This window comes from Janthinobacterium violaceinigrum (assembly GCF_009208555.1).
In the GTDB taxonomy this organism is placed as follows: Bacteria; Pseudomonadota; Gammaproteobacteria; order Burkholderiales; family Burkholderiaceae_D; genus Janthinobacterium; species Janthinobacterium violaceinigrum.
The window spans coordinates 1-56,828 of sequence record NZ_WFLI01000021.1 but is presented as its reverse complement, the minus strand read 5'-3'; the positions used below and the strand labels follow the sequence as shown (position 1 = coordinate 56,828).

52 protein-coding genes (1 of these 52 running past the window's edge) are annotated in these 56,828 nt (G+C 64.3%); 16 read left to right on the top strand and 36 right to left on the bottom strand.

The genetic code is table 11. The features are described from left to right. Positions 1–549, top strand: partial view of an ABC transporter permease gene (locus GCN75_RS17825; RefSeq protein ID WP_152283648.1) — the 3' portion only. It extends 216 nt beyond the left edge of the window; 549 of the gene's 765 nt are visible here — the last part of the coding sequence; its start codon lies off the left edge, out of view; the stop codon is at positions 547–549. On the opposite strand, the gene GCN75_RS17820 is transcribed toward GCN75_RS17825, so the two are convergent. From GCN75_RS17820 to GCN75_RS17795, 6 genes are all read right to left on the bottom strand, one after another. Next, on the bottom strand, positions 546–1,292 hold the full coding sequence (locus GCN75_RS17820) for a lysophospholipid acyltransferase family protein (protein WP_152283647.1): 747 nt from the start codon (positions 1,290–1,292) through the stop codon (positions 546–548). The two genes, GCN75_RS17825 and GCN75_RS17820, sit on opposite strands and share 4 nt — an antisense overlap. Before the next feature lie 87 nt (positions 1,293–1,379). Continuing rightward, complete coding sequence (locus tag GCN75_RS17815; RefSeq protein ID WP_152283646.1) at positions 1,380–2,681, bottom strand: dihydroorotase; 1,302 nt, start codon at positions 2,679–2,681, stop codon at positions 1,380–1,382. Positions 2,682–2,705: 24 nt separating this feature from the next. After that, complete coding sequence (locus tag GCN75_RS17810; RefSeq protein WP_034746695.1) at positions 2,706–3,671, bottom strand: aspartate carbamoyltransferase catalytic subunit; 966 nt, start codon at positions 3,669–3,671, stop codon at positions 2,706–2,708. Continuing rightward, positions 3,664–4,188 carry a bifunctional pyr operon transcriptional regulator/uracil phosphoribosyltransferase PyrR gene (pyrR, locus tag GCN75_RS17805; RefSeq protein WP_152257954.1) on the bottom strand — a complete coding sequence of 175 codons (525 nt, stop codon included), beginning with the start codon at positions 4,186–4,188 and terminating at the stop codon, positions 3,664–3,666. The genes GCN75_RS17810 and pyrR overlap by 8 nt, the downstream gene beginning before the upstream one ends. A 39-nt stretch (positions 4,189–4,227) precedes the next feature. Further along, positions 4,228–4,626: a Holliday junction resolvase RuvX gene (gene ruvX, locus GCN75_RS17800; RefSeq protein WP_223278885.1), complete on the bottom strand. Its 399-nt coding sequence runs from the start codon at positions 4,624–4,626 to the stop codon at positions 4,228–4,230. Further along, the gene (locus GCN75_RS17795) at positions 4,623–5,225 is read right to left on the bottom strand and encodes a YqgE/AlgH family protein (protein ID WP_035822086.1); all 603 of its coding nucleotides are present in this window, start codon (positions 5,223–5,225) and stop codon (positions 4,623–4,625) included. The genes ruvX and GCN75_RS17795 overlap by 4 nt, the downstream gene beginning before the upstream one ends. Before the next feature lie 442 nt (positions 5,226–5,667). On the opposite strand from GCN75_RS17795, the gene GCN75_RS17790 reads away from it, so the two are divergent. Then, positions 5,668–7,128: a cryptochrome/photolyase family protein gene (locus tag GCN75_RS17790; RefSeq protein ID WP_152283645.1), complete on the top strand. Its 1,461-nt coding sequence runs from the start codon at positions 5,668–5,670 to the stop codon at positions 7,126–7,128. A 43-nt stretch (positions 7,129–7,171) separates the two neighbouring features. Here GCN75_RS17790 and GCN75_RS17785 read toward each other — a convergent pair whose 3' ends face one another. The 6 genes from GCN75_RS17785 to GCN75_RS17760 form a co-directional block, all read right to left on the bottom strand. Next, positions 7,172–12,523, bottom strand: coding sequence for a hybrid sensor histidine kinase/response regulator (locus GCN75_RS17785; protein ID WP_193317556.1), 5,352 nt, complete (start codon positions 12,521–12,523; stop codon positions 7,172–7,174). 74 nt (positions 12,524–12,597) lie between these two features. Continuing rightward, positions 12,598–14,835: a methyl-accepting chemotaxis protein gene (locus GCN75_RS17780; RefSeq protein ID WP_152283644.1), complete on the bottom strand. Its 2,238-nt coding sequence runs from the start codon at positions 14,833–14,835 to the stop codon at positions 12,598–12,600. Further along, positions 14,835–15,434: a chemotaxis protein CheW gene (locus GCN75_RS17775; protein ID WP_319633295.1), complete on the bottom strand. Its 600-nt coding sequence runs from the start codon at positions 15,432–15,434 to the stop codon at positions 14,835–14,837. The genes GCN75_RS17780 and GCN75_RS17775 overlap by 1 nt, the downstream gene beginning before the upstream one ends. A 26-nt stretch (positions 15,435–15,460) precedes the next feature. Beyond that, entirely contained in the window at positions 15,461–15,826 is a 366-nt protein-coding gene (locus GCN75_RS17770; protein ID WP_152257950.1) for a response regulator, read from the bottom strand. Positions 15,827–15,861: 35 nt separating this feature from the next. Then, positions 15,862–16,272, bottom strand: coding sequence for a response regulator (locus GCN75_RS17765; RefSeq protein WP_152283642.1), 411 nt, complete (start codon positions 16,270–16,272; stop codon positions 15,862–15,864). Between the two features lie 85 nt (positions 16,273–16,357). After that, the gene (locus GCN75_RS17760; RefSeq protein ID WP_038488910.1) at positions 16,358–16,510 is read right to left on the bottom strand and encodes a rubredoxin; all 153 of its coding nucleotides are present in this window, start codon (positions 16,508–16,510) and stop codon (positions 16,358–16,360) included. 96 nt (positions 16,511–16,606) lie between these two features. Here GCN75_RS17760 and thiD point away from each other — a divergent pair, with 96 nt between their 5' ends. Next, complete coding sequence (gene thiD / locus GCN75_RS17755; protein ID WP_152283641.1) at positions 16,607–17,464, top strand: bifunctional hydroxymethylpyrimidine kinase/phosphomethylpyrimidine kinase; 858 nt, start codon at positions 16,607–16,609, stop codon at positions 17,462–17,464. 49 nt (positions 17,465–17,513) lie between these two features. Continuing rightward, the gene (hemL, locus tag GCN75_RS17750; protein WP_152283640.1) at positions 17,514–18,803 is read left to right on the top strand and encodes a glutamate-1-semialdehyde 2,1-aminomutase; all 1,290 of its coding nucleotides are present in this window, start codon (positions 17,514–17,516) and stop codon (positions 18,801–18,803) included. A 71-nt stretch (positions 18,804–18,874) separates the two neighbouring features. Here the strand turns inward: hemL and GCN75_RS17745 are convergent, their stop codons facing one another. Then, entirely contained in the window at positions 18,875–19,591 is a 717-nt protein-coding gene (locus tag GCN75_RS17745) for an HAD family hydrolase (RefSeq protein WP_152283639.1), read from the bottom strand. 205 nt (positions 19,592–19,796) lie between these two features. Between GCN75_RS17745 and GCN75_RS17740 the strand changes: the two genes are divergently transcribed. Further along, a complete protein-coding gene (locus GCN75_RS17740) occupies positions 19,797–20,279 on the top strand; it encodes a nuclear transport factor 2 family protein (protein ID WP_152283638.1) in 483 nt (160 codons plus the stop codon). Between the two features lie 27 nt (positions 20,280–20,306). Here the strand turns inward: GCN75_RS17740 and corA are convergent, their stop codons facing one another. The 8 genes from corA to mpl all read right to left on the bottom strand — a co-directional run bounded on the left by corA (position 20,307) and on the right by mpl (position 28,715). Continuing rightward, the gene (corA, locus tag GCN75_RS17735) at positions 20,307–21,272 is read right to left on the bottom strand and encodes a magnesium/cobalt transporter CorA (RefSeq protein ID WP_034746658.1); all 966 of its coding nucleotides are present in this window, start codon (positions 21,270–21,272) and stop codon (positions 20,307–20,309) included. Positions 21,273–21,494: 222 nt separating this feature from the next. Then, on the bottom strand, positions 21,495–22,226 hold the full coding sequence (mtgA, locus tag GCN75_RS17730) for a monofunctional biosynthetic peptidoglycan transglycosylase (protein ID WP_152283637.1): 732 nt from the start codon (positions 22,224–22,226) through the stop codon (positions 21,495–21,497). Then, a complete protein-coding gene (gene aroE / locus GCN75_RS17725; protein WP_152283636.1) occupies positions 22,223–23,065 on the bottom strand; it encodes a shikimate dehydrogenase in 843 nt (280 codons plus the stop codon). The genes mtgA and aroE overlap by 4 nt, the downstream gene beginning before the upstream one ends. After that, positions 23,062–23,919, bottom strand: coding sequence for an energy transducer TonB family protein (locus tag GCN75_RS17720; protein ID WP_152257942.1), 858 nt, complete (start codon positions 23,917–23,919; stop codon positions 23,062–23,064). The genes aroE and GCN75_RS17720 overlap by 4 nt, the downstream gene beginning before the upstream one ends. 137 nt (positions 23,920–24,056) lie before the next feature. Further along, positions 24,057–26,144, bottom strand: a complete 2,088-nt coding sequence (locus tag GCN75_RS17715; protein WP_152283635.1) for a ribonuclease catalytic domain-containing protein — start codon at positions 26,142–26,144, stop codon at positions 24,057–24,059. A 2-nt stretch (positions 26,145–26,146) separates the two neighbouring features. Further along, entirely contained in the window at positions 26,147–26,761 is a 615-nt protein-coding gene (locus GCN75_RS17710) for a chorismate--pyruvate lyase family protein (protein WP_152283634.1), read from the bottom strand. Next, entirely contained in the window at positions 26,758–27,342 is a 585-nt protein-coding gene (locus tag GCN75_RS17705; RefSeq protein ID WP_152283633.1) for a YqiA/YcfP family alpha/beta fold hydrolase, read from the bottom strand. Before GCN75_RS17705 ends, GCN75_RS17710 begins: the two co-directional genes overlap by 4 nt. Beyond that, the gene (gene mpl, locus GCN75_RS17700; protein ID WP_152283632.1) at positions 27,339–28,715 is read right to left on the bottom strand and encodes a UDP-N-acetylmuramate:L-alanyl-gamma-D-glutamyl-meso-diaminopimelate ligase; all 1,377 of its coding nucleotides are present in this window, start codon (positions 28,713–28,715) and stop codon (positions 27,339–27,341) included. Before mpl ends, GCN75_RS17705 begins: the two co-directional genes overlap by 4 nt. 111 nt (positions 28,716–28,826) lie before the next feature. Here mpl and GCN75_RS17695 point away from each other — a divergent pair, with 111 nt between their 5' ends. The 8 genes from GCN75_RS17695 to GCN75_RS17660 all read left to right on the top strand — a co-directional run bounded on the left by GCN75_RS17695 (position 28,827) and on the right by GCN75_RS17660 (position 35,814). Continuing rightward, positions 28,827–29,465 (top strand): hypothetical protein, encoded by a 639-nt coding sequence (locus GCN75_RS17695; protein ID WP_152283631.1) that lies wholly within the window; start codon positions 28,827–28,829, stop codon positions 29,463–29,465. A 19-nt stretch (positions 29,466–29,484) separates the two neighbouring features. Further along, positions 29,485–30,051: a TlpA family protein disulfide reductase gene (locus GCN75_RS17690; RefSeq protein ID WP_152283630.1), complete on the top strand. Its 567-nt coding sequence runs from the start codon at positions 29,485–29,487 to the stop codon at positions 30,049–30,051. A gap of 82 nt (positions 30,052–30,133) precedes the next feature. Next, positions 30,134–30,571: a type II 3-dehydroquinate dehydratase gene (gene aroQ / locus GCN75_RS17685; protein ID WP_152283629.1), complete on the top strand. Its 438-nt coding sequence runs from the start codon at positions 30,134–30,136 to the stop codon at positions 30,569–30,571. A gap of 90 nt (positions 30,572–30,661) precedes the next feature. After that, on the top strand, positions 30,662–31,126 hold the full coding sequence (gene accB / locus GCN75_RS17680) for an acetyl-CoA carboxylase biotin carboxyl carrier protein (protein ID WP_077408497.1): 465 nt from the start codon (positions 30,662–30,664) through the stop codon (positions 31,124–31,126). Between the two features lie 101 nt (positions 31,127–31,227). Next, positions 31,228–32,643 carry an acetyl-CoA carboxylase biotin carboxylase subunit gene (gene accC, locus GCN75_RS17675; protein ID WP_152257935.1) on the top strand — a complete coding sequence of 472 codons (1,416 nt, stop codon included), beginning with the start codon at positions 31,228–31,230 and terminating at the stop codon, positions 32,641–32,643. Next, entirely contained in the window at positions 32,640–33,584 is a 945-nt protein-coding gene (gene prmA / locus GCN75_RS17670; RefSeq protein ID WP_152283628.1) for a 50S ribosomal protein L11 methyltransferase, read from the top strand. Before accC ends, prmA begins: the two co-directional genes overlap by 4 nt. 8 nt (positions 33,585–33,592) lie before the next feature. Further along, positions 33,593–34,864 (top strand): DUF3426 domain-containing protein, encoded by a 1,272-nt coding sequence (locus tag GCN75_RS17665; RefSeq protein ID WP_152283627.1) that lies wholly within the window; start codon positions 33,593–33,595, stop codon positions 34,862–34,864. An 11-nt stretch (positions 34,865–34,875) separates the two neighbouring features. Continuing rightward, entirely contained in the window at positions 34,876–35,814 is a 939-nt protein-coding gene (locus GCN75_RS17660) for a carbohydrate kinase family protein (RefSeq protein WP_152283626.1), read from the top strand. A 91-nt stretch (positions 35,815–35,905) separates the two neighbouring features. Here the strand turns inward: GCN75_RS17660 and GCN75_RS17655 are convergent, their stop codons facing one another. Continuing rightward, positions 35,906–36,439, bottom strand: a complete 534-nt coding sequence (locus tag GCN75_RS17655) for a YggT family protein (protein WP_034780256.1) — start codon at positions 36,437–36,439, stop codon at positions 35,906–35,908. 253 nt (positions 36,440–36,692) lie between these two features. On the opposite strand from GCN75_RS17655, the gene GCN75_RS29230 reads away from it, so the two are divergent. After that, positions 36,693–37,700, top strand: coding sequence for a hypothetical protein (locus GCN75_RS29230; protein ID WP_193317555.1), 1,008 nt, complete (start codon positions 36,693–36,695; stop codon positions 37,698–37,700). Between the two features lie 705 nt (positions 37,701–38,405). After that, positions 38,406–38,549, top strand: a complete 144-nt coding sequence (locus GCN75_RS29225) for a hypothetical protein (RefSeq protein ID WP_193317554.1) — start codon at positions 38,406–38,408, stop codon at positions 38,547–38,549. A 29-nt stretch (positions 38,550–38,578) separates the two neighbouring features. On the opposite strand, the gene GCN75_RS17645 is transcribed toward GCN75_RS29225, so the two are convergent. The 6 genes from GCN75_RS17645 to GCN75_RS17620 form a co-directional block, all read right to left on the bottom strand. Next, complete coding sequence (locus tag GCN75_RS17645; protein WP_070218582.1) at positions 38,579–39,730, bottom strand: ribonucleotide-diphosphate reductase subunit beta; 1,152 nt, start codon at positions 39,728–39,730, stop codon at positions 38,579–38,581. A gap of 118 nt (positions 39,731–39,848) precedes the next feature. Next, complete coding sequence (locus GCN75_RS17640) at positions 39,849–42,800, bottom strand: ribonucleoside-diphosphate reductase subunit alpha (RefSeq protein ID WP_152283624.1); 2,952 nt, start codon at positions 42,798–42,800, stop codon at positions 39,849–39,851. A 384-nt stretch (positions 42,801–43,184) separates the two neighbouring features. Next, positions 43,185–43,796 (bottom strand): 1,6-anhydro-N-acetylmuramyl-L-alanine amidase AmpD, encoded by a 612-nt coding sequence (gene ampD / locus GCN75_RS17635; protein WP_152283623.1) that lies wholly within the window; start codon positions 43,794–43,796, stop codon positions 43,185–43,187. Next, on the bottom strand, positions 43,774–44,844 hold the full coding sequence (locus GCN75_RS17630; protein WP_152283622.1) for a sigma 54-interacting transcriptional regulator: 1,071 nt from the start codon (positions 44,842–44,844) through the stop codon (positions 43,774–43,776). The genes ampD and GCN75_RS17630 overlap by 23 nt, the downstream gene beginning before the upstream one ends. A 114-nt stretch (positions 44,845–44,958) precedes the next feature. Further along, entirely contained in the window at positions 44,959–45,222 is a 264-nt protein-coding gene (locus tag GCN75_RS17625; RefSeq protein ID WP_152259597.1) for a PP0621 family protein, read from the bottom strand. Beyond that, a complete protein-coding gene (locus GCN75_RS17620; RefSeq protein WP_152283621.1) occupies positions 45,219–46,022 on the bottom strand; it encodes a cytochrome C assembly family protein in 804 nt (267 codons plus the stop codon). Before GCN75_RS17620 ends, GCN75_RS17625 begins: the two co-directional genes overlap by 4 nt. 256 nt (positions 46,023–46,278) lie before the next feature. Here GCN75_RS17620 and GCN75_RS17615 point away from each other — a divergent pair, with 256 nt between their 5' ends. Beyond that, positions 46,279–46,887: a hypothetical protein gene (locus GCN75_RS17615; protein WP_152259595.1), complete on the top strand. Its 609-nt coding sequence runs from the start codon at positions 46,279–46,281 to the stop codon at positions 46,885–46,887. 67 nt (positions 46,888–46,954) lie between these two features. Here the strand turns inward: GCN75_RS17615 and GCN75_RS17610 are convergent, their stop codons facing one another. The 8 genes from GCN75_RS17610 to GCN75_RS17575 all read right to left on the bottom strand — a co-directional run. Continuing rightward, positions 46,955–47,938 carry an ABC transporter substrate-binding protein gene (locus GCN75_RS17610; protein WP_152283620.1) on the bottom strand — a complete coding sequence of 328 codons (984 nt, stop codon included), beginning with the start codon at positions 47,936–47,938 and terminating at the stop codon, positions 46,955–46,957. Between the two features lie 176 nt (positions 47,939–48,114). Further along, complete coding sequence (locus GCN75_RS17605) at positions 48,115–50,106, bottom strand: MacB family efflux pump subunit (protein ID WP_152283619.1); 1,992 nt, start codon at positions 50,104–50,106, stop codon at positions 48,115–48,117. A 5-nt stretch (positions 50,107–50,111) separates the two neighbouring features. Then, positions 50,112–51,299 carry an efflux RND transporter periplasmic adaptor subunit gene (locus tag GCN75_RS17600; protein ID WP_152283618.1) on the bottom strand — a complete coding sequence of 396 codons (1,188 nt, stop codon included), beginning with the start codon at positions 51,297–51,299 and terminating at the stop codon, positions 50,112–50,114. Between the two features lie 91 nt (positions 51,300–51,390). Then, on the bottom strand, positions 51,391–51,732 hold the full coding sequence (locus GCN75_RS17595; RefSeq protein WP_152283617.1) for a DUF3325 domain-containing protein: 342 nt from the start codon (positions 51,730–51,732) through the stop codon (positions 51,391–51,393). Further along, positions 51,729–53,432: a PepSY-associated TM helix domain-containing protein gene (locus GCN75_RS17590; protein ID WP_193317553.1), complete on the bottom strand. Its 1,704-nt coding sequence runs from the start codon at positions 53,430–53,432 to the stop codon at positions 51,729–51,731. The genes GCN75_RS17595 and GCN75_RS17590 overlap by 4 nt, the downstream gene beginning before the upstream one ends. After that, entirely contained in the window at positions 53,429–53,710 is a 282-nt protein-coding gene (locus tag GCN75_RS17585) for a hypothetical protein (RefSeq protein WP_152259590.1), read from the bottom strand. Before GCN75_RS17585 ends, GCN75_RS17590 begins: the two co-directional genes overlap by 4 nt. A 110-nt stretch (positions 53,711–53,820) precedes the next feature. Beyond that, a complete protein-coding gene (locus GCN75_RS17580; RefSeq protein ID WP_226941446.1) occupies positions 53,821–56,019 on the bottom strand; it encodes a TonB-dependent siderophore receptor in 2,199 nt (732 codons plus the stop codon). Between the two features lie 112 nt (positions 56,020–56,131). Continuing rightward, a partial coding sequence (locus GCN75_RS17575; RefSeq protein WP_152283615.1) for a FecR domain-containing protein occupies positions 56,132–56,828 on the bottom strand: 697 nt, incomplete at its 5' end.

Here is a 56,828-nt window from a genome sequence, read left to right as displayed (position 1 = left end):
CTGGGACTGGCGATCGTCATCGGCGTGCCGCTGGGCGTGCTGGTGGCCATGTCGAAAAACTTTTCCGGCGCGGCCATGCCCCTGTTCCAGCTGCTGCGCATGATTTCGCCGCTGTCGTGGATGCCGATCGCCGTGATGGTGCTGGGCGTGGGCGACGCGCCCGTGTACTTCCTGCTGGCGTTTGCGGCCGTCTGGCCGATTTTGCTCAATACGGCGGCCGGCGTGGCGCGGCTCGATCCGAACTGGCTGCTGCTGGCGCGCAGCCTGTCGGCCACGCGCAGCGAGATCGTGTTCAAGGTGATTTTGCCGGGCATCACGGCCGATATCCTGACGGGCGTGCGCCTGGCCATCGGCATCATCTGGATCGTGCTGGTGCCGGCGGAAATGCTGGGCGTCTCGGCCGGCCTCGGCTACTTCATCCTCGACACGCGCGACCGCCTCGCGTATTCGGAGCTGATGGCCGCCATCGTGCTGATCGGCATACTCGGCTTCATCCTCGACTACCTGGCCCGCGCCGCGCATGCACGCTGGCTGCACGTGAAGGGTTAGGCCGCCTGCTCCAGCGGCAGCGCGGCGGCCACCGCCGCCTGCGTTGCCGCCGCCAGGTCGCGCCGGTGCGCGTCCAGGGTCGTCACCGGCGCCAGGCAAGTCAAGCGCGCCGTGATGGGCGGGCCGCTCAGGATCGCCACCATGCTTTGCGCAAAACTCATCTCGCCGATGAAATCGACGGCATGGTGCAGCGCTCCCTTGTCATCCACATACACGAGCGCGAACGGCTGCACCGGCACTTGCGCGTCGATGGCCGCCTCGAACAGGTTGGCGTGGAACGGCAGGATCTGTCCCTGCGCGGCGGTCGTACCTTCGGGGAAGAACGCGATGCGCTCGCCCGCCGTCAACTTGTCCACCAGGCCCTGGAAGATCAGGCGCAAATCGCGCTTGCTGCCGCGCGAAATGAAGATGGTGCCGGCGCGTCCCGCCAGCCAGCCCAGGATCGGCCAGGCGCGGATTTCCGCCTTGGCGACGAAACGGCATGGGTGGACGGCATTGATGACGAAGATGTCGAGCCACGACACGTGGTTCGCCACCACCATCGCATGGTCGAGCGCCGGCACGCTGTCTGCCGGCTGCGCCACGTGCACGCCGCAGATGTCGAGCAGCTGCGTCGACCAGCGGCGGATGCGCCGGTTGCGGCCCTCCAGGTCCAGCCAGGGAAAAAGCACGGCGCTCTTGGCCATGCCGCAGCTCAGGTGAATGGCGATGCGCGCGAGGCGGTAGGTAAGCAGAAGTTTCAAATGACACCAACAAATAAACCAGAACCGAAATCCGGGAGCAGACAAGGGATGCCGGGGCTGCATGCCCCGGTCCATGGATCTGATTTTTTAACGCTGGAACGCCACCTGTCCAGCCACGATGGTCGCCTTGACGATGCCGCTCAGCTCATAGCCGAGGAAAGGCGTGTGCTTGCCCTGGCTGGCCAGCGAGGCCGACGATACGGTCCAGCGCGCGGCCGGGTCGAAGACGCAGATGTCGGCCGCTTCGCCCACGGCCAGGCTGCCCGCCGGGATGCCCGCCACACGGGCCGCGTCGGCCGTGACCTTGGCCACGGCGCGCGCCAGCGGACGGGCGCCCGCTTGCGGCTGCGCCAGCGCATAGTCGTCGGCCCATTTGAGGGCCAGCGACAGCAGCAGTTCCAGGCCCGTGGCGCCCGGCGACGCTTCGCCGAACGGCAGCAGTTTTTCATCGTCGTCGACGGGCGTGTGGTCCGAGCACATGGCGTCCACGGTGCCGTCGAGCAGGCCCGCGCGGATCGCATCGCGGTCGCGCTGGCTGCGGAACGGCGGCGTGACCCTCGCGTTCGGGTCGAAAAAGCCGATGTCGGCGTCCGTCAGGTGCACATGGTGCACGCCCACGTCGCAGGTGACGGGCAAGCCTTCCGCCTTGGCCGCGCGGATCAGGTCCAAGCCGGCCGCCGACGAGATGCGGCACAGGTGCACGCGCGCACGGCTGGCGCGCATCAACTCGAAAATCGTGTGCAGCGCGATGGTTTCCGACATCACGGGCACGCCGGACAGGCCCAAGCGCGAAGCCAGCGGACCGCTGTGGGCGATGCCGCCGCGGCCGATGTGCGGATCCTGCGGACGCAGCCAGACGGTGTAGCCAAAGGTGTTCGCATACTGCATGGCGCGCAGCAGCACGGTGGTGTCTTCGATCGGCTCTTCCGCCTGGGCAAAGCCGATGCAGCCCGCTTCCGTCAGCTCCGCCATTTCCGTCAGCGACTGGCCCTTCAAGCCCATGGTCAGCGCGCCCAGCGGGTGCACGTGGGCCTTGTTCTGCGTCTTGGCACGGTATTTCAGCATTTCCACGAGGCCCGGCTCGTCGAGCACGGGATCGGTGTCCGGCGGGCAGACCAGGCTCGTCACGCCGCCTTGCAGCGCCGCCTGCAGTTCCGATTCCAGGGTCGCCTTGTATTCGTAGCCGGGCTCGCGCAGGCGCGCGGACAGGTCGACCAGGCCGGGGGAAACCACCAGGCCGGCCGCGTCAAACGTGGTGTCGGCCTTGAAGCCGGCCGGGGCGCTGCCCACGGCCAGCACTTTGCCGTCGGCGATAAACAGGTCTTGCAAGCCATCGATGCCGTTGGCAGGGTCGATCAGGTGGCCGTTCTTGATATGTAGTGTCGTCATGCTCGCTTACTCGTCCTTGGGCTATCAGCCCTGATTACCAGCCAAAATACTCATCACCGCCATGCGCACGGCGATACCGAACGTCACCTGCGGCAGGATCACCGCCTGCGGACCGTCGGCCACGGCCGAATCGATCTCCACGCCGCGGTTCATCGGGCCCGGATGCATGACGATGGCGTCCGGCTTGGCCAGCGCCAGGCGTTCGGGCGTCAAGCCGTAGCTCTTGAAATATTCCTGCGCCGACGGCAGCAGCGCGCCGCTCATGCGTTCATTCTGCAGGCGCAGCATGATGATCACGTCGACGCCCTTGAGGCCTTCATCCATGTTGGTGAAGGTGCGCACGCCCATCTGCTCCAGGCCGCCCGGCAGCAGGGTGTGCGGGCCGATGGCGCGCACTTCCGGCACGCCCAGCGTGGTCAGCGCGTGGATATCGGAACGGGCCACGCGGCTGTGCAGGATGTCACCCACGATGGCCACCGTCAGGTTCGTGAAATCCTTCTTGTAGTGGCGGATCGTGTACATGTCGAGCAAGCCCTGGGTCGGGTGCGCGTGGCGTCCGTCGCCCGCGTTGACCACGTGGACGTGCGGCTGCTTCGTGTCGATCAAATGCTTGGCGATCAGATAGGGCGCGCCCGACTGCGCGTGGCGCACGACGAACATGTCGGCGTGCATGGCAGACAGGTTGTCGATGGTGTCGAGCAGGGACTCGCCCTTGCTGGCCGACGAGGCCTGGATGTTCAGGTTGATGACGTCGGCAGACAAACGCTTCGAGGCGATCTCGAAGGTGGTGCGGGTGCGCGTGGAGTTTTCAAAGAACAGGTTGAAAACGCTTTTGCCGCGCATCAGCGGCACCTTCTTCACGTCGCGGTCGGAAATGCCCACGAACGAGGAAGCCGTATCGAGGATGTGGTTGACGATAGACTTCGGCAAGCCTTCAATCGTCAGCAGATGTTGCAGTTCGCCGTGTTTATTCAGTTGCGGATTAAGCATGGTGGGTATCTATGGTGAGCGTGAATTTTCCATCGTCGGCTTGCTTCAGGACCAGGGCCTGGCCCGCCGGCACGGCGGTGAAGGCGGCCACGAAATCGGCGGCCACCGGCAGCTGGCGCTCGCCGCGGTCGACCAGGGCGGCCAGCATGATCTTGGCCGGACGGCCGTAGTCGAACAATTCATTGATGGCCGCGCGCGTGGTGCGGCCCGTGTACAGCACGTCGTCGACCAGCAGGATGGTGGCGCCGGCCACGTCAAAGCTGATCTGCGTCGGCTTGACGTCCGCATGCAGCCCTTTCTGGGCGAAGTCGTCGCGGTAGAACGAGACGTCGAGCACGCCCAGGCGGTCGACCAGGTTCAGGTCGCGCGCCAGGCGTTCCGCCAGCCAGGCGCCGCCCGAATGGATGCCGACGATGGCCACGTTGGGGATGCCCGCCAGGCCGTTCTGCACTTGCTGCAGCAAGACCGCGTACAGGGCCTCGGCGTCGAGTTGGGAAGGATTCGTAGGATGCGGCATAGAGTTCTTAATCATTCAGGATTGGGGACTAGGGTCAGATTAATAGTTCGCGTCGAAATACTGTTGCAGGATGATGGCGGCGGCGCGGTCGTCGATCACTTCGCCGCGTTTGGCGGCAATGACGGCCGAGGAATAGCGCTCGTCGACCAGTTCCACGGGCAGGTTGAAGCGGCCATGCACCTGGTTGGCGAAACGGCGGCAGCGCGCGCTCATCTCGTGTTCCGTGCCATCGGGATGGCTGGGCAAGCCCACCACGATGCGGCTCGCGCCCCACTCCTTGATCAGGCTATCGATGGCGGCAAACTTCGGTTCATTCGCCGTGGCCGTGATCACGCTGAGCGGCTTGGCCTGGCAAATCATGGTATTGCCGATGGCCACGCCGATGCGTTTCAAACCGAAATCGAAGGCGAGGATGGTGTCGATGGCGTCACCGCTCATGCGTGGCCAGCCTCGCTGGCGAGCATGAGCGGATCGATGCCCAGCAATTTGATGGCCGCCACGTAGCGCTGCTCGATGGGGAAGTCGAACAGGATGTCGGCCGAGGCGCCCACCGTCAGCCAGCCGTTGCGGCCGATCTCGTCTTCCAGCTGGCCCGGGCTCCAGCCCGAATAGCCGATGGAGACCAGCATGCGCTCGGGACCATCGCCCTTGGCGACGGCTTCGAGCACGTCGATCGAGGTGGTAAACGCGATTTCATCCGTCACCGTCAGCGACGAGGAATAGCGCGCGCCCGGCGTATGCAGCACGAAGCCGCGGTCATCCTGCACGGGGCCGCCGAACATGATCGGTTCGTTGATGATGGGCGTATCGCTGCCGGCAGCCAGTTTCAGGTCGATGCGGTCGAACAGCACTTCCATGGTCATGTCGGTGGGTTTGTTGATGACGACGCCCAGCACGCCGTTTTCATTATGTTCGCAAACGTAGACGACCGTGCCGCCGAAGATCGGATCTTGCATGGCCGGCATCGCGATCAGGAAATGGTTGGCCAGATTCAGGGTGGAGGAACCGGTCGCGGCCGGCTCTCCAACACCCTGCATCAAACGATGCCCTGGTAGAGTCTGGTCGATTTTGCTCTTTTTCATACGCGATGCTCTCTCTGTGGCCTTGCTGGCAAGTCTCGCTTACCCCGCTATCGTACGCCTGGCGCACGCTGCCGCGGATGTTGGGCGGCGAGAAGCGTGATGCCAGGCGCTATTCTTGTTATATTGTAAATTTGTTATACATTCGCTTGGCCATGCGGCCACGTCATGTACGCTTTGCAACTTGCGACCTATCCAGCATCGCCGCGCTTGCGCGCGCATTGCCATGCCAATTGTAAAATTGATTGCACAATCGCTGTCGCACATAAAACACCACGAACATAGCCGCTAGTTTACACTGAATTGCCGCCGCAGCGACGCCAAAGGCACGACGCGAGCGGCCATAAAGCCCTGTTGGCGGCAAAAAATAGCCTATCTTTGACCCTGAACACGCGAAATAATGACAATCAAGACTTCCCTGGTATGGTTCCGGCGCGATTTGCGCGCATTTGACCATGCTGCGCTGCACCACGCCCTGCGCCAGAGCCAGGCCGTGCATTGCGTCTTCGTTTATGACACCGCCATCCTGGCAGCGCTGCCGCGCCGCGACCGGCGCGTCGACTTTATCCATGCCAGCGTGGCCGAGCTGGCCGACGAACTGCGCCAGCTGGGCGGCGACCTGATCGTGCTGCACGCGGACGCCGCCACGGCCATCCCCCGCCTGGCCGCCGAATTGAACGCCGACGCCGTCTTTGCCAACCACGACTACGAGCCGCAGGCGATCGCCCGCGACGCCGCGGTGGCCGCCGCGCTCACGCACGAGGCGCGCCTGTGGTTCAGCTTCAAGGACCAGGTCATCTTTGAAAAGGACGAGGTGCTGACCCTGTCGGCCAAGCCGTACACCGTCTACACGCCGTACAAGAATGCGTGGCTGAAGAAAATGCGCGCCGAACCCGCTTGCCTGGCGCCATACGACATCGAGCCGCATGCGGCCAGCCTGGCCCCGCCGCGCGCCGGCACGCCCGCCGCCCTGCCCACTTTGGGCGAGCTGGGTTTCGAACCGAGCAACCTGGCCGACCTGGCGATTCCGACCGGCATGTCGGGCGCCAGCGCACTGTTCGAGGATTTCCTGCCGCGCGTGGTCCGCTACGACGTGGCGCGCGATTTTCCCGCCTTGAAGGGACCGTCCTACCTGTCCATGCACCTGCGCTTCGGCACCGTGTCGCTGCGCTACCTGGTGCGCACCGTGGTCGACCTGATGGACCGGGGCGGCGGCGATGGCGCCCCCGTGTGGCTGGCAGAGCTGATCTGGCGCGATTTCTACGCCATGATCCTGTACCAGAACCCGCATGTGGAAGGCGGCGCCTTCAAGCCCGCCTACGACGCGATCGCCTGGGAAACGGGCCCCGAGGCCGATGCCGCGTTTGCCGCCTGGTGCGAGGGACGCACCGGCTATCCGCTGGTGGACGCGGCCATGGCGCAGCTGAACCAGACGGGCTATATGCACAACCGCCTGCGCATGGTCACGGCCTGCTTCCTGATCAAGGATCTGGGCATCGACTGGCGCCGCGGCGAAGCGTATTTCGCGCTGCACCTGAATGACTTCGACCTGGCCTCGAACAACGGCGGCTGGCAATGGGCCTCGTCGTCCGGCTGCGATGCGCAGCCCTACTTCCGCATCTTCAACCCCATCACGCAATCGGAAAAATTCGATGCGAACGGACGCTTCATCCGCCGCTACCTGCCACAGCTGAAGGCGCTGGGCGACAAGGAAATCCATGCGCCCTGGCTGGTGCCGCGCATGCTGCTCGAACAGAAAAACATCGTGCTGGGACGCGACTATCCGGAGCCCCTGGTGCAGCACGACGAAGCGCGCAAGGAGACGCTGGAACGCTATGCGGTGGTAAAAGTGGTGGCGTAGGCCGGATTAGCGGGCGCTTCGCGCTGCCCCGGCCTGCACCGGCCTATGCCACGCCGCCGCCCAGCAGGCGCGCCACTTCCGCCAGCAATTCCTCTTCCTGGAACGGCTTGCCGAAATACGCATCCACGCCCAGTTCGAACGCGTGCGCGCGGTGCTTGTCGGCGCTGCGCGAGGTGATCATGATGACGGGGATGGCGCGCGTCTTGTCATCGCTGCGCACATTGCGCGTCAAATCGAAGCCGTCCATGCGCGGCATCTCCACGTCCACCAGCAGCAGGGCCGGCATGGCGGCCGGTTCCAGCGCATGCAGCTGCTCCAGCGCATCGATGCCATCCTTGGCCAGCAATACCTGGTAGCCTTCGCGTTCGAACAGGCGCTGCATCACGCGGCGCACCGTCAGCGAATCGTCGACCACCAGCACGCGGACGGACGGCGCGGCCAGCGCGCTAGAAGCGGCATGCTGTTCGCTGCTGGCCAGCGCATATTGCGACAGCAGTTCCGGATGATGTTCCAGGTGCTGCGCCAGCGCCACCGGATTGAGGATCAGCACGATATCGCCCGTGCCCAGCACCGTGGCGCCGGCGATGCCCGGCATGCGCGCCAGCTGCGGCCCCACATGCTTGACCACGACCTCGCGGTTGCCCACCACGTCATCGACCTGCAGCGCCAGCCTGTCGTTGCCGTTCCTCAGCAGGAGCACGGGCGCATAGCGCTGCATGGCCTGCACCGCCGGCGTCTCGCCCAGCATGGCCGACAGGTGGTGCAGCGCCAGCGACTGGCCGTGCGACTCGATGCATCCGGCCGCCCGCACTTGTTCCAGCTGCTCGCCTTTCAGGTGCAGCACCTGCTCCACCAGTACCGATGGCAAGGCATAGGTCTTGCCGTTCGCCGCCAGCAGCACCACTTGCGTAACGGCCAGGGTCAGCGGCAGGTGGATGGTAAAGCGCATGCCCAGGCCGGCCTGCGTCAGCGTCTCCACGCGCCCGCCCAGGGCCAGCGCTTCGGAACGCACGATGTCCATGCCGAAACCGCGCCCGGCCAGTTCCGTCAGGCTGTCGGCGGTGGAAAAACCCGGCGTAAAAATCAGTTCGGCCGCCTGCGCGTCCGTCAATGGCGCACCGGTTGCCACCAGGCCGGCGCCGTGCGCCTTGGCGCGGATGCGTTCCAGGTCCAGTCCCGCGCCATCGTCGGAAAAGGCGATCGCCACTTCATTGCCCTGCTGGCTGACCTGCACCAGCAGCTCGCCCGTCTCGCTCTTGCCGGCCGCCAGGCGCGCGTCGCGCGGCTCGATGCCGTGCACGATGGCGTTGCGCAGCAGGTGCTCAAACGGCGCCGCCATGCGTTCCAGCACGCTGCGGTCGATTTCCACGCCGCCGCCGCGGATGTCGAGGTTGACGCGCTTGTCGACTTCCTTGGCACTTTGCCGCGCCACGCGGAACAGGCGTTCGGCGATGCTGGAAAACGGCACCATGCGGATCTGCATCAGGTCGCGCTGCAGCTCGCGCGTCAGCCGCGCCTGCAGCACCAGGTCGTCCGTCACCGCATCGACGCTGTGGCTGAGGTTTTCATGGAAGGACGCCACGTCGTTGACGCTTTCGGCCATCATGCGCGTGAGTTCCTGCAGGCGCGTGAAGCGGTCGAATTCGAGCGGATCGAAATCGCGCTCGCTGCCGACGGCCATGCGCGAGGCGATCTGCGATTCGGCCTGCATTTCCACTTCGCGCAGCTGGCGCCGCAGGCGCGCCAGATTGTCGGAAAACTCGGATAGCGAAGCGCCCAGCACGCCCACTTCATTTTCCATCTTCGAGCGCGTGATCGACACTTCGCCGGCCTGGTTCACCAGGCGGTCGAGGATGTCGGCGCGCACGCGCACCAGCGCCGCCTTCGGTTCGGCGGCCGGCGTATCCTCCATGCCGGGCAAGGGCAGCAAGGGCTGCTGCAACTGCTCGAACAAATGCAGCGCATGGTCGTAATGGGCCAGCAATTCCTCGAAGGCCTGCGGCGTGGCGGTGCCCGCGTGCAGCATGTTTTCGATATGCGTCTCGATTTCATGCGCATGCTGGCCCAGGCGCATGGCGCCGGCCATGCGCGCGCTGCCCTTCACCGTATGCAGGGTGCGCAGCAGCATCTGCGCCTGGCCGCTGTCGTGCGGCTGCTGCTGCCAGCTGCGCAGCGCTTCGCCGATCTGCGGCAGCAGGTCGGCCCCCTCCTCCAGGAAGACGGACAGCAGATCCAGGTCGAGTTCATCGCTGATGCCGGCGCTGGCCGCCAGCAGCGCAGCCGCATCGGCCGGCATGATGGCCGGCGCTGGCGCATCCGGTGCTTCCGGCGCGGCGTGTTCCAGCGGCGGCGCGTGCTCGAAGCCCGCGTCGAACAGATCGTCGCTGGCGCCGATGTCGGCCGCGGGCACGGCGGCGGCTGCAGCCGGCTGCAGGGCGTCGGCGACGATGCTCGCATACGCCGCCTCGAACAGGGTCTCGAGCTGCGCCGCGGGCACCGCGGCCAGTTCTTCACCCTGCACTGCGTCCTGCTCTGCATGCTGCTCCGCGTGCTGCTCTGCGGCCGGCGCTGCCGCAGGCTGCGCCGGCGTGCCGACGATGCTGGCGTAAGCGGCGGCAAACAGGGCGTCGAGCCGCGCTTCCCCGCTCTCGCCGGGCGGCGCCGTCAATGCGCGCCACAGGGTGTTGAGCGCTTCGATCATGTCCGGCTGCGCCGGCGCCAGGTCGCCCAGCGCGAACGCCTGCAGCATCTGCGCGATGCGCTGCGTGGCCTGCTCCAGCACGTCGTGCTGTTCGGCGCGCAGGCCGGCCAGCGGCGGCACCACCGTCTCGATCACCGTCTCGAGCGCGTGCGCCAGGTCGCGCAGGGACTGGAAACCGACCGTGCCCGACGTTCCCGCCAGCGTGTGCACGGCTTGCAGCGCATCGGCGCTGACGGCGCGCTGCTCATGGCGCCATTCGCCGAAGTCGCGCGTCAGCACGCGCAGCAATTCATCCGTCTCGGCCAGGTAGATGTTGTACAAGGGCAGGCTGATACGCAGCTCGCCCACGTGCTTGAGGTGATCGTCGGGCGCTTCGTGCGCGGCGGGCGCCGTGGCGGATGGAAAGCCGATCACGTTGCCGTTGCTGGCCACGGGCACGGGCGCCGGCGGTCGCGGCTTGCGCAGTTCGAACGGCCCGCCTTCGCGCACGCGCTCGGCCGCCGCCAGCAGCAGGCCGGCCTCGCGCTCGCGTCCTGCGCCGCCTTCCAGTTCGGCCACCCATTCGCTGAGCTGGTACCAGCCGTAATTGAGCAAGGTGAACAAGTCGTCGCTGGCGGGGCGCGCCTCGGCCAGCCAGGTATTCATGACGCGCTCGATGGCGCCGGCCGCCTCGGCAAACTGCGCCAGGCCGATCATGCGGCTGCTGCCTTTCAGGGTGTGGAACGAGCGGCGCAGCATGGCCAGGTGGTCGCCGCTGGCCGCCTGCTCGCGCGGCAGGGCCAGCGTGGTATCGATAAAGGCCAGCACTTCGCGCGCTTCGGCGATGAAGATGTCGAGCATCTCCGCGTCGACATCGGTCACGGCGGGCGCCGCATTCACGCCGGCAGGCGCGGCGGGCGCCAGGGTCTGGTCGAGCAAGGGCACCGGCACGGCACCGGCGGCGGCGACTTTTTCAAATGGCAGGGCGCGGAAGGTGCCGGCAGCGGCATCGAAATGGAAACGCCCGCTGGCCGCTTGCGCGTTGCGGCCCAGCATATCGACAAAAAATCCCAGCGCGCTGACATTTTGCGCGATCTCGTCGAGCGCCTCGGCGTGCGCCTCCGCATTGGCATCCGCCTTGGCATCGCCACCGGCCAGCTGCCGCACGGCAGCGTCGACCTGCAGCACGGCAGCGCGGGCGTCTTCCTGTCCCAGCCCGGCCAGCTGCTGCTGCAGCTGCTCCAGCACAGGCGCGACGCCGTCGAGGGTGCCCGCCCGCTCGCGCGACGCATCCGCGTAATAGGCGTTGAGCACTTTTTCCACCTGGCGCAGGCCCGTCTTCATTTCCTCGGCCAGCGCGGCGACGGTCTGACCCTGTTCGATCTGGCGCGACAATTCGCCCGCGGTGACGGACGGCGGCGCTTCGCCAGCCAGCAGCGCCTGCAGGCGCGCGGCGATGGTTTCCGCATTGCCGGCGAAATCGTCGGGCAGGCGGCGCACCTGCTCCAGCCCCGTGTCCGCAAACAGCAGCGCCATGCCGATTTCATTTTCCAGCGCCGCACTGCGCCCGCTGGCCACGGCCTGCTGCGCCACGGCCGCGCATTGACGCAGCAGGCCGGCCAGGGCTGGCTGCTTCAGGATCTCGGCCTGCGCCGCCACCTGCTGCAGCGACTGTTCGAATGCTGCGCCCAGGGCGGGATCGAGGTCCGCTTGCGCCAGGCGGCTCCAGCTGGCGCGCGCCTGCGCCAGGGCCGCGCGGGCGCCTTGCAGGGCATCCTGGTCGACCTGGCCGTAGCGCCGCGTTTCCAGGTCGGCGGGCACCTGTCCCTCGAGCGCGAAAGCGGCACGCAGCTGGCGTGCCTCCGGCGTCGGCTCGGCGGCCGCCGCGATGAAGAACAGGGCGTCGCGCAGCATCGCTTCGGGCAGGCTGGCCGTGCCCTGCGCCAGGCGGCGCAATTGCAGGTTGATCAATCCGAACAGCTGCTTGACGTTGAGCGCACCCATGCCCTCGCCGCTGGCCGCCAGTCCCGCAAACGCCTGCATGGCGAACCAGAAGGTGCGCGCTGGCGCTTCCTGCTGCGCATCGGCCACCAGGATCAGGGTGGCGTGCAGGTCGCCGGCGTGCTGGCGCCGCGCCGCATCGTCCTGCGCCTTCAGGAACGGCAGCAGCGATTTTTCAAAGCGTCCGCGCCAGGCCGGATAGTCGGCCGCCGGAGGCGCGTCCGCCAGCGCGACCGCATGCCCTTCCAGCATGGCCGAGGGCGGGAAGAACAGGTCGGCCGGGTGGATGCGCTCGGCGCCCAGCATGGTTTGCAGGTCGCGGTAGTAGGGGAACAAACGCGTCGGCTGCGGCGGCGTGCCGGCCACCAGGTCTTCCAGGTATTCGATGAGGGCCTGGTACAGCCCGGCGACAATCTGCGCATGGTCCAGCGTATATTCCAGGCTGCCGTCGCGAAAGCGCGCCAGCGCCTGTTCCGCGCCGTCCGTCAGCAGGCCGGCGCCGGCCACGTCCACCATCACCAGCGCGCCATGCGCCTGGTGCAAGTGCGAGCGCGCATGCTGCAGGGCCGTGGCGCGTTCCTCGCGCTCGCGGCCACCCGCTTCGAACAGGGCCGTTTTCGAACGGCCCAGCGCCTCGCGGATTTCCACCATCACCCACGACAAAGGTTCGCTGTCGAACGGCTTGGACTGCTGTGGACTATCAGGTGTGCTCATGCATGCCTCGGTAAGGAAATCGTAACGCAACATTCGGTACGCACAACGCGCCGCGCCCTGGAATGGCGCAGCGTTCAGGCGGCGACGCGGAAGCGCGACACCGAGTTTTTCAGTTCCTGCGCCAGCATCGACAGCTTGTGAATCGACTGCGCCGTCTGCTGCGTGCCGTCCTGCGTCTGTTCCGTCACGCTCAGGATATGCTGGATATTCAAGGCCACGCCGCTGGCCGAACCGGCCTGCGTGCCCGTGGCGAACGAGATGCCCTGGATCAGTTCGGCCAGGTGTTTCGATACCTGGCTGATGTCGTTCAGCGCCGCGCCGGCCGCATCGGACAGGTGCGCACCTTCGACCACGCCCTGCGTGGATTTTTCCATCGCGCGGGTGGCGTCCTGGGTATCGGCCTGGATGGTGCGCACCAGCGCGCCGATCTGCTTGGCGGCGGCGGCCGAGCGTTCGGCCAGGCGCTGCACTTCCTCGGCGACGACCGAGAAGCCGCGCCCCGCCTCGCCGGCCGATGCGGCCTGGATGGCGGCGTTCAGCGCCAGCACGTTGGTCTGTTCGGTGATGTCGGAAATGAGCTCCGTGATTTCGCCGATTTCCTGCGACGATTCGCCCAGGCGCTTGATGCGCTTGGACGTATCCTGGATCTGCTCGCGGATTTCATGCATGCCCTTGATGGCGTTTTCCACCGCCGTCGAACCCTGCTGCGCCGCCGCCACCGACTGGCGCGCCACGTCGGCCGAGACGCTGGCCGACTTCGACACGTCGGTAATCGCATTGGCCATCTTCACCACGGTGGCGCTGACGCCCTGGATTTCGCGCGACTGCTGCTGCGAAGCGATCAAGAGTTTGCTGGAGATGCTTTGCGCCTGCGTCGATGCGCGGTTGACCTGCTCGGCCGTCGCCGTCACGCGTCCCACCAGGCCGCGCAATTCCTCGACCGTGTAATTGACGGAATCGGCGATGGCGCCCGTGATGTCTTCCGACACGGTGGCCTGCACCGTCAGGTCGCCATCGGCGACCTTCTGCAATTCGTTCATCAGGCGCAGGATGGCCGCCTGGTTCTGGTCGTTCTTGGCCTTGGCCTGTTCTTCCTTTTCCTGCGACAGCAGGCGCTGGATTTCCGCCTCATGGCGGCGCCGCTCGGCGTCGCGCGTGCGGTTGACGGAATCCTGCAGCAGCACGCGGCCGATGCCGGCCGCCGCGATCAGGGTCAGCAACACGCCGCCGACCATCATCCAGAAGGCTAGCCCCAGCGTTTCCTGGTTCACGTGGTACATCTGCTGCAGCAGGGTCAGGCGCTGGCGCAGGTCTTCGTTCTCGTTGAAGATCAGCTGCTCGGCGCTTTTCGCCGAACTGAATTTATCCAGGCGGTCGAGGATCGACGAGACGAGCTTCTGGTAATTATCGAAACTGGCTTTCAGCGCCACCAGCCGGTCGCGCAGTTCGGCATCGCGCGTGGCCGCCAATTGCAGCGATACGCTGCCATTGAGCAGGCCTTCGACGGCGGCGCGGAAATAGGTCGTGTCGCGCCCCAGCGAAAACGCCGTTTCCGAGCTGATGCTGCCCGACGACAGGAACTCGCTGGCGCTGCGGCTCATGCGCTGGCTCAGCATCATCAGGCGGCCGATGACGGCCAGGTCGCGCGCATTGCCGCCGCGCTGCACCTTGAGCGCCGCGATTTCCTCCGTCTGCGCCAGCAGCGCCGGCGACAGCGCGTTCAATTGCTGCAAGGTCTTGTCGAATTCGCCCAGCTCCGTTTTCAGGCGCAAGATGGTGCTGGCCGCGCGGTCGCTGCTGGCCCATTTCTTGCGCGCGTCGGCCACCGCCGCCAGCAGGGCGGAACGCGATTCGCCGATATCGCGGCCGTGATACGTCCCGCCGCGCAGCATCAGGCGGAAATCCTGGTTCAGTTCATTGCGGCTTTCCTCGAGCTGGCGGAAGGCTTCCGGATTGCCCTGCACGGCGTTCGGCGCGGCCTTGCCGATGCGCTGCGAATGCATCAGCGCATCGCTGGCCAGCTGCGTCTGCGCCGAGGCGATATTGCCGCTGCGCGTATTGAGGCCGACGAACAGCAGGCTGGCGGCCAGGCTCAGGGCCATCACCGTCGACAGGATGCTCAGTTGTTTTTGCAGCGGAAAATGGCCGATCAGCGGCAGCTTCAGGTCGCGCACCGGCGCATTGGCCAGCGACTTGCGCCGTCCCAGCGCGTCGCGCAGGCGCAGCGGCAGGTCGGCTGCCGATGCCGGCTCGCCGGCGGCGTGCTCCGCTTCGGGCATGCCGGCCGCCAGGATAGGGGAATGGGCGCCCATCAGCAAATATCCTTGTGTGCGGCGAGGCCGCCAAAACCGGCATCGAGGAAGCGTTCCGATTGCGCCAGCTGCGCCAGGTCCAGGCGCAGCCACTGCTGCCCGTCGCTGTCGCGCAGCGCCTGCGCCGCCCACGGCGGCAGCGCGCCCGGCAAGGGCATGGCTTGCAGCGCGCGCAGCTGGCGCAAGCCCAGCACGCGCTCGACCAGCAGCGCACAATTGAGGCCCAGACGGGGAGAAAACGTGATGATGCGGCAGTGATGGCCTGCCGCGCAAGCCGGCTCGCCCATGTAGCGGGCCAGGTCGACGATGGCCGTCAGGCGTCCGCGCATGGCCGCCAGGCCCAGGTACCAATCTTGCGCCAGCGGCACGCCCTGGATCTGCACGCCGGAGGCAATGACGATTTCGCCGAGCTGCGTCAGGTCGAGCAGGCACGGCCGGCCACCGAGCATCACGCCCAGCTCCTTGCGGGCCGCCAGCGCGCCGCTGCGCGCGGCCTGTATCCGCTCGATCAATTGCAGCTGATACTGGCGCAAGCGCCCCTGCCGCGCGCCCGTCTCGAAAGACGGCATGGCGGCAGGCGGGAAAGCCCCGGTGGTCACGCCCTGACCTGGCATCGTCGGCATTCTCAGGACAGCGCGGCGATCTTGGCCAGCAGCTCGGCTTCCACCACCGGCTTGACCAGATAATCACGCGCGCCCTGGCGCAAGCCCCAGATGCGGTCCGTTTCCTGGCTCTTGCTGGAGCAGATAATCACCGGCACGTCCTGCAGTTCGGGATCGCGCGCGATGGCGCGCGTGATCTGGAAGCCATTCGCACCGGGCATCACCACATCCATCAGGATCAGGTCGGGCCGGGTCTGCTTCAGCTGCGCCAACGCGTCGGCGCCGTCCTGCGCCGTAACGACGGCATAACCGGCACGCACCAGCATCTCGCTCAGGTAATAGCGTTCTGTCGGCGAGTCATCGACGATCAGAATTGTGTGTATGGCCATCTGCTTCCTTGCTGCGTTGTCAATCAATAAACCACTTACTCAAAATGCCCGGCCAGGTGCAGCCGCACGGCCTCCAGCAGCGCCTCGCGCGCCAGCGGCTTGGCCAGGCAGGCGCTGGCACCTGCCATGGCGCCGCGCGCGCGGTCGAACAGGCCTTCCCTGGCCGACAGCATCAGCACCGGCGTGGCATGAAAGGCCGCGCTGGCCTTGATCAGCGCACACGTGCGGTAGCCATCCAGGCGCGGCATCACGATGTCGCACACGATCAGCGCCGGCTGGCAGTCGGCGATCTTGGCCAATGCCTCAAAGCCGTTTTCCGCCACCACCACGCGATAACCGGCCTCGCGCAGTATCCGTTCGGCCGCGCTGCGGCTGGTGGCACTGTCATCGATGACCAGTATGCAGGCGCTGTCGGACGGTGCCCGGGGCGGCGAGGAATGCGTCATTTGATTATTCGGCAATCTTTCATACCATAGCACAGGCGGCCGCGACACCTGCGTGCGGCAGCAACCTCCCATGGGTCGGCATCAATTAAATCGCTACCATCTCGAAATCATCCTTGCGCGCACCGCATTCAGGGCAGGTCCAGTTCATCGGAACATCGGCCCAACGCGTGCCCGGAGCGATGTCTTCATCAGGCAGACCAGCCGCTTCATCATAAACCCAGCCGCAAATAAGACACATCCACGTTTGGAATTGCTGCGTTGTTTCGTTGCTACTCACGTTCTGCCACCCTTCAATCAAGTAAAATGCTGAATTAGGTATCTTAATCTACCCGCCGTGCAAAACCAAACTTCTCCCCTCATATTAAGCTTCGGCGTGTCCGATCCGGTCGGCGCGATCGGCATCCAGGCCGACCTGACCACGTTTTCAGCCTTCGGCTGCCATGGCCTGTCGGTCACCACGGGCCTGTTGATCAGCGATACGGCGCGCGTGGAAGACGTGCAGGCGGTCGACCCGGACTGGGTTTCCGACCAGGCGCGCGTGCTGCTGGAAGACATGTCGGTCTCGGCCATCAAGATCGGCGCCCTGGGCAGCGTGGAAAACGTCACGGCCATCGCCGAAATCGTCTCCGACTATCCGAACGTGCCGCTGATCCTCGATCCCTTCATTTCGGCGCTGCCGGAACAGGGCATGGACGACGAGGACATCCTCACCGCCGTGCGCCAGCTCCTGATCCCGCAAACGACCTTGCTGGTGCTCTCGCCGGTGGAACTGGAGCGCCTGGCCGAAACCTGGCGCGACGCCGACCCGGACGACACCCTGCAGAACGACGTCGACTACCTGGTGGCGCTGGGCTGCGAATACGTGCTCGTCACCGGCATGCCGGCCGACGCCAGCAAGTCCGGCACGGCCGAAGGCAAATTGCGCGCCAATACCCTGTTCGGCGAGGACGGCGTGGTGCGCCACGACCAATGGCAGCACCTGCCGGGCATCTTCAACGGCGCCGGCAGCACCCTGTCGGCGGCGGCCACCGCCCTGCTGGCCCTGGCCGACAATGAAGACGATGTGCCGCAGGTGGTCGTGGCGGCGCAGGAATTTACCGCCGGCGCGCTGGCGCATGCGCAGCGCCACGGCATGGGCAAGCTGGTGCCGAACCGGCTGTTCCGGCAGCAGCGCCAGCGCGGCGGCCAATAGACACCGACAGACGACACAGACAACGATCCACTTTCAAGGCACGATTATCATGACGACGACTTCACAGAACGACATCCTGTTTGCCCGCGCACAAAAAACCACGCCAGGCGGCGTCAACTCGCCCGTGCGGGCCTTCCGCTCCGTGGGCGGCACGCCGCGCTTCATCACGCGCGCCGAAGGCCCGTACTTCTGGGACGCGGACGGCAAGCGCTATATCGACTACATCGGCTCGTGGGGCCCGGCCATCGTCGGCCACGCCCACCCCGAGGTAGTCAAGGCGGTGCAGGATGCGGCAGCACTGGGCCTGTCGTTCGGCGCGCCGACCGAAGGCGAAGTGCTGATGGCCGAGGAAATCACGCGCCTGGTGCCGTCGATCGAGCAGGTGCGCCTGGTGTCGTCGGGCACGGAAGCGACCATGAGCGCCCTGCGCCTGGCGCGCGGCGCCACGGGCCGCGACAAGATCGTCAAGTTCGAAGGCTGCTACCACGGCCACGCCGATTCGCTGCTGGTGAAGGCGGGCAGCGGCCTGCTCACCTTCGGCAACCCGACGTCGGCCGGCGTGCCGGAAGACTTCGTGAAGCACACGCTGGTGCTCGACTATAACAACGTGGAACAGCTGAAGGACGCCTTCGACAGCTTCGGCGCGGACATCGCCTGCGTGATCGTCGAACCCGTGGCCGGCAACATGAACCTCGTGAAAGCCACGCCGGAATTCCTGCAGGCGATGCGCGAGCTGTGCACGCAGCACGGCGCCCTGCTCATTTTCGATGAAGTCATGTGCGGCTTGCGCGTGGCCCTGGGCGGCGCGCAGGCGCTGTACGGCATCAAGCCGGACCTCACCGCGCTGGGCAAGGTGATCGGCGGCGGCATGCCGGTGGCGGCCTTCGGCGGCAGCGCCGCGCTGATGCACCATATGGCGCCGCTGGGCGCCGTCTACCAGGCCGGCACCCTGTCGGGCAACCCGGTCGCCGTGGCGGCCGGCATGGCGACCCTGAAACTGATCCAGCAGCCAGGCTTCTACGAGCAGCTGGGCGCCACGGCCAAGCGCCTGGCCGAAGGCTTGACGAGCGCCGCGCAAGAGGCGGGCGTGGTCTTCTGCGCCGACTACATCGGCGGCATGTTCGGCATTTATTTCAGCGCCACGCCACCGACCAGCTACGCGGAAATGATGGCGGGCGACCGCAGCAAGTTCAACGCCTTCTTCCACGCCATGCTCGACGAAGGCGTGTACTTCGCGCCAGCCGCCTTCGAGGCGGGCTTCGTCTCGGCACAGCACGACGATGCCGTCATCGACGCCACCATCGCCGCTGCGCGCAAGGTGTTCGCCAAGCTGGCGTAAGACACCTCACTGACAAGACCTGCTGCGCGCCGCGCCTTGCGGCCGGCGCGCAGCGGTATTGCCAGCTGCCGCTACACCGTGGCGCCCTGCAGCAGTTCCGCCACCAGCGCCGGCAGCTTGCCCATGTCGTTGAACACGACGTGCGCGCCAGCGGCCTTCAGGCGCGCTTCCTGGCCGGCGGCGATATGCCCGCCGCCGATGAATCCCAATACCGTCGTACCTGCCGCCACGGCCGCCGTCACGCCCGTGACGCTGTCTTCCAGCACCAGGCACTGGCCTGGCGGCACGCCGAAGGCGGCAGCCGCCGCCAGATAGACGCCCGGATGCGGCTTGGCATGCCCCACCAGGTCCGGCGTGAAGACGCGCTTGTCGAACAGGGGCGCCATGCCCGTGCGCTCCAGCGCCGACAGCACGCGTGCGCTGACGCTGTTCGAGGCCACGGCCTTGGGCAGGGGTATGGCGGCCAGCGCCTGCGCCACGCCGGGCACGGCGCGCAACTGGGCGTCGCAGGCCGCATCGACGGCGTTACCGATGGCCATGATGTCATCGGCCGGCAGCGGCGGCAGCTCCAGTTCCCGGTAAATATCCTGCATCAGCGGCACCAGGCGCTGGCCCAGGCGCGGCTCGATCAAGCCTTGCAGGGTGACGCCCTGGGGCAGGTTCGGCAGGCGCGGTCCCAGCAATTCCAGCAACGCCTGCAGGGCCACGGCTTCGCTGTCGATCAGCACGCCATCGCAGTCGCTGATCAGGTGGGTGAAACGGGGAAGGGAAGGAACGGTGTCAGGCATGTATTCTCCAATAGGGGCGAAGCGCACCGTGCGCGCCGCCAGCATAGAACAGGGGGGCGTGGCGCGCTACGCTTGGCCGGCCACATCCCGATACTTTGCGTTGCGTGCCGGCCATCGGCCGCATGAAGTAATTTCTTTTAGATAACTTCAATGGCATACTTTGCCTGCCCTGATCGCTTGAATCAGGCCCAACAGGATCGATACCATGACACGCAAAAATTTTCTGCAAGGCCGATTATCCCTGATTTCCACAATTGCCGCGCTTGCCTTCGTGGCGGCCGCGCAGCCCGCACGGGCGGCGGACGACGATGCGGCCGTCCTCAACCTCGTGCGCCAGCACGTGGCGGCGCAAGCCAGTTTTGACGCACCGGCCCTGGCAGCCCTGACGGCCGACAATTACGCGGAAGTGTCGCCGCTGGGCGACGTCGACACGCGCGAAAAGATGCTGGCGTTTTATTCGCCCGAGAAAAAATCCGCCGCTCCCGTCATCGCGGTGGAAGAGCCGTTCGTGCGCGTCGCGGGCGATACGGCCGTGCTGATCGCCCGGCTGGCGGTAACGGTACAGGCGGGCGGACAGCAGCGCAACATGGCCCTGCGCGCCAGCTATGTGGCGAAAAAGGAAGGGGCGGCGTGGAAACTGCTGTCGGCGCAATACACCGGCATCGCGCCGAAAAAAGCGGCGCCCTGAAAAAAACGGGCCTGCGGGCCCGTTTTCTTATTTCAGCCAGCCCCGGTGGCGGAAGTACAGGAAGGGCGCGATGGCGCTGGTGATCATCAGGCCCCAGGCCCACGGGTAACCGAACGACCATTCCAGTTCCGGCATCAGCTTGAAGTTCATGCCGTACACGCTGGCGATCAGGGTGGGCGGCAGGAAGGCCACGCTGGCCACCGAGAAGATCTTGATGATCTTGTTCTGGTTGATGTTGATGAAACCGACGGTGGCGTCCATCAGGAAGTTGATCTTGTCAAACAGGAACGAGGTGTGGCCATCGAGCGACTCGATGTCGCGCAAAATCTGCCGCGCTTCCTCGAACTGCTCGGAATTGAGCAGCCTGCCGCGCATCAGAAAGCTCACGGCGCGGCGCGTATCCATCATGTTGCGACGGATACGGCCATTCAGATCTTCCTCGTGGGCAATCGCGTTCAGCGCTTCGGCCGCGTGCGCATCCGTAAATTCCTTTTGCAGCACGCGCGTGCTCACTTCTTCCAGGTTCTGGTAGATGCCTTCGAGCACGTCGGCCGAATATTCGGCGTCCGTGGCGTACAGGTCGAGCAGCACGTCCATGTAGTCGGCGATCGAGCCCGGCCGCGAACGGGCGCGCATGCGCACCAGGCGGAACACGGGCAGGTCGTCCGTATGCATGGAAAACAGGATCTTGCGGGCCAGGATGAATGCCACGGTGATGACGCGCGAAGGGCCGTCGTCCTCTTCGCGCAGGAAATCCGTGCGCAGGTGCAGGTCGCCGTTTTCCGCTTCGTAATAGCGGGCCGATGCTTCAATATCCTTGACTTCGTCTTCGCCCGGCAGGGTGACGTTGTAGATGGCCTTGACCCAGGCCCGTTCATCATCGGTAGGGTCGGTCAGGTCGACCCACACCGGTTCGGCATTTTCGAGGTCTGCGCGGCTGTCGATCGGCACCTGGTTGAGCCGGCCATTCTGTAATACAAAGACATTGATCATGCGCGCTCTCAGCCGGATGTTGGGTTATCGTGATGTGCTGGCGCTTGCGCCAAAAATGAAAACAGCGCAAGTGTACCCGCAAAGGCCTTTTCACGACCACCCCCCGGCACCGCTTTTTCACGGAAAAAGTGCGGTGATGCACCAAGCTGGCCTATTAAGATGCTGCGCTGCAATAGTGCCAATCAGGCAGCTTTAATGTAATGCAAACAAAGCCGGCCATCCTCAAGGCAATTCCGCCGCCCCCATGCGGCGCAGGATGACACTGGTGCGCCGGTTCAGGTAGCCCGTATCGCGGTGGCGGTCGTAAAAGCGGGGATTCGGCAGCATCACGGCCAGTTTCGCCGCCTGTGCCGCGCTCAGGCCCGCCGCGCTCACATGGTAATAGTGACGCGCGGCCGCTTCGGCGCCGAAGATGCCCGTGCCGAATTCCACCACGTTCAGGTAGATTTCAAAGATGCGCTGCTTTTCCATCAGGCTTTCCAGCATGTACGTGATGATCAGTTCCTGGCCCTTGCGCACATAGCTGCGCGAGCCGGACAGGAACAGATTCTTCGCCAGCTGCTGCGTGATGGTGGAGCCGCCCGCCACGACCTTCTGCTTTTTGCTGTTTTTTTCATATGCCTTTTGCAAGGCATCCCAGTCCACCCCTTCGTGCTCGGAGAAATTCGCGTCTTCCGAGGCGATGATGGCCCGTTTCAGGTTGTTCGAGATGCGGTTATACGGCACCCACGTCTGCTGGATGGTGGCCTTGGGATTCTTGTCCTGCAAGACAGACAGCTGTTCGCGCATGAACGCCGTGCTGGACGGGTTGTGGTCAACCCACCACCAGATTTGCAGGAAGAAATACAGCTGCACGACGATGAAGGCCAGCACGGGCACGATGAACAGCCACTTGATCCAGCCGTAGCGGCTGCCGCTGCCGCCCTTGCGCACGCCCTTCTTGCTGGCGCTCACAGGCTGCCCCGCAATTGCGCCAGCAAATCCTGCGTCTGCGGGCGCACGCCGCGCCACACGTAAAACGCTTCGGCAGCCTGCTCCACCAGCATGCCCAGGCCGTCGCGCACCTGCGCGCCATGCTGGGCGGCAAAGTCCATGAAGACGGTGGGCTGGGCGCCATACATCATGTCCAGCGCCAGGGTGTGGCTGCCAAAGATACTTGCCGGCACGGGCGGCAAGTCGCCCGCCAGGCTGGCCGAGGTGGCATTGATGACGATATCGAACACGCCGTCGGGCTGCGTGAACGGGCCGGCGCGCAACTGGCCGGGATGGCCGAGCGCATCGGCAAACTGCGCCACCAGCGCCTCGGCCGTGGCTACGGTGCGGTTGGCAATGAAGATTTCCTGCGGCACCTGTTCCAGCAAGGGCAGCACGACGCCGCGCGCCGCGCCGCCCGCGCCCAGCAGCAGCACGCGCTTGCCGGCGATGGCCACGCCCGCGTTGCGCATGATGTCCGCCACCAGGCCCGCGCCATCGGTATTGTCGCCAAGAATGGTGTCGCCATCAAAACGCAGGGTATTGACGGCGCCGGCCGCCTGGGCGCGCGGCGTCAGTTCCGTAGCCAGGGCGCAGGCGTCGAGCTTGAAGGGCACCGTCACATTGGCGCCCTTGCCGCCCTCGGCGGCAAAGCTGCGGGCCGCCAGGGCAAAGCCATCGAGCGGCGCCAGCCGGCGTTCATAGGCCATGGCTTGTCCTGTCTGCAGGGCAAACGCGGCATGGATCAGGGGCGACTTGCTGTGGGCAATCGGGTTACCGAAGACACAATATTGATCGGGATGAATATTTTTCTTGCTCAATTGCTGCCGCCAGTCAGGTTAGCTTCCATTTTTTCTTCGCGGGTAAATTTGAAACGGGTGATGACGACCCACAGGTCATCCTTGTCACTCGACAACATATTCGGTGGAAAACGGCCGTACGGCGCCGCGCGGCGCACGATGGCCAGGGCTGCCGCGTCCAGCGCCGGGTTGCCCGAGCTTTTCTCCACGCGGGCGCCGCCCTCTTTCTGGTAAATCGTGCCATCCTGGAAGATGGGAATGTAGACGACCAGTTCGCCATACATCTTGCGGCCATTCTTTTGCGGGAAATTCAGGGTACCGATTTCCTCGATGCGCTTTTGCAGGGTCTTGTAATACATGGCATAGCCGACCTCCTGCGTGCTGGGCGTAATGAAGGTCTTGCGGGGACGCTTGTTCTGGTCTTCAACGGTCTGACTGATCTCGGCCGCCATGCGGGCGATGGCCTTGCTGCTTTCCATCAAGTCCGAGCCGCTGGCCAGGGGATTGGGCTTGTCCTTTTCCGTGACGGGAGCGGCGCTGTACGGCGTGGGCTTGGCTGCCTGCGTCAGCAATTCCTGCTGTTTTTGTTCCAGTTCGGCAATGCGCCGGGCGCTGGCCTTGACGCTGTCGCCCTCTTCCACCTTGCGCATGTCGGGCAAGGGCGACTTGGCGCGGCCCTTGTCGGCCTGGCCACCGCCGTCCAGGTTGGCTTGCGCCAGGGCGTCGGCCTGCAGCGGTTTATTGGCATGCTTGGCATTGACCAGGATCACTTCCAGGCCGGGATCCGTGGCCACGGCCCGTTGCGGAGCCGGGGCGACAAAATGCATCGCCAGCAAGGCGCCGTGCGCCAGCAGCGAGACCGCCACGGCTATCATCAGGAAACGATTCTCTCGGAAAGACTTCACGCGCAACCCAGTTCGCAACAAGCACACCACACAAGATGGCTGAATTCTACGTCAAAGGGCGGTGCCGACAACAGTTTTCGGCACCGCCCTGTGACTGGAGCGGCGCCTTACTTGACCTCGGGCTCGCTGACCACGTCTTCGCTGGCCAGTTCCGCCACTTCCGCATCGGCGTCGCTGACCTGGTTGGCCGCTTCCGGCGACGCTTCCTGCGCCACGTCGCCCTCGTCGGCGCCGTCGTCGCCCGCTTCTTCCTCGTAGTCGAGTTCGGCATCGGCCGCCGCATCGGGCACGGCGGCGATTTCCAGCAGGCGCGCTTCGATGCTCAGGTCGACCTCATCCCAGCGCAGCAAGTCCAGTTTGACCTGGGCGCCGCGCGCCACCGACGGCATGCCCGGCAGCTTGATGACCAGCGGAATGTCGACCAGGCGCAGGATTTCATCTTTCAGGACCACGGCATCGACCTGACGTGCGTTTTCCTGGTGCAGCCAGCGCAAGCACCAATAGCGTTCCATGTTCGACTGGAAATCGCCATACGCGGCATACGCGGCGTCGAAGGCCGAAACGATGGCGAACAGATTCGCATCGCGGGGCTTGAACGGGGCCACCAGCGGCGCCGTCACGCCGTGCTCGGCGCAGGCGATGATTTGCCACTGATTCACCAGATCGGTATAGCGGCGCAAGGGCGAGGTGCTCCACGCGTATTGATCCACGCCCAGGCCCTGGTGCGGCGCCGCATGGGTGACCATGCGCACCTGCATCTTTGCCGCCCAGCTATTGCCGCTGCCGCCGCCCTGGCTGCGGTAGATGCCGGGCACGCCATGGTCGTGCAGCATCTTGCCCCAGGTACTGTTGGCAAAAATCATCAGTTCAGCGACGATCTTGTCCAGCGGCGCGCCCCGCTTGCGGCGCGCCACGGTGACGATGTCGTTTTCCACATAGAAATTGAAGTCGACGCGGTTGTTCTGTTCCGGCTTCAGGCCGAACGCCTCGCGCTTTTTCATGCGGCCCTGTTCCAGCTGCTGCGCCCATTGCCACAGCACGGCAAAATCGGCCTTGTGCGGATACTCGCCTTCGCCGCTGGCCAGGGTTTCCTCGTTGACCAGGTCGTCGAGCTGGTTATGGCGCAAATTGCTGGCGATGGGCACCAGCTCGGCGCGCGTCTGCGTGCTGACCACGGCCCAGTCCGCTTTCGGGTCCAGGATCGCGTACAGCGACAGGGCCGGGCACGTCGTGCCTTCGGCCAGGGTGAACGCATTGACGATTTCGTCCGGCAACATGGTGATCTTGTCGCCCGGCATGTAAACGGTGGACATGCGCTGGCGCGCCATCTTGTCGATCACGTCTTCCGGGCGGATGCCCAGGCCCGGCGCGGCGATGTGGATACCCACTTTCACGGTGCCGTCGGGCAGCGGCTGCACGGAGAACGCATCGTCGATCTCGGTGGTGGTCACGTCGTCGATGGAGAAGGCGGCCACGTCGGCCAGCGGCAGCTTGGCCGTCACGGAGGGCACGGGCACGCTCGGGAAGCCTGCGCCTTTCGGGAAATTTTCAAAGAGGAATTTCGACAGGTGCAAATCTTTCGGCGAAGCAATGCCCCCCACGGCCAGCATGAGGCGGGCCGGCGTCGTGTGCAACTCCGTGCACGCCGCTTCCAGCGCCTTGTATTCGATCGTGTTCTTGTCCGGCTTGAACAGCAGTTGCAGCACCATGGGCTGCATCGGGACAGGCAAGCGGTTCTGTTTCAGCTCTTCCACATACGCGGCTTGCACCAGCGCCTGCTGCTTTTTCTTTTCGATGCCGGCCAGCGCGGCCTTCAGCGAGGCTTCCGGCGCCGCCTTGTAGCGGCCACGGCCCTTCTTGTAGAAGTACACGGGCGCCGAATGCAGGGCCAGGATCAGGCCGGCCGCTTCCGGCGGCAGCGGGGCGTGGCCGAAATATTCGGCGCCCAGCTCGGCAAAGCCGAACTCGTCTTCGCCCGCCACTTCCCACAGGAAATCGAGATCGATATCGGCGGCCACAGCCTTGGCTTGCTCGAGCAGCTCGGCCGGCGCCGGCTTTTCATACTGCAGCAGCACATCCTTGATCTTGACCTTGGTGCGCTTGCCGCTGGCCATTTCGACCTGGTACGCCTCACCCGCTTGCGACAGGACCGTGCCGACCTTGAAATCGCCGGATTCTTCAAAAAATAGATTCATTGTTATGCTTTGTTTATTAATGTGTCGGTTGCAACGGTGCGAGTGAGGGACGTCAGCTCGAGCACCGCCGGCAAAAATACTTCGGTTACCAGCAGCAAGCCCTGGTGACGCTGATACAGGCAGCGCCGGGCAAAAAACAGCGCCTGCGCGTCGACGCGCTGCCCTTCCAGCGCCAACGCGGCGTGTACCCGCTGCACCAGCGGGTGCCCGGCACGCAGGCGGGCAAATTCAAGCGTACCGCGCCGTACCATGCGGTCGCCAAACAGGGTCGTGCCCAGCGAGCGTTCGCCCAGCGCGGAAAACAAGGGCCAGTCCGTGGCCGTCGCCTGCATGGGCACGACGGTATGGCCAAATACGGCTGGTTTGTTATCACAGCGCAACAGCACTTCGCGTTCCCAGACCCGGCCCGCGCGGTGCAAGCCGATACTGGCGGCCTCGTCGCTCAAGCAACGTGCCGTTTCCTGATGCAAACATTGCACGCGAAACGCGCCGCTATGCGCTTTCAGCTTGGCCGTCAGCGACCCGCCGCCCGTAAGCCAGTGGCGCAAGGCCGGCGGTGCATTGACGGCGTTGACGTGCGCATGCCACTGCGCCTGCCGCAGCGAACCGGGCCTCACAGGGCCGCGTCCGCAGCGATGCCGCAAAAGGCCAGCACAGGTGCCAGGTAATCGGCAAATTCGCTGATGCCATGGTCGCTGCCCTCGATGACGAGTTGCCGCGCCCCCTGATAATGCGCCACCATGTCGCGGTAGTCGAGTACTTCATCGCCCGTGGCGGCAATCAGGAAATAGCGTTGCGGCTGCGTAATGGCCGGCACGGCAAACGCGCGCAGCTCATCGATATATACGCGCTTGAACTCGAATGGCTTGTCCGAATGAAACTCCGTCGTCACGCCCACATGCTGTTCCAGGTCGATCAGGGGAACAATCGCGGGATTGAGCAGCACGGCGCGGCAACCGAGCTGTTCTGCCAGCCAGGTGGCGTAATAGCCGCCCAGCGACGAGCCGATAATCGTCAGGTCGGCCGGCGCCACGCCCTTGACCAGTGACAAGGCCAGTTCGATGGCCAGTTTCGGCGACGCGGGCAATTGCGGGCACAGCCATTCTGCCTCGCGGCCCAGCGCCTGCATCTGCGCGGCCAGCAGGCGCGACTTCATCGACAATGGCGACGAGCGGAATCCATGCAGATACAGAATCATCGGCCCAGCGCCTCCAGCAATTTCTGGTGCACGCCGCCAAAGCCGCCGTTGCTCATGACGACGATCTGGTCGCCGGGACGGGCGCTGGCCGCCACGGCCGCCACCAGCGCATCGATGTCTTCATAGGCGCTGGCAATCTGGCCCAGCGGCGCCAGCGCGTCGCCCAGGCTCCAGCCCAGCGCGGCCTGGCTGCCGAAACCGAAGACCAGGTCGGCATCCTTGAGGCTGCCCGGCAACGCATCTTTCATGGCGCCCAGCTTCATGGTGTTCGAACGCGGTTCCAGCACGGCCAGGATGCGGCCGCTGCTGCCGATCTTCTGGCGCAAGCCGCCCACGGTGGTGGCGATGGCCGTCGGATGGTGGGCAAAATCGTCGTACACGGTCATGTTATTGACCACGCCGCGCACTTCCATGCGGCGCTTGACGCTCTCGAAGCTGGCCAGCGCGGCGCAGGCCTGGGCGATGGGCACGCCCACGTGGCGCGCGGCAGCGATGGCTGCCAGCGCATTGCTGCGGTTGTGCTTGCCCGTGAGCGCCCACGCCACATGGCCTTCCTGCTGGCCATTGAAGTACACGTCGAAGCTGCCATCGGCCTGCTCTTGCAGTTGCCAGTTGGCATCTTGACCGAAACTTTCCTTTTCACTCCAGCAACCGCGCGCCAGCACGCGCTGCAGCGACGCTTCGTCGCCGTTGAATACGAGGCGGCCGATGCCGGGCACGGTGCGCACCAGATGGTGGAATTGCGTCTCGATCGCATGCAGATCGGGGAAGATGTCGGCGTGATCATATTCCAGGTTATTCATGATGGCCGTCTTCGCGTGGTAATGCACGAACTTGCTGCGCTTGTCGAAGAAGGCCGTGTCGTATTCATCGGCTTCGATGACGAAGAAGTCCGAATCGACGCTCTTGCCATCGATCTTGCCGCTGAGGCGGGCAGAGATGCCAAAGTTCATCGGCACGCCGCCGATCAGGAAGCCCGGTGCGTAGCCCGCGTCTTCGAGTATCCAGGCCAGCATGGCCGACGTTGTCGTCTTGCCATGCGTACCGGCCACGGCCAGCACCCACCGGTTGCGCAAGATGTGTTCGCCGATCCATTGCGGACCGGACACATACGGCAGGCTGCGGTTGAGGATTTCTTCCACCAGCGGGTTGCCGCGCGAGACCACATTACCTATCACATACAAATCCGGGTTCAGCTTGGTTTGTTCCGGGTCAAAGCCCTGGATCAGTTCGATTCCCTGCGATTCCAGCTGCGTGCTCATAGGGGGATAGACGTTGGCATCGCAACCGGTGACTTTATGGCCGGCTTCCTTGGCCAGGACGGCCAGGCCACCCATGAAGGTACCGCAAATGCCGAGAATATGAATATGCATGTGATCAGTGCGACAAGTGCGCGCGTAGGTAAGATGGTGAGATTAAAAAGGTCAAGTATGGGATTTTAACCGACGCCATGACTTTTTCCGCTTCAGAGTATCATCTCGTTCATGACGAACGATGCATTTGACGATAGCGCGCAGTTGCGCCTGGAAATCGCCGCCGCTGCCGCGCGCCTGGTGGCGCAGGATGGTGCCGACTATGGCAGCGCCAAGCGCAAGGCGGCGCGGCAGGTGCTGGGCGACGCCCCCAGCCGGCCCAATATACTGCCGGACAACGAGATGATCGAGGAGCAGGTGCGGCAATACAATGCCCTGTTCCTGGCCGACAGCCAGCCGGCGCGATTGTTCCAGCTGCGCACGATCGCGCTGCAGGTCATGGAAGCGTTGCAACAATTTCATCCCCTGCTCAGCGGCCCCGTGCTGAACGGCACGGCCGGTCCCCACGACGAGATCTATCTGCAGCTGTTTGCCGAGAGCGCCAAGGAAATCCACATCTTCCTGTTGAATAAAAATGTCGTGCTCGACATGTCCGAGAGCCCGCATTTCAAGGGAGCGCGTTATGATGCGGTCGAGACAGCCAGTTTCTTGTGGAAAAACGAAGGCGTGCACGCGGCCCTGTATGAGCTCGACGATATGCGCGGCGCACTGAAAGCCAAGGCGGATGGAAAAGTGCTGCGCACCGATATCGCCGGGCTGCGCAGCCTGCTGGCTGCCAGCCTCGCCGATGGCGCGCCGGCTGCCCACTAACATTGATATAGATAAAGTTATGACAAAAAAGAATTGGATCGCCGGTGCCATCGTTGCGCTGATGTTTGGCGGCATGGGCGCCTATGTTGGCTTGAGCAAGGAAAAAGCAAAGGAAGCGGCGAAAGAAGCAGGACCGCAGACGACCGCCATCGCGCCAGGCGCGACGGGCCCCGTCAACGAACTGTATGCGCTGTCCCTGCCGGACGCGGCTGGCGCCACGCAAGCCTTGTCGCAATGGAAGGGTAAAAACCTGCTGGTCAATTTCTGGGCGCCGTGGTGCCCGCCGTGCGTGGAAGAAATGCCGGAGCTGTCCGAAGTACAAGGTCATTATGGGGCGAAAAACCTGCAGGTGATCGGCATCGGCATCGATTCGGCCAGCAATATTGCCACTTTTGCCAGCAAGGTCAAGATTGCCTATCCCGTGTATGTGTCCGGCATGAGCGGCACCGACCTGTCGCGCCATTTTGGCAATGCCACGGGCGGTTTGCCCTTTACGGTACTGATCGGCGCCGATGGCGAAGTCAAAAAGACCTATCTGGGCCGCTTGAAATTTGATCAGTTGCGCGCCGATCTGGATAAATTGTAAATTCGGAGCGTGCTTTTTTCTCTTGCCAATGCGTATCTTTGGCGGCAAAATGCGGAACTTTCGCTAAAACGGTCTTCCATACATGGCAAAAAACCTCCTTCTGCTCAACGGTCCCAACCTGAATTTGCTGGGAACGCGCGAGCCTGAGGTCTACGGCGCCAGCACCTTGGCCGATATCGAGCAGGCAGCAATGGCGCAAGCCACGGCGGCCGGTGCCGACCTGGTTTGCTTTCAAAGCAACCATGAAGGCGCGCTGATCGACCGCATCCATGCCGCGCGAGCGGAAGGGATCGATGCCATCGTCATCAATCCGGGCGGCCTGACCCATACCAGCGTTGCCTTGCGCGATGCGCTGGCCGGGGTCGCCATTCCGTTCGTGGAAGTCCATATCTCGAATATTTATCAACGCGAAACGTTTCGACATCACTCATTTCTCAGCGCGATCGCGCAGGGGACGATCTGCGGCCTGGGTATCGATGGATATCGGTTTGCCATCGACTTTGCGCTTAAAAAACGTTAATCTACGCGATCTGCACGCATTTAGCGCGGCGATAGGTTCTGGACATCACCGCATCACTCATAAAACAAACTACATTCCTAGGGGTTTTACATGGATCTACGAAAACTCAAGACCTTGATCGACCTGGTCGCCGAATCGGATATCGCAGAGCTGGAAGTTACCGAAGGCGAAAGCAAGGTTCGCATCGTCAAATCGTCGGCCATGCCGCAAAACCAGATGGTCATGATGCAGCCGCAAGGCATGCCAGCCCAATACCAGCCAGCCGCGCCAGCCGCCGCTCCTGCTGCGGCAGCCGCCGTCGTGGTCGCCGCCGAGCCAACGGGCTATGTGGTCAAGTCGCCGATGGTCGGCACCTTCTACCGCTCCTCCGCTCCTGGCAGCGCCGCCTATGTTGAAGTGGGCTCGACCGTCAAGGAAGGTGATACCCTGTGCATCATCGAAGCGATGAAGCTCCTGAATGAAATCGACTCCGACAAAGCCGGTGTCGTGACCCAGATCCTGGTCGAAAACGGCCAACCGGTCGAATTCGGTCAACCCTTGTTTGTGATCGGCTAAAACCCAGTCCACACGGCCGGCAACGGCCGTTTGCAGTTTTAGCCCCTCACACTTGTTGTTTCGCCGGCTCGCCGGCTCTCACAGACATACGCGAACCTACCATGTTTGAAAAAATCCTGATTGCCAACCGTGGTGAAATTGCCCTCCGTATTCAGCGCGCCTGCCGCGAAATGGGCATTAAAACGGTTGTAGTCCACTCCGAAGCCGACAAGGACGCGAAATACGTCAAGCTGGCCGACGAATCCGTTTGTATCGGGCCGGCACAATCCGCCCTGAGCTACCTGAACATGCCCGCCATCATCAGCGCCGCTGAAGTGACGGACGCGCAAGCGATTCACCCAGGCTATGGCTTCCTGTCGGAAAATGCCGACTTTGCCGAACGCGTCGAGAAATCGGGCTTCGTCTTCATCGGCCCCCGCTCCGAATCGATCCGTTTGATGGGCGACAAAGTGTCGGCCAAGCAAACCATGATCAAGGCTGGCGTACCGTGCGTACCGGGCTCGGAAGGCGCGTTGCCGGACGATCCGAAAGCGATCGTGCAAATTGCCCGCAAGATCGGCTACCCCGTCATCATCAAGGCGGCCGGCGGCGGCGGCGGACGCGGCATGCGCGTGGTGCACACGGAAGCGGCCCTGATCAACGCCGTGGCGATGACCAAGACGGAAGCCGGCACGGCCTTCGGCAACCCTGAAGTGTATATGGAGAAGTACCTGGAAAATCCGCGCCACGTGGAAATCCAGATCCTCGCCGACGAACACAAGAACGCCGTCTGGCTGGGCGAGCGCGACTGCTCCATGCAGCGCCGCCACCAGAAAGTGATCGAAGAAGCACCGGCGCCGGGCATCCCGCGCAAGCTGATCGAGAAAATTGGCGACCGCTGCGCGGAAGCTTGCCGCAAGATCGGCTACCGCGGCGCCGGCACGTTTGAATTCCTGTACGAAAACGGCGAGTTCTATTTCATTGAAATGAATACCCGCGTGCAAGTTGAACATCCGGTCACCGAAATGATCACCGGCATCGACATCGTGCAAGAGCAGATCCGCATCGCCGCCGGCGAAAAACTGCGTTTCCGCCAGCGCGACGTCCTGCTGTCGGGCCACGCCGTCGAGTGCCGCATCAATGCGGAAGATCCGTTCAAGTTCACGCCATCGCCCGGCAAGATCGTCTCCTGGCATGCGCCGGGCGGCCCTGGCATCCGCGTCGACTCGCACGCCTACGCCGGCTACTACGTGCCGCCGCACTACGACTCGATGATCGGCAAAGTGATCGCTTACGGCGCCACGCGCGAGCAGGCGATCCGCCGCATGCAGATCGCCCTGTCCGAAATGGTGGTCGAAGGCATCAACACGAACATCGCCCTGCACCGCGAACTGATGATCGACGCGCGCTTCATCGAAGGCGGCACCAACATTCACTATCTGGAACAGAAGCTGGCCGACATGCCGGACCTGGGCAAGAACCTGAATAGCGGCAGCCCCAGCATCGCCAAGAAATCCGAAATCAAGGCGGGCGCATGAGCTGGACGGAAATCGTCATTGAAATCGCCCGCGACAACGCCGAGGCCATGTCCGACGCGCTGATGGAAGCGGGCGCCCTGTCGGTGTCGGTGGAAGACGCCGATGAAGGCACGGACGCCGAGCAGCCCCTGTTTGGCGAACCCGGCATGGAACCGAAGGAAGCGGCGTGGGAACGCAGCCGCGTGGTGGCGCTGACGGACGTCGACGCCGACCAGGCCGCCATCGTGGCCGCCGCAGCCCAGGCTGTCGGCATGACGGAAGTTCCTGCCTTTACCATGCGCCCCGTGGAAGAGCAGGACTGGGTGCGCCTGACGCAGTCGCAATTCGCCCCGATTCACATCGGCAAGAATATCTGGGTCGTGCCCAGCTGGCACGAGGCACCGGACCCTGACGGCCTGATCCTGGAACTGGACCCGGGCCTGGCTTTCGGCACGGGCAGCCACCCCACCACGCGCCTGTGCATGGAATGGCTGGAAGCAAACCCTGCCCCCGGCAAGACCGTGCTCGACTACGGTTGCGGTTCCGGCATCCTGGCCATGGTGGCCAAGAAGCTGGGCGCGCAAACGGTAGCCGGCGTCGATATCGATCCGCAAGCGATCGAATCGGCACGCGACAATGCCGAACGCAACCAGTGCGAGATCGAATATTTCTTGCCAGACACGTTTGCCACCTCGGCACACGCCACGGCCAAGTTTGACATCGTCGTTGCCAACATCCTGTCGAGCCCATTGAAGCTGATGGCACCTATGCTGTCGGGCCGCGTTGCCGACGGCGGCGCACTGATCCTGTCCGGCGTGCTGGCACGCCAGGCGGAAGAAGTGGCTGCCGCCTACGCGCCGTTCATCCAGCTGGGTGTATGGGCCGAGCAAGATGGCTGGGTGGCCCTGCATGGCCGCCTGGGCAGCACGCAAGCGCCTGCGCCCCGCGCGGAAGGTGCATAAGCACAGCAATGGCCCTCGCCACCAAATGCCCCCATTGCAACACGATATTTCGGGTCGCTGCTGACCAGTTGAAGTTACGTGGGGGCATCGTGCGCTGTGGCACGTGCAGGGAAGTCTTTGACGGCAATGCCGCGCTGGTCGATCCAGCCGCGGCATCGCCGTTTTTAACATCGGCCCCCGGCGCCGGCGCCCCGCTGCCAAGCGCTTACCCGCTTGACGCCAGCCTGCCGTCCGCCACGGACGACGAACCCATCTATTCTCTCGACTTCGACACCTCGTTCGACCCGTTCGGCATCTTGCCGGAAACGGCGCAGCTCAAGGAGGACGAAGACGATGGCGAAGCCATCGAACTGGACCTCGACGTCAGCCTGCCTGCCGAAACGCCGGACGAGGTGCCTGTCGCTGCCCCTGTCGCCCCTCCCGCAGTGATACCGGTGGCAACGCCAGCTGCCCAGCCGGAGCCGCCGCTGCCCCAGCCGATGGCGCCATTCAAGCGCCGCCAGGTCGATGACGCACCCGCCTTCGCCACGTATTTGCGCGAGAGCCGCCGCGAACCGAACCTGGAAGCCGAGGCCGCGCCGGCACTGCCTGCCGCCGACAAGGTCAGCCTGGACAAGCCCGTCCCGCGGGCGCCCGTCGCGGTGCCCCCGGCACGCCTGGAACCGACGCTGGTCGACCACTCCTTCGTGGAGCTGCCGGCCGCCGTGCCGCCTGAAGCCGCCGTGGACGCCGAGCCAGCGCAATTGCCGCCCGCCGACGATGAACCGGCTTTCGTCACCCAGGGCCGGCGCCGCGAACAGAGCGGCAAGGCCTTGCGCGTGGCCATGGCCCTCGGCTCCGTGGCGCTGCTGCTCTTGCTATTCCTGCAAGTGATGACCACCTTCCGCAATCCGCTGGCGGCACAATTTCCGCAGTGGAAGCCGACCCTGGTGGCGCTGTGCAAGCTCAGTGGCTGCCAGGTCGACTTGCCGGCGCAGATCGAGGCGCTGTCCATCGAACAGGGCGAATTGCAAACCCTCAAGGAACAGACCTTTTCCTACGTCTCGCTGCTGCGCAACCAGAGCCGCAGCGCACAAGCCTGGCCCAGCATCGAACTGATCCTCAACGATGCCAATGACAAGCCCGTCCTGCGCCGGGTGATCGCGCCGCGCGACTACCTGCCGGCCACGATCGACGTGAGCACGGGGTTCGCGCCCCGCTCGGAACAAACCATCAAACTGTACTTTGCATTAGACCAACTCACGGCGTCTGGCTACCATATCGCCATCTTTTATCCTTAACAGACACTATCATGACCAAAACCTCGTTGATCTGCGGTTCGCTTGCCACCGACACCATCATGCAATTTCCCGGCCGCTTCGGCGAATCGCTGCTGGCCGACCAGTTGCACAAGGTAAACGTGTCCTTCCTCGTGCCGACCATGCGCACGGAGTTCGGCGGCTGCTCGGGCAATATTGCCTACAGCCTGAAAATGCTGGGCGGCGACCCGCGCATCGTCGGCGTCATGGGCCAGGATAGCGCTGCCTACCTGGAACGCCTGCAAAAGCTGGGCATTTCCACCGCCAACATCCTGATCAAGGCCGACAGCTACAACGCGCAGTGCTTCGTCACGGCCGATGCGGACAATAACCAGATCAACGCCTTCCACCCGGGCGCCATGTCGTTTGCGCATGAAAACCCGATCGCCAATGCGGGACCGGCCAAGGTAGCCATCATTTCGCCGGACGGCGACCAGGGCATGCTCAAGCACGCAGCCGACCTGGCCGAACTGGGCATCCCCTTCATGTTCGACCCGGGCCAGCAGTTGCCACGCTTCGATGGCGCCCAGTTGATCGACTTCATCAACAAGGCCACGTATGTGTCGGCCAACGACTATGAAATGGAAATGTTGATGGAGCGCACGGGCTTGACCCTGCCGGAAATCGCCAGCCGCCTGGACGCGCTGATCGTCACGCGCGGTGAAAAAGGGTCGGAAATCTATACGGACGGCAAGCGCATCGACATTCCTGTCGTGGCCGCCAAGGAAGTGCTCGATCCTACCGGCTGCGGCGACGCCTACCGGGCAGGCTTGCTGTTCGGCATTACCAACGACCTGGGCTGGGAAACCAGCGGTCGCCTGGCCAGCCTGCTGGGTGCCATCAAGATCGCCACCCAGGGCGCGCAAAACCATGTGTTTACGCCAGAAAGCATTGCCGACCAGTTTGAAGCGGCGTTCGGCTACCGCTATTGATATGCAGGCCGGGTGTAGCCTCACCCGGCAACGCTACAGCTTGTTCAAGCACGGTCGGCTCGCGCGCAAACGCCAGGCCGGCCTCCCCGCCTTACCTCACGACAATAATCATTCCCACCAGTACTTGCGCGATCTGCAACAGGATCAGCGCCACCAGCAGCGACAGGTCCAGACTGCCGACCAGCGGCACGACCTTGCGGATCGGACGCAGCAGGGGCTCGTTCAGGGCCCGTACAAACGGCGCCAGCGGCGCATGCGGATTGACCCAGCTGAAGATGGCCTCGATGATCAGCAAGGCCATGAAACCGTAGAGTATCCATTGCAGGAAGCGTTGCAGCGACTTGAGCAGCACCACTTCGACGGGATAGCCGGAAATAAACAGGACCGAGCTGGCCAGCAGCACGATCAGGAAGGCGCCGATCAGGCTGGCCCAGTCATACCCGCCCACGCCCGGCACCACGCGGCGCAGGGGGCGCACCAGCCAGTCGGACAATTGAAACGTGAATTGCGCCACCGACGACGGAGGCCGCACGCGCACCGCCTGCATCCAGAAGCGCAGCAGCAACACGCCGCCCAGCAAAGTGGCAATGGTATCAACGATCAATGTAAGGATAACGATCAGCACGACTAATTCTCCAAAAAAAAACCGCTGTGTGATTGAGTCACACAGCGGCGTGTTGCCTCATCCAGGCACCCGTATCGCAGGAATTACGATGGGCGGGTGCTGGTTGGGAATGGCCAGGCTGCAGCCGGTGCCAACACGGTTTTTGCTACAGGTGCGATAGGCGCCGATGGCTTGGCGACAGGCGCTGCCTTCTTCGGTGCGGCCTTTTTAGGCGCGGCCTTCTTGGCTGCCGGTTTGGCGGCCACGGCGGCTGGTGCCGCTGGAGCTGCTGCCGGCGCTGCGGCTGGTGCGGCTGCCACGACTGGCGCTGCGGCTGGCTTGGCGGCAGGTTTCGCGGCGGCTTTCGCTGCCGGCTTGGCCGCTGGCTTGGCGGCAACCTTGGCTGCCGGTTTTGCTGCTACCTTGGCCGCTGGCTTGGCTGCCGGTTTCGCTGCAACCTTGGCGGCAGGTTTCGCTGCTGCTTTGGCTGCTGGCTTCGCAGCAACTTTGGCCGCTGGCTTCGCTGCTGCCTTGGCTGCCGGCTTCGCTGCTACCTTGGCCGCTGGCTTGGCTGCCGCTTTTGCTGCTGGCTTCGCTGCTGCCTTGGCTGCCGGTTTGGCGGCTGGTTTCGCGACCGCTTTTTTCGCTGCCGGCTTGGCTGCTGGCTTCGCTACTGCTTTGGCGGCAGGTTTTGCTGCGGCTTTCGCGGCTGGCTTGGCTGCCGGTTTGGCAACGGCTTTTTTCGCTGCTGGCTTCGCTGCTGCCTTGGCCGCTGGCTTGGCTGCCGCTTTGGCGGCCGGCTTCGCTGCTGCCTTGGCTGCCGGCTTGGCTGCAGCTTTTGCTGCTGGCTTCGCTGCTGCTTTGGCGGCCGGCTTGGCTGCTGCCTTGGCGACGACTTTTTTCGCTGCTGGCTTGGCTGCTGCCTTGGCGACAGGTTTGGCTGCTGCCTTGGCTGCAGGTTTCGCTGCAGCTTTTTTCACGGCTGGCTTGGCTGCTGCCTTGGCGGCAGGTTTGGCTGCCGCTTTGGCTGCTGGCTTGGCAGCGGCTTTTTTCGCCACTGGTTTGGCCGCTGCCTTGGCAGCAGGTTTCGCTGCCACTTTTGCTGCTGGCTTGGCTGCCGGTTTTGCTGCTGCCTTGGCCGCTGGTTTCGCTGCGGCTTTCGCTACTGGCTTGGCAGCCACTTTTGCTGCTGGTTTTGCGGCTGGCTTGGCTGCAGGTTTCGCTGCGGCTTTGGCGGCTGGTTTTGCGGCTGGTTTGGCTGCGGCTTTGGCAGCTGGTTTAGCGGCAACCGTCTTCGCTGCGGCTGCCGGCTTCTTCGCGGCAGGAGCAGCCTTGGCGGCTGGTTTCTTTACTTCTGATTTCTTAGCGGCTGTTGCCATTTGTCTCTCCTTCATCTGAGATGAGAAATTTAAGCTACAAGATTTAAACCCGTCCGACCCACCACAGGGATAGGCCAGGCGAATTATTCATCGGCACAAACGGTCGTTTGCGCTAATGAATTCGGCACCAGCTGAACTGCTGCAACTCCTCACGTTTGCAGCACTTCAGCCATCGTCGGTGCCACCCTGCTTTATCTCGCAGCTGGTGGCAAAGTCTGAATTCGGTCTTTCGTTTTCGATGCCGTGCGTTTTTTCGCTCCTCGCATCGCGCTCGCCACAACACCCAAGCGTCAAATAAAAAACCGCCATGCCTGAAAAAATTCGGGCACGGCGGCAGACGAAAACGGTGTGGTTTTGTGCATATCCGTGTAAATCTGTATCCCTGTTTTGCGAGGTTTTTTCGTTACCGCGCTGGTTAAAAAACCCCGCATTCTAACGCTCGCATTTGCAATCTCATAAAGTACACGAAAACCTTGTCAATGCGCAACCGGCACGACACGTTTTCACCCGCTTTTTTGCACGTTACGCGTGCTATCGCACAATCGCGCGCCAAATGCCGCCGCCAGCGTCTCTGGAAACGATATTTTCGGCCCGCGATGCGGGCCCGCATGGCCGCCGAAAAATCCGCCGCAAGCCGCTTCGCGGCGCCTGATGCGCGCGCCGTTTTCCGCTGCGCCGATCGCGTGTTCCGCGGCCTCGCGGCGGCCGTATTTTTCGGCGCCAGGGACGAAAAAAAAGCGCCGTCACAGTGACGGCGCTTCTGGCTTTCGAGAGCGAACGCTTATTCCCAGTTCAGCGCACCGCCGGTCTGGTATTCCGTCACGCGCGTCTCGAAGAAGTTGCGTTCCTTCTTCATGTCGATCATCTCGCTCATCCACGGGAATGGATTTTCTTCCTGGGCGAACAGCGGCTCGATGCCGATCTGCTGCGCGCGGCGGTTGGCGATGAAGCGCAGATAGCCCTTGAACATCGGCGCATTCAGACCCAGCACGCCGCGCGGCATGGTGTCTTCCGCGTATGCGTATTCCAGTTCCACGGCTTTCATGAACAGATCCTTGATCTCTTCGCGGAAGGCGGCCGTCCACAGCTGCGGGTTTTCCATCTTGATCGTGTTGATCAAGTCGATGCCGAAGTTGCAGTGCATCGATTCGTCGCGCAGGATGTACTGGTACTGCTCGGCGGCGCCCATCATCTTGTTCTGGCGGCCCAGCGCCAGGATCTGCGTGAAGCCCACGTAGAAGAACAGGCCTTCCATCAGGCAGGCAAACACGATCAGGGACTTGAGCAGCTTCTGGTCGTTTTCCACCGTGCCGGTGACGAACGCGGGATCCGTCAGCGTGTTGATGAACGGGATCAGGAATTCATCCTTGTCGCGGATCGACTTGACTTCGTTGTAGGCGTTGAAGATCTCGCCTTCGTCCAGGCCCAGCGATTCGACGATGTACTGGTAGGCGTGCGTATGGATCGCTTCCTCGAACGCCTGGCGCAGCAGGTACTGGCGGCACTCGGGCGCCGTGATGTGGCGGTAGGTGCCCAGCACGATGTTGTTGGCGGCCAGCGAGTCGGCCGTCACGAAGAAGCCCAGGTTGCGCTTGACCAGGCGGCGCTCGTCGTCCGTCAGGCCGTTCGGGTTCTTCCACAGCTCGATATCGCGCTGCATGTTCACTTCCTGCGGCATCCAGTGGTTGGCGCAGCCGGCCAGGTATTTGTCCCACGCCCATTTGTACTTGAACGGCACCAGCTGGTTGACGTCCGTCTTGCCGTTGATGATGCGCTTGTCGTCGGCATTCACGCGGCGCGCCACTTGCTCGGCGTTCGCTTCGGACGGCTCGGCACCGGCCGGCAGGTTCAAATCGGTATTTCCCAGTGGCGCTTGCTGCGCCGGACGCGGCACAGCTGCCGACGTGGTTTCATCATCCCAAGACAACGACATATTCTTCTTCCTTTCCATGCCGGCGAGCCGGCGATCCGCAACAGGTCCGTTCAATCGGACAATGCAGACATTGACAACATTGAATCAGCCCGGCCGTGCCGGGCTGACAACTAAAATCTTACTGGCAGGCTTCGCATTCCTCGAAACCATCGTCGCCCGGACGCAGGTAGCAGGCTTCGCCATCGGCGTCGTCCGCTGCCGCTGCCACGACCGGTGCCACCGCCGGAGCGGCTGCCACTGCGGCAGCTGCCGCTGCGCTGTGCGCGCTGGCCGACATGCCGCCATCGACTGCCACGGCGTTCAGGGCGCCCGTCTTGGAGGTCGATTTCTCCATGTGGGTGGCGGCGATGGTACGCAGGTAGTAGGTGGTTTTCAGGCCACGCAGCCATGCCAGCTTGTAGGTTTCGTCCAGTTTCTTGCCCGAAGCGCCGGCCATGTAGATGTTCAGCGACTGGGCCTGGTCGATCCACTTCTGGCGACGCGAAGCCGCTTCCACCAGCCAGCTTGGCGACACTTCGAAGGCCGTGGCGTAGATATCGCGCAGGTCTTGCGGGATGCGGTCGATCTTCACCAGCGAGCCGTCGAAGTACTTCAGGTCCGAGATCATGACTTCATCCCACAGGTCGCGCGCCTTCAGGTCGCGCACCAGGTAGCCGTTGATCTCGGTGAATTCGCCCGACAGGTTCGATTTCACGTACAGGTTCTGGAACGTCGGTTCGATACAGGCCGAGACGCCGATGATGTTCGAAATCGTCGCCGTCGGGGCAATCGCCACGCAATTCGAGTTGCGCATGCCGAACTTGGCGATGCGTTCGCGCACCGGGGTCCAGTCCATGGCCGACGAGGAATCGACTTCCAGGTAGCCGCCGCGCTCTTCAGCCAGCAGTTTGACCGAGTCCTGTGGCAGGATGCCGCGGTCCCACAGCGAACCGGCGTACGATTCATAGCGGCCGCGCTCTTCGGCCAGTTCCGTCGACGCCAGGTAGGCGTAGTAGCAGACGGCTTCCATCGAGGTGTCGGCAAACGACACGGCGGCGTCCGAGGCGAACGGGATGCGCATCATGTGCAGGCAATCCTGGAAGCCCATCACGCCCATGCCGACGGGACGGTGGCGCATGTTCGAATTGCGCGCCTTGTCGACGGCGTAGTAATTGATGTCGATGACGTTGTCGAGCATGCGCATGGCGGTGCGGATGGTCTTGGCCAGCTTGATGTGATCGAGCTTGCCTTCCTTCATGTGCGCCGGCATGTTCACGGAACCGAGGTTGCAGACGGCGATTTCATCGCTGCTGGTGTTCAGCGTGATTTCCGTGCACAGGTTCGAGCTGTGGACGACGCCGACGTGCGACTGCGGGCTGCGGATGTTGCAAGGGTCCTTGAACGTGATCCATGGGTGGCCCGTTTCAAACAGCATCGACAGCATCTTGCGCCACAGGTCCAGCGCCTGGACCTTCTTGAAGACGCGGATTTCGCCGGCGGCGGCCTTGGCTTCGTAGCCCAGGTAAGCCTGTTCAAAGGCCTTGCCGACCTTGTCGTGCAGGTCTGGCGTGTCCGACGGCGAGAACAGGGTCCACTCGCCTTTTTCCATGACGCGCTTCATGAACATGTCGGGAATCCAGTTCGCCGTGTTCATGTCGTGCGTGCGGCGGCGGTCGTCGCCCGTGTTCTTGCGCAGGTCGAGGAATTCCTCGATGTCCATGTGCCAGGTTTCCAGGTAGGCGCAGACGGCGCCCTTGCGCTTGCCGCCCTGGTTGACTGCCACGGCCGTGTCGTTGACGACCTTCAGGAACGGCACCACGCCTTGCGACTTGCCGTTGGTGCCCTTGATGTGGGCGCCCAAGGCGCGCACTGGCGTCCAGTCGTTGCCCAGGCCGCCGGCGAACTTGGCCAGCAGCGCGTTGTCCTTGATGGCGTCGTAGATGCCTTCCAGGTCGTCCGACACGGTGCTCAGATAGCACGACGACAGCTGCGAGCGCAGGGTGCCCGAGTTGAACAGGGTCGGGGTCGAGCTCATGAAGTCGAACGAGGACAGCAGGCTGTAGAACTCGATGGCGCGCGCTTCGCGGTCCGCTTCGTTCAGCGCCAGGCCCATGGCCACGCGCATGTAGAACGCCTGCGGCATTTCGATGCGCACGTCCTGGATGTGCAGGAAGTAGCGGTCATACAGGGTTTGCAGGCCGATGTAGCCGAATTGCAAGTCGCGGTCGGCCACGATGGCTTTGGCCAGGCGTTCCAGGTCGAAGCTGGCCAGTACCGGGTTCAGCAGCTCGGCGGCGATGCCCTTGGCGATGTATTGCGGGAAGTACGTCAGGTATTCGGCGGCAGCGGCCGCTTGCGGCACTTCCTTGCCGAACACTTCCTTGCGCACCGTGTGCAGCAGGATGCGGGCCGTGACCTGGCTGTAGGCCGGGTCTTTTTCCATCAGCGCGCGCGCTGCCAGGATGGCCGACTTGTGCAGCTCTTCGACGGGCACGCCGTCGTACAGGTTTTTCACCGTTTCAGCCAGGATGGCGTCGGCATCGACGTGCTTTTCCAGGCCGGCGCAGGCGGCGTTGATCAGGTCGCGCACTTCCTGCATGTCCAGCAGACGGCGCACGCCGTTGTCCGTCACGTTCAATTGCGGTGCGGAAACTTGTGCGGAAGCGCCCTGCGCTTCCTTCTGCAAACGGCGCTCTTCCATGTGCTTGGCACGGTACAGCACGTAGGCACGCGCCACGTCGTGCTCGCCCGAACGCATCAGCGACAGTTCCACCTGGTCTTGCACGTCTTCGATATGGAAGGTGCCGCCGCCCGGGTGGCGGCGCACCAGCGCCGCGACGACGCCGTCGGTCAATTGTTCCACCAGTTCGCGGATGCGTGCCGAAGCGGCGCCCTGGCCGCCGTTAACGGCCAAAAACGCCTTGGTCATGGCGATGGCGATCTTCGAAGGCTCAAATGCCACCACCGCGCCGTTGCGGCGGATGATGCGATAGTCGCCCAATGCCGCGCCCGTACTCGCCACGCTGTTGGCCGCGCCTGGCGCTGGCGATACTGGCGTTGGATGGATGGAAATATCTTGTGGTGATTGCATTGAAGCTCCCGTTGTCAGCTAAAGTCAGCCTGCAGTTTTGCTGCCGCGTGTGTTGTTGAATAGAACGCCCGATGGTCTGGGTTTCTTCAGGTAATTTTATTGCCAAATAGTAAATAATGCACAGTCAGAAATCATGCGACCAACCTGTCTTGTCCGGCTGGCGCGAAATGCGATCAAGGGTGATGAACCGCCAGTTCCCGTTGTCATATCAACAAACAGGGTAGCTTTGGTAATAATTCTGAAAACGTCTGTGATGGCACTACATATAGTCACTAAGTTCAAGTTCTGCACTAATTGTAGTGCCCATCGAAAGGCGATGCAATAGTTTTCCGGCATCCGTCGGCGTAATTTTTTGTGTTTTCATATACGATTTCGGTTGACTTTTCAGGGCATGGATGGAAAGCCCAATCCCCGCGAAGTAAGCGCTAACGCAGCTTGCCTGTGAAGCGTTTCCAGCCAGCATTTTTGATAAAAATGCCAGTCAAAAAACGGCCCCGGATCCGTCTTCCGCCCCGGCGCAATATGCTCGTGGCCCCGCACCTGCGTCAGCCCGTAGCGCGTCACCAGCGCCGCCGTCAGCGCCGCCAGGACATGGTATTGCCGCGGCTGGAAAGGCACGTCGTCCGTGCCTTCCATTTCGATACCGATGGAATAGCCATTGCACTGCGGGCGTCCTTCGAACATGGACGCGCCGGCATGCCAGGCACGTTGATCAGTAGAAACATATTGCAACAGCGCACCATCGCGCCGCACAAAAAAGTGCGCCGACACCTGCAAGCCACGCAGGTCGGCGAAAGAAGGATCGGCATTATAGTCTACCCGGCCCGTAAACAAGTCCGACACATGCGGTCCGCCGAAGTGGCCGCCCGGCAAGCTGATGTTATGGATCACCAGCAAATCGACTTGCATGCCGTCCGGGCGCGCATCGTGGTGCGGCGAGTCATAGCGCAGCGCACCGTCGCACCAGCCGTCGTCATCTATCGTCCATGCGCTCATCAAGTAGCGGTTCCTGTATCGTCAGTTTCTGCATGCGGTAACGCAACTGGCGCACGCTGAGCCCCAGCTGGCGCGCCGCCCGTGCGCGGTGGTAGCGCGCCTGCACCAGCGCCCGCATGATCATGTCGCGCTCGGCCTGGCGCAAATACATCTCCAGCGGCAAGACCGGGGCCACGCCCCGCAGCGCCATGCCGGGCAGGCACGCTTGCCGTTCCGGCACGCCCGGCGGCGGCAGCGCCCGCAGCGGCATGCTGCCCGCTACGGACGGCAAGGCCAGCCCGTCGAGCGCGATCACGCCACCGTCGGCAAAGGCCAGCGCCCGCTCCAGCACGTTCTCCAGCTCGCGCACATTGCCGGGAAACGCATATGCGGCCAGCGCCGCCAGCACGGGCGGCGCCAGGCTCACGGCCTGGCCCGGGGCCAGGCGCGCGAGGATTACCTCACATAATACCTGCAGATCGCCGCGCCGCTCGCGCAGCGGCGGCAGCGCCAGCTCGATCACGTTGAGGCGGTAAAACAGATCCTGGCGAAACGTACCGGCGGCCACGCCGCGCGCCAGGCCATGCTGGCTGGCGCACAGGATGCGCACGTCGACGGCTTCGTCCGCACTCCCGCCCAGCTTGCGCACGCGGCGCTCCTGCAGCACGCGCAACAGCTTCACCTGCATGGCCAGCGGCAGATCGTCGACTTCGTCGAGCAGCAGGCTGCCGCCGTGGGCCGCCTGGAACAATCCCTGGCGCTCGTGCCGCGCGCCCGTGTAGGCGCCGGGCCGGCAGCCGAAGAATTCGGCTTCCATCAGCGCTTCGGGAATGGCGCCGCAGTTGACGGCAATAAACGGGAAGCTGGCACGCGCGCCCTGCGCATGGATGGCGCGCGCCGCCAATTCCTTGCCCGTGCCCGATTCGCCGCGGATCGCCACGGGCGCGCCGCAGCGGGCGATGCGGCCGATCTGCGCGCGCAGCGCCTGCATGGGCAGCGAGTTGCCGCTCAGTTGCGGCGCCGGCGCCATGCCGGCGGCGGTCACGGTATGCGGGCGGGGACTGGACATGGGGAAACGCGCCTTTCTGCAATGGCGGTGGCGAACCGCCTGCTGCAGATGCTACGCCGGACTGCTGCCGGGGGATCTTACGATACGGATGAGCAACGGGGCGCGGGCCGGCCCTTACAGCGTGGCGTGCGCGTGGCTGCAATAATCGTGGCCCTTGGCCTGCACGTTTTCGGAAGCCGGGTAGTACACGCCGCAATGGGCGCAGCACAGCATCAGCTCGGCATCGGGCAATTCCTGCGGCCGGCCCGGCGGCGTAAACGGGTTCGGCCGCTGCTGTTGCTGCTGCGCGCGGGCGCGCTGCTGCATGCCACGGATCTTGCTGCGGATAGCAAACAGCACCAGAAACACCAGCGCCAGCCAGAATAAAACACGTGTCATGCGAATCCTCGGTGTAAAACCACTTCCAGTACAAAACGGCTGCCGACATAGGCCAGCAACAAGGTGGCGAAACCGGCCAGGGTAAAGCTCAGGGCCGTCTTGCCGCGCCAGCCGCGAAAACGGCGGCCTGCCAGCAGGGCGGCAAACAACAGCCACGACAGCATGGTAAACACGGACTTGTGGTCCCAGTTGAGCGCCTTGCCAAATAATTGCTCGGAAAAGACGATGCCCGACAGCACGGTCAGGCTGAGCAGGATGAAACCCAGGCCGATCATGCGGAACAGCAATTTTTCCATCGTCAGCAGGGCCGGCAGCTGATCGAGCGCGCTGCCGATGAAGCCGCGGCTTTCGCTGCGCGTATGCAGACGCGATTCCTGCAGCGCCATCAGCACGGCGTGAAAGGCGGCAATCGTCAAGGTGCTGTAGGCCAGCACGGCCACGGCGATATGCCAGCCGAAGACGGCGGACTTGCCTTCCATGTTGACCTGGCTGCCAGGAAAGGCCCAGGCCAAGCCGATGGCGATGACGGCACTGGGCATGACCATGCGGCGCAGTCCGTCCAGGCTGAAATTGCGGTTCTCTATCCAGTAGGCGCCCACCGAGACCCACAGCGCGGCCGACAGCATGGCGGAAAAACCGAAACGCAGGGTGCCCGGCGCCATCAGGTCGAACCACAGGGTGGCGGCATGCGCCAGCCAGGCAACGCCGGTCAGGCCGGCAATGAGCCGGGCACGGGACGAGGGAAGCACCGCGCACGCCGCATACAACAGGGCGGCGAGGAAAAAGAAATAGATCTGCATAGTTTAAGTTTACACCATAGCCGACAAGCGCGATTCAAGCGACAGCCCGGGTGACGGGCATTCCACCGCCAGCCCATGCTGCAAGCCTGCCATGATATCGCGCCTGAGGCGCGACGGGGTGGCGCACCCTCAAGATTTCGGCAATCTTTCCGCCGGCACCGCTTTACCGCGCCGCAGCCACGTTGCCATCCTGATTAGCCAGTCCTATAATTATGTCCACATAGCAACATTTATCCACCCTTACGCCACCGCCACCATGTCTTTTCCAAAATTGTCCTGGACCTGCCTCCTGCTTGCCGCCTGCACCTTGCTGAGCGGCTGCATGAAAGATGCGCCTTCCCAGTCCACCTACGAGGAATATTTCCGTACGTCTATCCAGAACTACGACCTGTACAAGGATTACTTCGACATCGCCAAGCTGGAAAAGCTGAACGGCTGGAAAGAGAACGAACAGCAATACGACATCAAGGGCTCTGCCATCCTGCGCGCCAAGGTGGGCTACCTGGAATTGCTGGCCGACGTGGCCGACAAGCTCGAAGCGCAGGCAAAGACGGACAGTTCCGCCGGCATGACCATGGGCCTGGGCCTGATGGCGCGCGGCATGGGTGGCGAAAACAAGGCTTTCCGCGCATTCTGGGCGCAGGAGCAGGAAAAGAAGGCGATTCCCGCGCCGCTGCTGGCCCGCCAGGCGGCAATGACGGCCGAGCGCTTTGAAAACCTGCTGCAGTGGGCGGACCAGATCGTGCTGGACAATTACGGTGCCATCATCAACCGCCAGCTCAAGAAAGGCGATGAACTGACGCGCATCTACACGCTGAGCTTCCGGCAGACGGAAAAAGGCTGGATGGGCTTTAACGCCCGCTAAGGCCGCCCGGCATGAAAAAACCTCCGCGCCATCACCGGGCGGAGGTTTTTTTCATGGTATGGCCGATTTACTTCACATTCAGGCTCTTTTTCGCCTGTTCCAGCAAGTCCGTCTTGACCCAGTCCCTGGCCACGGGCGGCTTGCTCATGCGGCCCACGCCCGTTTTCACCATCACATCGGTGGTCACCTGGATATGCTCGGGCGAGATGTCATACGAATACGGCGAATTGCTGATCGCGTCGTCGAAGTCGTCCTTCGTGATCTGGCCGCGGAACACCACTTCGCGCACATACTTTTCCGCCGTCGCCTTGCTGTCAATAAAGGTTTTCGTCGCTTCCACGAAGCAGCGCATGAATTTTTCCGCCACGGGACGGCGTTCCTTGTAGAATTTTTCCGTCATCACCATGGTACGCACGGGCTCGCCGATCGGCGTGTCGTACGGCTTGATGACTTCGGTGCCGAAGCCCTTGTTGATCGCCTGCGACGATTGCGGCTCCGACTGCATCATGGCGTCGATATTCTTGCCCATCAGCGCCTGGTTCAAGTCGGCGTAGGCGAGGAACACCAGTTGCACATCCTTGCCCTTGGTTTCGGAATACGTCAGGCCCGCCTGCGCCAGCTCGGCCAGCAGCAGCACTTCCTGGATGCCGCCCCGCGTCACGCCCACGCGCTTGCCCTTGAGCTCCTTGACGCTGGCAATCTTTTGTCCCGCCCCCGCCACCAGGCGCGCGCCGCCCTTGGCAAAACCGGCCACCACGTAGATGGGCGCACCGCCGGCGCGGCCGGAAATGGCCGCCTCGGACGCCGTCGCTCCCACGTCCAGCTCGCCGGCGATAATCGCCTGCATCACGTCGAGGCCCTTGGCAAAGACATGCTCTTCGACCTTGATGCCGCACTTGGGCGCGATTTCCTTGATGTACGACACGGCGCCGTAATGGGCGAATTTCAAATTCCCCAGGCGCACGACTTCCTGCGCCTGGGCAGCGCCCATGCCGAATGCCAGCACGAGGGCGGCGGCGATAGCGGTCTTCAAGGTGGATTGTTTCTGCATCGGGTTCTCCTGTGGTGGTTGGTATGTGCCCGCCAGGGCATAAGACACGGCTTTTTTATTATGGGGAGATAGTACCGCGTGTTAGAGCCAGGGCAACTTTTTTTTGCCGGCGGCCGACCCTTGCCCGGAGGCGGCAAGGGCCGGCGCCAGCCACGCTGCCGGCGTTGCGCCGGCAGCTACTGTCCCGCCAGCGCCACCACGGGGTCGAGTCCCGACGCCTTGCGCGCCGGCATGAAGCCAAACACCAGCCCCGTCACCACGGCGCAGGCAAACGCGCCGCCCACGGCGCTCAGCGAAAAGATCACCGGCACGTCCCAGACCAGCAGCAGGGCCGCCACCGTCACGCCGACCACGATGCCGGCCACGCCGCCCACCACCGACACCAGCACGGCTTCGGTGAGGAACTGGCGCAGGATGTCGCGCCGGCGCGCGCCCGTCGCCATGCGGATGCCGATCTCGCGCGTGCGCTCGCGCACCGTCATCAGCATCACGTTCATGACGCCGATGCCGCCCACCACCAGGGAGACGGCGGCGATCAGGCTGAGCATCATGGTCATGTTGTCCTGCGTCTTCGCTTCGGCGGCAATCGACGCGGCCGCGTTGCTGATGCCGTAGTCGCGGATGCGGTGGCGCTCGAACATGGTGGCGTCGACTGCCGCCTCCACCTCCGTCACGCGCTTGACGTCGGCCACCGCCATCACCGTGTACGTCGGCTCGCGCTGGCCGAAGACGCGGATGCCGGCCGTGGAAAACGGCAGCAGCAGCACGTCATCTTCATCCTTCTCGCCCGTCAACGCGCCCTTCGCGCTCATCACGCCGATCACCTGGAACGGCACGTTGCCGATCAGGATGCTCTGTCCCACGGGATTGGGCACGTCGGGCATCAGCTTTTCCGCCAGGTGCGCGCCCAGCACGGCCACGGTGGCCATCTCGCGCTCGTCCTCCTCGGTAAAGAAGCCGCCCTTGGCCACGGGCCAGGTCTGGATCTGCGGCAGCGCCGGCCCCGTGCCCCGCACATACGTCTGCACGTCGAGGTTACCGTGGCGTATCACCTTGTTGCCGGTGACATTCGGCAGCACGTGGGAAATGCCCGGCACATCCTTGAGCGCGTCCAGGTCGACCAGGGTGATGCTGCGCCCGGGGATGCGCGAGCTTTCGCCGCGCGACGCCATGTACAGCAAATTCGAGCCGAACGCCCCCAATTGGGCCATCACCTGCTGCCGCGTGCCCAGGCCGATGGCCAGCATGACGATCACGGACGCGACGCCGATGATGATGCCCAGCAGGGTCAAGCCCGTGCGGAAGCGGTTGATCCACAGCACCCGCCAGGCGGCGCGCGCCGCGTCCAGCAATTCCGTGCCCAGCGAGGCGCCCGTGTCGTGGGCGGCGCGCGACATGTCCAGCGGCGGCAGGGCCGTCGACGTGGCGGCAATGGCGATGGCGCCCGAGTCTTCGATGATTTCGCCGTCGCGGATCTCGATCACGCGGCGCGCCTGGGCCGCCACCTTGCGGTCATGCGTGATGAGGATGATGGTGTGGCCCGCATCGGCCAGCTCGCCCAGCAGGGCCATGACTTCGGCGCCGCTGCTGCTGTCGAGCGCTCCCGTCGGTTCATCGGCGAGGATGATGCGCCCGCCGTTCATCAGGGCGCGCGCAATCGACACGCGCTGCTGCTGCCCGCCTGACAACTGGTTCGGCCGGTGGTCGAGCCGGTCGCCCAGACCCAGGCGCTTGAGCAGCGCTTCGGAGCGGGCGTGGCGGGCGCTGGCCGGCATGCCTGCGTACAGGGCCGGCACTTCCACGTTTTCGCGCGCCGATTCGGTGGCGATCAAATGGTAGCCCTGGAAGACGAAGCCGAACGCTTCGCGCCGCAGCCACGCCAGTTCATCGGGATTCAGGCTGGCCACGTCCTGGCCCGCGAAGCGGTAGGTGCCGTCGCTGGGCCGGTCCAGGCAGCCCAGCAGGTGCATCAGGGTCGATTTGCCGGAACCGGACGCGCCCACGATGGCGACGAATTCGCCGGCGCCGATGGACAGCGTCAGGCCGCGCAGCACTTCCACGGCCGGCGCGCCGTCATGGCCGCCGTAGCGCTTGCGGATGCCCTGCAACTGGATCAGGGGCGGCTGCTCCGGCTGCCCCGCCGGTCCCAGCGACACGGCCTCGCTCATGGCACTCATAACTGGAACCTGCTGCTGCCGCTGCCGGCCGGCTGTTCGCCCGTGACCAGCAATTCACCTTCGCGCAAGCCTTGCAGCACTTCCGCGCTGAGGCGGTTGCGCACGCCCACGGTGACGGCGCGCGTATCGACCTTGCCATCGGCATCCATCACGCGGGCCGTGAACTGCCCCGGCTTCGCGCCTTCCCCGGTGGACGGTTTCAGGGCCGGCAAGGGCACGGCCAGCACATTGTTTGCCGCGGCCGTGACAAACACCACTTGCGCCGTCATCTGCGGCATCAGTTCGCCATCGGCGTTATCCACGTCGAACAGCACTGTATACAGAATCACCTTGCTGGTCGACGGCGCCAGTGCCGTGCCGGCGGCAGAACCGCCGGGCACGGGCGGCGCGGGCAGCACTTGCCGCACCTTGCCGCTCCAGCGCCGCTGGTCGCCGCCCAGGGTGGTGAAGTACACGGGCATGTCCGGGCGCACGCGGCGCACGTCCGCCTCCGACACTTCCGTCCACACCGTCATGGCCGACAGGTCGGCGATGCGCAGGATGTTCGGCGTCTGGTAGGTGGCGTTCAGGGTCTGCCCTTCCTTGGCGTCCAGGCCCACCACCTTGCCGGCCATGGGCGCGTAGATGCGCGTATAGCCCAGGCGCGCCTCGTCCGCCTTCAGGCTGGCCTGGGTCTGGTCGATCTGCGCCTTCAGGTGGTCGATCTTGGCGCCGGCCGACGCCAGGGTGGCTTCGGCCGTTTCCAGGTCGGCCAGCGGCGTGGAGTCGAACTTCGCCATCTGCTTCTGGCGCCCGTGCTGCTGGCCCGCCAGGCGGTGCTGCGCCTGCTGGTCGGCCAGCTGCGCGCGCAATCCCGCCAGGGCGGCGCGGCCCGCATCGACCGTGGCTTGCTGCACGCTGGGGTCGATCTCGGCCAGCAACTGGCCTTTTTCCACGGCGCTGCCGGGCTGCACGTGCAGGCGCGTGATCTGGCCCGACACCTGCGCGCCCACGTCGACATAGGTCTGCGGCTGCAGAGTGCCGATGGCCGTGACGCTGGCCTCGATATTGCCGCGCTTGACGGGCGCCGTGTCGAACACGGTGGCCGGGCCCCGCGTGGCCCACAATGCGCCGGCGCCGAACAGCGCCAGCAAGACCGCGCCGCCCAGGATGCGGGCGCGGCGGGAAGGCAGGCGGGCCGCCATCAGGAAGCCGCCTTGCGGTTGCAGGTAAAGTAAAACGGTGTCGCCAAACGTGAAAAGTGCATCGGTCTATCCTTGAAAATGGCGGTGAACATCACCGCAGGAACATCACAAGCCCTGCCAGCGCGGCGACGGCTGCCAGCAGGGAACTACGAAACAGCAAGCGGGGGGCATACGGCAGCAGCAGGGCCACCAGCAGCGCGCCGGCCGACAGGAATCCCAGCCAGGCGACCACGCCGACGGTGGCGCTCCAGCCGGCCACGCAGGGCCAGATGGCCAGCGCCAGCAGGATGGTGCCCGTCAGTTGCAGCGCGCGCCGCACGTTCGGCGCCGCGTCGCGCCCCCATATCTGGCCGTGATGGCGGTCCATCGCCAGCGACAGGCTGGCCATGCCCGCATACGCCAGGCCCAATGCGCACAGGATGGTATTGATCATGACTGTCCTTCCGTATTGATTTGCAGGCTGGCCGATGGCGCCGGGCTTTCCTTGCCGGCGGCCTTCTTCACCGGTTTTTCCTTGCGCTTGTGGACTTTCCACGCGCCCCAGCCGGCCAGCAGGCCAAAGGCCATGCTGGCCAGTTCCACGCCCGCGCTTTCCCAGTCGCCGCGCGCGATCTGCGCCGCCAGGTTGTCGCCCGTGCTCAGCAGGTTCAGCACGGGCAGCAGCAGGCACAGGGCGGCCAGCACGCACAATTGTTCGATCCAGGCGCGCTTTTCCCCGCGCAGGCAGGCATGCACGAGCATCACGAACCACACGCCGAAGAAGGCGCGCACTTCCCAGCCGGCGCGGTGCTCGATGCCGACGGGGATCAGGCGGTTCGCCCACAGGAAGCCGGCGCAGGCAACCGCCAGGCCCGCAATGGCCGCCACGTTCAGGCATTCGATGACGCGGTACACGCGCTGCGTGCAGGCGCCGAACTCGCCGCCCGCGCGCTGGCGGCGCTTGACCATGAACAGGATCGCGCCCGTGCCCATCATGGCCGTGCCGGCCAGGCCGCAGAGGAAGTACAGCCAGCGCATGGGCGTGCCGCCAAAACCGACCATGTGCAGGTTCGACATCACGACGCGCGTCAGGCCCGCGCCGCCCGTGTTCGACTCGCCCGGCGCGCGCACGGCGATCTGCTCGCCCGTGGCCAGCGCATAGCAGGCCATGCCCGTGTTGGCGCTGATGCGCTGCAGCGTCTCCGTCTCTTCATTCCAGCCATACATGCATACGCGCATGGAGGCGTCGTTCGGATTGTCCAGCACCACGGCGCGGATTTCCTGGCCGATGGCCTGTTCGGCGCGCAGGGCGAACGGTTCCAGCGATGGAATGGCCAGCGGCTGGCCCATGCGCGCAGGTTTGCCCGAGTCGTTCCAGTCGCTCAGGAAGGCTTGCTTGCCATGGTCCGCGCCGTATTGCGCCACCACGGGCGCCGGCACATAGTCGTCGCTGTAGAACGCCAGTCCCGTGTAGGCGATCATGAACTGGAATGGCAAGGTCAGCACGGCCACCGCGTTATGCGCGTCGAGCCACGAACGCTGGCCCTTGGCCGGGCGGAAGGTGAAGAAGTCCTTGAAGATGCGCTTGTGCGTGATGACGCCGCTCACCAGCGCCACCAGCATGATCATGGTGGTGATGCCGACGATCCATACGCCGATGCGTCCCGCGTGCAGCTCGTAGTGGAAATCGACGAAATGGTGGCCGCCGATGGTTTCGCGCTCCGTCGCCTCGCGCGCATGCTCGACGACGGCGCCCGTCAGCGGATCGAGGTCCGCCGAGCCATAGCCGCCGCCGGGCTGGAACCAGTAGGCGGACAGGCCGTGGCCGGGGCGCTGCACGGGCCAGATTTCCCACATGTCCGCCTTCGGGTGCTCCTTGGCCATGAAGTCGAGCGCCAGCTCCAGGCGGTGCGCGCGGTCCGTGACCTTGGGCAGCGGCGGATCGTTCGCATGCGCCGCCTCGGCCAAAGCGTGTTCGGGCGTCATCCAGTGGCCGATCGGGTCGTCGAAGACGGCCAGAGAACCGGTCAGGAAGATGGCGAACAGCAACCAGGAAATCCACAGTCCGCTCCACGTGTGCAGCCAGGCCATGGCCTGGCGCAGTCCGCCCTGCTGCGGCGTCTTGGCCACCTTGTCTACCTTGACGGCGTTCATGCGGCACCTCGCGACAGCAGCATGCCGATGCCGCCGCAGACGATGGCCGGCAGCAGCATGCCGAGCCAGGCGCGGCGCAGGTCCTGCACGGCAAAGACCCAGATCACGGCGCAGGTATAGACGACAAATGCGCTCAGGGTGGCCGTCAGCACGGCTTCGGCGCGCGACAGCGGCAACACGGCCGACAGCAGCACGGCCACGCCGGACGTGAGCGCATAGCCGCCAAGGACGGCGGCGAGCACGCGCGAGAACAACATCATGTTGGCCGATTTCATCATCGCGGCGCTCCCGCTGCCCTGCGCTGGTTCACGCCATCGCGGGCCAGATTCAACTGCACTTCCATAAGCCATGCATCCTTCATCAAGATAGATAATGTAAATTTAATAAGTTATAGTTTGTAATTCAAGGTCAGCATCAGATTGCGCGGCGCACCGGGCAGGTTGCCGAAGACATCGGAATAGATGCTCTGGTAATAGTGCTTGTCGAGCGCGTTGTTGACGTTCAGGCGCAGCTCGGCGCGGCTGTCGACCTGCCAGGCCGCGTTCAGGCCCACGATCGCATAGCGACCCTGGCGCAGATGGTAGGTGCCGTCGCCCGACTCGGTCGCGCCCTGCCCGTACACCGAGGCGCCGACGCGCCAGCCCTGCGCGGCGCCCGACAGGCGGTAGCTGGTGGCCAGCTTGAGCTGCTGGCGCGGATAGCGGCTGTTGAAATCCTTGCCGATATTGGCCGGATCGCTGTCGCGCGTAAATTGCGCCTTCACATAGGTATAGCCGGCCGACAGTTGCCAGTCGGGCGTCAGCGCGCCCGCCACGTCCAGCTCCACGCCTTCGCTGCGCACTTCGCCCGACGCGCGCTGACAATAGCCCCAGGTGCTGCCGGGGCAGGGATTCGGGCCGGCCAGGTCGTCCACGCCGCGGTTTTGCTGGCGGATCTGGAACACGGCCGCGCTGGCATTGAGCGCGCCGCCAAAGTATTCGCCTTTCACGCCCGCTTCATAGTTGGTGCCGCTGATCGGCTTCAAGGGCTGCGCATTGGCGTCCGTGGCCGCCTGCGGCTGGAAGATTTCGGTCCAGCTGGCGTACACGGAATGCTGCTTGTCGAGGTCATACACGATGCCGGCATACGGCGTGAATTCGCGCGCCACCGAGTAGCCCGCGTCGTCCTTGTACCAGCTCAGGCGTCCGCCCAGTACCAGCGACAGTGGATCGGCCAGGCGCAGGCGCGTGCCCGCATACACGCCGCTTTGCTCGGTGATGCTGGCCGTGCGCCACTGCGCGTAATCGATGGCGGGGCGCGCCACGCTGCCCGCATCCCAGTGGTAGGGATCGATCACGGGCGCGCTCTCTTTCCAGCTGTACGGCGCCCAGCCGCCATAGCTGTTTTTCGACGCGCGGCGGTGGCTGGCGCCCACCGTCAGCTCATGCTGGCGGCCGAACAGGCTGTAGCTGCCGCCGGCATACGCGTCATAGCTGGTATTGGCCACTTCGGCGCGGTAGCTTTGCGAATTGAAGCGCAGGGTGTCGCCGCGGCGGCTGATGCCGGAAAACGTCGTGTCGATCTCGGGCGTCTTGCGCGTGGCCGCCAGCCTGGCCTTCCAGCCGTTGTCGAAGCGGTGTTCCAGTTCCGCGAAGATGGTTTGATCGGTCTGGCGCCAGCCGTCGAAGTCCGTGCCCAGGTAGGTGGAGCGGGGCAGGTTCAGGAAGCGGCCGTCGGCGGCCGTGACCACGCCCGTCGTGACGCCGTCGTTATCGGTCTTGCGGTAATGCGCGCCCACGGTCAGGGTGGTGTCGGGGCGCAGGTCCGCTTCGATGATGCCGTACAGCTGGTGATTGCGGCCATGCAGCACATCGACGTAGTCCTGCTTGTCCTGCACCGTCGCGACGATGCGCCCGCGCAGGGTTTTCGCCTCGTTGAGCGCATTGGCCGCATCGGCTTCCAGCCGGTAGTTGCTCCAGCTGCCGATACTGGCCGAGAATGACGCCTGCGGCGTGGCCGTCGGGCGCTTGCGCACCAGGTTGATGGCCGCGCTGGGCGTGCCGCTGCCCGTCGTCAAGCCCGTGGCGCCGCGCACCACCTCGATGCGGTCATAGATGGCCAGGTCGTCGTTGTCGCCATTGAAGGTGCCATTCGCGCCCAGGCTGGTGGGCAAGCCATCGAACAGGATGTTATCAATTGGAAAACCCCGTGCGCTGAAACTGCCCGAATCGCCTGTAAAGTTACCCTTCTGCATGACCAGACCCGTGATCGACTGCACGGCATCGTCCAGCGTGGTGATGCCCAGGTCGTCGATCTGCTGGCGCGTCAGTACGCTGACCGACTGCGGCGTCTCGCGCAGCGACAGGTTCAGTTTGGTTGCCGTATTGCTCACGCCCGTCGTGTAGGAGCCGCTGCCTTCCGTCGTCGCATCGCGTGCCGCCGTGACGGACACGCCCAGCATGGTTTGCTCGGCGGCGGGTGCGGCTGGCGCCTGCTGCGCCAGCGCCTGGGTGCCGGCGGCCAGGCACAAGGCCGCCACGGCCAGCGCCAGCGGATGCCGCTGAGGACGGTGCGATGCAAAATTGACAATATGCGAAACCTGTTGCATGAAAATCCTGAAAAATGGTGTCATGAGACGCTAAAAACAGGCGCCCTACTCTGTAGGTGCCGCGAGAACGAAAAACGGGCAGCCGGATGGCCGATATTTTTTGCGCAGCGTGCTACGGCGCCGGTTCGACCGTCACCCAATAGCGCGTGCGGCTGCGCACCTGCACCGGCAGCGAATGGGGCAGCATGTTCAGGATGCGCTGCGTGTCGGCCAGCGGGAACACGCCCGACAGGCGCAGCTGCGCCACTTCCGGCGCGCAGTCGATCACGCCGGGGCGGTAGCGGGCCAGGTCGGCCAGGAAATCGCCCAGGGTCACGTCGTCGACGATCAGCTGCCCGCGCGACCAGGCATCGGCATACGCATCGATGGCGTGCGGCGCGTCCGGCGCATGGCGGGAAAAGGCCACGCCGCGCCCGGCCGCCAGCAGCAGGGGCGTGCCGCCGCCGTCGCGGGGACGGATTTCGACGGCGCTTTCAAACACGTCCACGGTGCTGTAGCCCTCCTGCTGGCGCACGGCAAAGCGCGTGCCCAGCGCGCGCACCAGGCCTTCGCGCGTGGCCACTTCCAGCGGCGCGGTGCTGCCGGCGCCCCGGCCGCTGACGACGAGGATTTCGCCGGCCAGCAGTTCGATCAGGCGGCGCTCGCCGTCGAAGCGCACGTTCACGGCCGATCCCGTATTCAGATTGAGCACGCTGCCATCGTCCAGCGCCACCTCGCGCCGCTCGCCCGTGGCCGTGCGGTAGTCGGCGCGCAGGGCGCGCGCGCCCTGCCAGGCATCCGTCTGCGCGGCCAGCAGGCCGCCGCCAGCC

Bases quoted from the DNA above. Each gene is read 5' to 3' on its own strand.
- mpl (WP_152283632.1), bottom strand. From the start codon at position 28,715: ATGCATATTCATATTCTCGGCATTTGCGGTACCTTCATGGGTGGCCTG.
- hemL (WP_152283640.1), top strand. From the start codon at position 17,514: ATGACGACGACTTCACAGAACGACATCCTGTTTGCCCGCGCACAAAAA.
- GCN75_RS17770 (WP_152257950.1), bottom strand. From the start codon at position 15,826: ATGGCCATACACACAATTCTGATCGTCGATGACTCGCCGACAGAACGC.
- GCN75_RS17795 (WP_035822086.1), bottom strand. From the start codon at position 5,225: ATGCAGGGTGTTGGAGAGCCGGCCGCGACCGGTTCCTCCACCCTGAAT.
- ampD (WP_152283623.1), bottom strand. From the start codon at position 43,796: ATGAGCGCATGGACGATAGATGACGACGGCTGGTGCGACGGTGCGCTG.
- GCN75_RS17625 (WP_152259597.1), bottom strand. From the start codon at position 45,222: ATGACACGTGTTTTATTCTGGCTGGCGCTGGTGTTTCTGGTGCTGTTT.
- prmA (WP_152283628.1), top strand. From the start codon at position 32,640: ATGAGCTGGACGGAAATCGTCATTGAAATCGCCCGCGACAACGCCGAG.
- GCN75_RS17780 (WP_152283644.1), bottom strand. From the start codon at position 14,835: ATGGGCGCCCATTCCCCTATCCTGGCGGCCGGCATGCCCGAAGCGGAG.
- GCN75_RS17760 (WP_038488910.1), bottom strand. From the start codon at position 16,510: ATGTGTCTTATTTGCGGCTGGGTTTATGATGAAGCGGCTGGTCTGCCT.
- GCN75_RS17645 (WP_070218582.1), bottom strand. From the start codon at position 39,730: ATGTCGTTGTCTTGGGATGATGAAACCACGTCGGCAGCTGTGCCGCGT.
- GCN75_RS17705 (WP_152283633.1), bottom strand. From the start codon at position 27,342: ATGATTCTGTATCTGCATGGATTCCGCTCGTCGCCATTGTCGATGAAG.
- GCN75_RS17620 (WP_152283621.1), bottom strand. From the start codon at position 46,022: ATGCAGATCTATTTCTTTTTCCTCGCCGCCCTGTTGTATGCGGCGTGC.
- GCN75_RS17630 (WP_152283622.1), bottom strand. From the start codon at position 44,844: ATGTCCAGTCCCCGCCCGCATACCGTGACCGCCGCCGGCATGGCGCCG.
- GCN75_RS17600 (WP_152283618.1), bottom strand. From the start codon at position 51,299: ATGGCGGCCCGCCTGCCTTCCCGCCGCGCCCGCATCCTGGGCGGCGCG.
- GCN75_RS17745 (WP_152283639.1), bottom strand. From the start codon at position 19,591: ATGCCTGACACCGTTCCTTCCCTTCCCCGTTTCACCCACCTGATCAGC.
- corA (WP_034746658.1), bottom strand. From the start codon at position 21,272: ATGATCAATGTCTTTGTATTACAGAATGGCCGGCTCAACCAGGTGCCG.
- GCN75_RS17660 (WP_152283626.1), top strand. From the start codon at position 34,876: ATGACCAAAACCTCGTTGATCTGCGGTTCGCTTGCCACCGACACCATC.
- GCN75_RS17580 (WP_226941446.1), bottom strand. From the start codon at position 56,019: ATGCAACAGGTTTCGCATATTGTCAATTTTGCATCGCACCGTCCTCAG.
- GCN75_RS29225 (WP_193317554.1), top strand. From the start codon at position 38,406: ATGGCCGCCGAAAAATCCGCCGCAAGCCGCTTCGCGGCGCCTGATGCG.
- GCN75_RS17720 (WP_152257942.1), bottom strand. From the start codon at position 23,919: ATGATAGCCGTGGCGGTCTCGCTGCTGGCGCACGGCGCCTTGCTGGCG.
- ruvX (WP_223278885.1), bottom strand. From the start codon at position 4,626: ATGAGCGGTGACGCCATCGACACCATCCTCGCCTTCGATTTCGGTTTG.
- GCN75_RS17790 (WP_152283645.1), top strand. From the start codon at position 5,668: ATGACAATCAAGACTTCCCTGGTATGGTTCCGGCGCGATTTGCGCGCA.
- GCN75_RS17615 (WP_152259595.1), top strand. From the start codon at position 46,279: ATGTCTTTTCCAAAATTGTCCTGGACCTGCCTCCTGCTTGCCGCCTGC.
- GCN75_RS17695 (WP_152283631.1), top strand. From the start codon at position 28,827: ATGACGAACGATGCATTTGACGATAGCGCGCAGTTGCGCCTGGAAATC.
- GCN75_RS17765 (WP_152283642.1), bottom strand. From the start codon at position 16,272: ATGACGCATTCCTCGCCGCCCCGGGCACCGTCCGACAGCGCCTGCATA.
- GCN75_RS17665 (WP_152283627.1), top strand. From the start codon at position 33,593: ATGGCCCTCGCCACCAAATGCCCCCATTGCAACACGATATTTCGGGTC.
- accC (WP_152257935.1), top strand. From the start codon at position 31,228: ATGTTTGAAAAAATCCTGATTGCCAACCGTGGTGAAATTGCCCTCCGT.
- pyrR (WP_152257954.1), bottom strand. From the start codon at position 4,188: ATGCCGCATCCTACGAATCCTTCCCAACTCGACGCCGAGGCCCTGTAC.
- GCN75_RS17715 (WP_152283635.1), bottom strand. From the start codon at position 26,144: ATGAATCTATTTTTTGAAGAATCCGGCGATTTCAAGGTCGGCACGGTC.
- GCN75_RS17585 (WP_152259590.1), bottom strand. From the start codon at position 53,710: ATGATGAAATCGGCCAACATGATGTTGTTCTCGCGCGTGCTCGCCGCC.
- GCN75_RS17610 (WP_152283620.1), bottom strand. From the start codon at position 47,938: ATGCAGAAACAATCCACCTTGAAGACCGCTATCGCCGCCGCCCTCGTG.
- GCN75_RS17595 (WP_152283617.1), bottom strand. From the start codon at position 51,732: ATGATCAATACCATCCTGTGCGCATTGGGCCTGGCGTATGCGGGCATG.
- GCN75_RS17640 (WP_152283624.1), bottom strand. From the start codon at position 42,800: ATGCAATCACCACAAGATATTTCCATCCATCCAACGCCAGTATCGCCA.
- GCN75_RS17690 (WP_152283630.1), top strand. From the start codon at position 29,485: ATGACAAAAAAGAATTGGATCGCCGGTGCCATCGTTGCGCTGATGTTT.
- GCN75_RS17810 (WP_034746695.1), bottom strand. From the start codon at position 3,671: ATGCTTAATCCGCAACTGAATAAACACGGCGAACTGCAACATCTGCTG.
- GCN75_RS17590 (WP_193317553.1), bottom strand. From the start codon at position 53,432: ATGAACGCCGTCAAGGTAGACAAGGTGGCCAAGACGCCGCAGCAGGGC.
- accB (WP_077408497.1), top strand. From the start codon at position 30,662: ATGGATCTACGAAAACTCAAGACCTTGATCGACCTGGTCGCCGAATCG.
- GCN75_RS17605 (WP_152283619.1), bottom strand. From the start codon at position 50,106: ATGAGCGAGGCCGTGTCGCTGGGACCGGCGGGGCAGCCGGAGCAGCCG.
- GCN75_RS17740 (WP_152283638.1), top strand. From the start codon at position 19,797: ATGACACGCAAAAATTTTCTGCAAGGCCGATTATCCCTGATTTCCACA.
- GCN75_RS17785 (WP_193317556.1), bottom strand. From the start codon at position 12,523: ATGAGCACACCTGATAGTCCACAGCAGTCCAAGCCGTTCGACAGCGAA.
- GCN75_RS17815 (WP_152283646.1), bottom strand. From the start codon at position 2,681: ATGACGACACTACATATCAAGAACGGCCACCTGATCGACCCTGCCAAC.
- aroQ (WP_152283629.1), top strand. From the start codon at position 30,134: ATGGCAAAAAACCTCCTTCTGCTCAACGGTCCCAACCTGAATTTGCTG.